This is a genomic window from Streptomyces sp. NPDC001194 (assembly GCF_042896985.1).
Taxonomy (GTDB): domain Bacteria; phylum Actinomycetota; class Actinomycetes; order Streptomycetales; family Streptomycetaceae; genus Streptomyces.
Genome location: NZ_JBIAXU010000002.1, coordinates 226,521 through 281,254, shown reverse-complemented (window position 1 = coordinate 281,254; position 54,734 = coordinate 226,521). Strand labels below are relative to the sequence as shown.

Genomic DNA, 54,734 nt, shown 5'->3' with positions numbered 1-54,734 from the left:
GCAGGTCGGGGGTCTCCAGGACGGGCATGGCGTACAGCGGCTGCTGTCCGCCGGCCGCCTCGGCCTGGGCGACGGCGTCGAGGAAGGCGGTTCCGCGGCTCTCGGTGAACTTGGGGAGTACGAATCCGGCCAGTCTGCGGGCGGAGCCGCCGAGGCGGCGCACGAGGTCGGGTATCTGCTCGGGGGTGCGGACCCGGATGAAGAGCAGCGGGAGCTCTCCGCCGTCGGCGTCGAGGGCGGCGAACTGGCGGACGAGGTTGTCCTCGGCATCGGCGACGTCGGCGTCGCTGATCGAATCCTCCAGGCAGAGGACCATGGAGACGACTCCGCGGGCGGCCTGCTTGTGGACGTCGCCCGCGAGGTTCGGGCGGGTGGCGGGGCTGTAGAGGGTGGCTCCGAGGGCGGCGGCGAGAATGCGGGCGGGGGAGGCGGCGGTGAACTCGGCCGGCTCCTGGTGGAAGAGGTCCTTGCGGACGGTGGGCGATATGTGCCCGAAGTGACGCATGTACTTCCCCCGTACTGCCTCGGCGGCCCCAGTGGCGTGGCCGGTAATAGTACGTACGAACGTGAGTCAAGAGTTCCTCAAGTACATGAAGTTCAGGTAACCCTCTTGCACCATGCCCAGGTCTTTCTTCCGCGACAAGGTTCCACGGGGGGCCGCGTTGTTCCGCGCCGCCCCGGGAGGGCAGGATGACGGGCATGACGCACGCGATGCAGAAGGGCTCGAACATCCCGGTGACCGCCGTGGCGGTCCGGGCGGTGCTGCGCTGGACCGGCGGGCCCGAGGTGCCGGACGTCGACGCCTCGGCACTGCTCGTGGGAGCGGACGGGCGCGTGCGCTCGGACGAGGACTTCGTGTTCTACAACCAGCCCCGGCACCCCTCGGGGGCCGTCTGGCGGCTCGGAAAGAAGCAGATCGGCGACGGGATCACCGACGCCGTGCAGGCGGACCTGCGGGCGGTGCCGCCCGCGGTGGACCGGATCCTGGTGGTGGCCTCCGCCGAGGACGTACCGTTCCAGCAGGTCAGGGACCTGCGGATCCTGCTGTACGACGCCACGGCGACCGGCGGCTCCGAGCCGCTGGCCTTCTTCGACGTGCGGCCGGAGACCGGTGCCGAGACGGCGCTGATCTGCGGGGAGCTGTACCGCCGCGGGGACGGGTGGAAGTTCCGCGCGCTGGGCGAGGGCTACTCGAACGGCCTCGTCGGGCTGGCGACCGACCATGGGATCTCCGTGGACGAGAACGCCGCCGAGGGCGCCTCCGGGGCCGCTCCCGCCGCGGGCCGGGCCGACGAGCAGACGGCCCTGATGCGCCCGCCGGTCCCGCAGACGCCGCCGGCGCCGCTGACGCAGGCCCCGCCCGCCGCGCAGCCGGCGTACGGGTACCCGCAGCCGGTGTCCCCGGCCCCCGTGCCGGTCCCGGGCGGCGACCCGACGTTCCGGCTGCCGGTGCAGGGCCCGCAGTTCATCCGCCGCTGACGCACCGGACCGGACCGGGGGCGTGCGCCCCCGGTCAGGCCTTGGTGCTCTTGTAGCCCCGCCCCCACTGCAGGCCCCACCCGTACAGCCGGTCCAGCTCGGCCTGGAACCCGTACACGAACTTCACCTCGCGCCGCACGATCAGCTCGCCCTTGACGTGCTCCATGGAGAGCACCGCGCAGGAGCGGGCCTGCGGCTGCCGCTCCTCCAGCGGGATCTCGATCCGCGGCCCGGTGATCGGGTAGAGGGTGATCATGGCGTGGGTCCGGTCGAAGGCCGGGGTCTGGTCGTAGATGTAGACGAACACCAGCAGCCGCTTGATCTCGTCGGCGTGGTCGAGGTTGACGAAGACCGTCTCCCCCGACGGCGCCCCGAACCGGTCGTCGCCGCTGAGCTTCACGTACGGCGGGCTGTTGATGTCCCCGTGGAAGTTGCCCAGCGGCTGCACGACGCCCCGGGTCCCGTCCGCCAGCTCGTAGAGGCAGCCGAGGTCGAGGTCGACGTTGACCATGCCCTGGGTGTGCGCCTGCACCATGTCGGGCTTGAACAGCTTGAACGGGTGGCGCAGGAGCCGGCCGCTCTCACCGCCGCCGCGGCCGCCGATGTCCGAGCTGCGCATGCGCCAGGACAGGTTGACCCGCAGGTTCCCGTGGACCGCCCCCTGTTTGGTGAGCGACACCGTCGGATGCCGTTTGGTCAGCTCGATCGCGGCCGAGCCGCCGCCCGAGTCGAACTGCAGGGCGCGGCTGCCCCTGACCCCGTCGAAGAACCCTTCGAAGAATCCCATTCCCCTGTCCCCCCTCATTCTGTGTAGGCGGGGCGGCCTACGCGGACGGGGCGGCCCGGCAGTCCGCAGACCAGCCCGGCCGCCCCGCAGTTGGAGCGTTCCGCATTAGCGCCGTGATCATGCCTCGGCGGTGGAACCCTCCAGTTCCAGGCGCTTGTTGCGGCGCACCGAGGACCAGAAGGACCAGGCGATGAGCAGCACGCCGACGAGGCCGGTGATGACCTCGTGGATCTCGTACTGGATGGTGACGAGCAGGATGACGGCGAGCGCGCCGATGGCGTAGTGCGCCCCGTGCTCCAGGTAGACGTAGTCGTCGAGGGTCCCCTGGCGGACCAGGTAGACCGTGAGCGACCGGACGTACATGGCACCGATGCCGAGGCCGAGGGCCATCAGCACGATGTCGTTGGTGATGGCGAAGGCGCCGATGACCCCGTCGAAGGAGAAGGAGGCGTCGAGGACTTCGAGGTAGAGGAACATGAAGAAGGCGGCCTTGCCGGCCATGGCGACGGCCGAGACGGGGCTGCCGCTCTTCTTGGCCGCTTCCTCGGCTTCGTGTTCGGCCTCTTCCTCTTCTTCGAGGCGGTTCTCGAAGTAGCCGGAGAGACCGCCGACGATCATGTAGGTGATCAGGCCGGCGATACCGGAGACCAGGACGGTCTGCGCCTTGTCCACGTGCGCCCCGCCGTGCTGGTGGGCGTTGGCGGCGAAGGTCATGGACGTGATCAGCAGGGCGATCAGCGCGAGGCACGCCGACAGCATGTCGATCTTGCCGAGCTTGGCGAGCGGGCGCTCGAGCCACGCGAGCCACTTGATGTCCCGGTCCTCGAAGATGAAGTCGAGGAAGATCATCAGGAGGAACATGCCGCCGAAGGCCGCGATCGCCGGGTGGGCGTCCGTGACCAGCTGCTGGTACATGTCCTTGTCGTTCAGCGCCAGGTCGACGGCCTCGACGGGGCCGATGCCGGCGGTGACCGCGACGATCACGACGGGGAACACCAGGCGCATGCCGAACACGGCGATGAGCACGCCGATCGTGAGGAAGATCTTCTGCCAGAAGGCATTCATCTTCTTCAGGATTCCGGCGTTGACCACCGCATTGTCAAAGGACAGCGAGATCTCAAGGATGGTCAGGATCGCGACGATCCCGAATGCGGTCCACCCCCCGTAGAACACCGCTGCGACCAGACCGAGCGCAGTGACTGCGAACGACCAGCCGAAGGTTTTGAGAACCACTGGCACCCCATCGTGTTGTACGGCTTTACGAAACGTTGACCCCGAAGTCTAGAGCGATGCCCCGGAGCCCCGACGCGTACCCCTGCCCCACCGCCCGGAACTTCCATTCGCCGCCGTACCGGTAGACCTCGCCGAAGATCATCGCGGTCTCGCTGGAGGCGTCCTCGGTGAGGTCGTAGCGGGCCAGTTCCTGGCCGTCCGAGTCATTGACCACGCGAATGAAGGCGTTGCTGACCTGGCCGAAGCTCTGCCGGCGGGCCTCCGCCTCGTGGATCGAGACCGGGAAGACGATCTTGTCGACCTCGACCGGCACCTTGGTCAGGTCGATGATGATCGATTCGTCGTCGCCCTCACCCTCGCCGGTGAGGTTGTCCCCCGTGTGTTCGACGGAGCCCTCGGGGCTCTTCAGGTTGTTGTAGAAGACGAAGTACGCGTCCCCCAGGACCCGGCCGTCGCGGCACAGCAGCGCGCTGGCGTCGAGGTCGAAGTCGGCCCCCGTGGTCGAGCGCGCGTCCCATCCGAGCCCGACCAGGACCCGGGTGAGGTTCGGTGCGGCCTTGGAGAGGGAGACGTTGCCCCCCTTGGCGAGTGTGACGCCCATGTTGTGGTCCTCCCCGGACGACGTGGTGATCGCGGCCCGCCACGCGTGGCGGGCCGCCGGTCGAGCTCGGCGGTGCATCTCTGCGGTGCACCGTCGCAAAGCGCGTCCGGCGCCGTACACAACAGTGCACGGCGCCGGACGGGTGACTGCTGGCAGGCTCAGACGTTGACGCCGAAGTCCTGCGCGATCCCGCGCAGGCCGGAGGCGTAGCCCTGGCCGATGGCGCGGAACTTCCACTCCGCTCCGTTGCGGTACAGCTCGCCGAAGACCATGGCGGTCTCGGTCGAGGCGTCCTCGGAGAGGTCGTAGCGGGCGAGCTCGCTGTTGTCGGCCTGGTTCACGACGCGGATGTACGCGTTGCGGACCTGGCCGAAGCTCTGCTGGCGGCTCTCGGCCTCGTAGATCGAGACCGGGAAGACGATCTTGGCGACATCGGCCGGGACGCCGGCCAGGTTCACCTTGATCGCCTCGTCGTCGCCCTCGCCCTCACCGGTGGTGTTGTCACCGGTGTGCTCGACCGAGCCGTCCGGGCTCTTCAGGTTGTTGAAGAACACGAAGTTCGAGTCGTTGGCGACCTTGCCCTGGTCGTTGGTCAGGATCGCGCTGGCGTCGAGGTCGAAGTCGACACCGGTGGTGGTGCGAGCGTCCCAGCCCAGACCGACGATGACCGCCGTCAGATTCGGCGCGGCCTTGGTCAGCGAGACGTTTCCGCCCTTGCTGAGGCTGACTCCCACGGGTCCTCCATTGGGTTCATGTGTGGGGCGGTGCCCCGTCGTGCGGTTTCTACCGGGATCAACGCTTCGATCCTAGTGACGGGTTCCCGCCTGTCGGCGTCTTTCCCGGTGAACAGTCCGCGGAACCCGCCCGAAGCGGGATCCCGGGGGCCCCGCAGACTCCTCAGAGGCTGTCGAGGGCCTTGATGTACTCGTTCAGGTCACGCGCGTCGGGCAGGCCGTTGACGACGGTCCAGCGCACGATGCCGTCCTTGTCGATGATGAAGGTGCCCCGGACCGCGCAGCCCTTCTGCTCGTCGAAGACGCCGTACGCGCGCGAGGTCTCGCCGTGCGGCCAGAAGTCCGAGAGGAGCGGGTAATCCAGGCCCTCCTGCTCGCCGAAGACGCGCAGGGTCGGCACGGAGTCGTTGGAGACCGCGAGGAGCTGGACGTCGTCGTTCTGGAACCGCGGCAGCTGGTCGCGCAGCTCGCACAGCTCGCCGGTGCAGACACCGGTGAAGGCGAACGGGTAGAAGAGCAGCACCACGGCCTTCTCGCCGCGGAAGTCCGAGAGCCGGACGGTGGCGCCGTGGTTGTCCTTGAGCTCGAAGTCCGGGGCCTTGCTGCCGACCTCGATCGCCATCTCTCGCATCCCTTCGTTCCCGCATCCCTGCGTTGGGCTGTTCGGGTGGGTCCAGCCTAGGGGGTGTCCGGCGAATCGGCCCCGGCGATGATCCGCCGGACCGGCCCCAAGGGGGCCGGAACGCACGCACCCCGCCGACCGGAAGGGAATCCGGCGGGCGGGGTGCGTGTCCGCTTGGCTGCGGGGAACGGCTCAGCGCTTGGCCTTGGCGGCCTTCGGCGTCACCAGCTTGGTGGAGGTCCACTCCTTGCCGACGGGCAGGCCCTTGGCGAGGGAGAGGCCGGCCGTCTCGGCCGCCTCGCTGATGTCGCTGGCCTCGACGTAGCCGTCACGGCCCGTCTTGGGGGTCAGCAGCAGGATCAGTGCGCCGTCCTCGACCAGCTCGGTCGCATCGACCAGGGCGTCCGTCAGATCGCCGTCCTCGTCGCGGAACCACAACAGCACCGCGTCGGCGACGTCGTCGTAGTCCTCGTCGGCGAGCTCGGTGACGAGCTTCTCGACGGCGTCACGGAATTCCTGATCGACGTCGTCGTCGTAGCCGATCTCCTGGACCACCTGTTCGGACTGGAAACCCAGCCGGGCGGCCAGGCTCTCCGCGTGGTCCGCGGTCGCGCTCACGGGGTGCCTCCTGCTCATGTTCGGTGAATGTCTTCGGCGGCGCGCGTACGCGCAGCATTGGGCGTAGTCCACACGGGCGCGGCGGATCGCGCAAGTACCCGGCCGTCGAGACCGTCGAAACGGTGACGATTACGGCCGTCTCGCCGCAACTTTCAGCCTTCCCGTGTGCACGTCTGGTGATTCATCCCACACCATTCCAGCTCATTCGGCATCATCGGCGACGCTCGGCGGCTTTCCTACCTGTTTGAGGGACGAACGGCCTTGCGAGCCCGCCGATCTTCCTGGGCGTAGGGTGGCGATCGGCCGGACCTGACGCTCACGGCGCCCGAATCTCCACGGACTCCAGTGATTACCCAGTGGTACGGGTGACGATTCCGACCGAGCGTAAGACGATGGGAGGCGGCGAAACCCCATGGCACGACTCCCCTGACAGCGAAGGAACAGCGTGGCTTCCGCATCCGATCGCAATCCGATCATCATTGGCGGCCTGCCGAGCCAGGTCCCGGACTTCGATCCGGAGGAGACGCAGGAGTGGCTCGACTCCCTGGACGCAGCCGTCGACGAGCGGGGCCGTGAGCGCGCCCGCTATCTGATGCTGCGGCTGATCGAGCGGGCCCGCGAGAAGCGCGTGGCCGTGCCCGAGATGCGCAGCACGGACTACGTCAACACGATCGCCACCAAGGACGAGCCGTTCTTCCCCGGCAACGAGGAGATCGAGCGCAAGGTCCTGAACGCCACCCGGTGGAACGCGGCCGTCATGGTCTCGCGCGCCCAGCGTCCCGGGATCGGCGTCGGCGGTCACATCGCCACGTTCGCCTCCTCCGCCTCCCTCTACGACGTGGGCTTCAACCACTTCTTCCGGGGCAAGGACGAGGGCGACGGCGGCGACCAGATCTTCTTCCAGGGCCACGCCTCCCCCGGCATCTACGCGCGCGCCTACCTCCTGGACCGGCTCTCCGAGCAGCAGCTCGACGCGTTCCGGCAGGAGAAGTCGAAGGCCCCGTACGGCCTGTCCAGCTACCCGCACCCGCGGCTGATGCCGGACTTCTGGGAGTTCCCGACCGTCTCGATGGGCCTCGGCCCGCTCGGCGCGATCTACCAGGCCCGGATGAACCGGTACATGGAGGCGCGCGGGATCGCGGACACCTCGAAGTCACACGTTTGGGCGTATCTCGGCGACGGCGAGATGGACGAGCCGGAGTCGCTCGGGCAGCTGTCGATCGCCGCGCGCGAGGGTCTGGACAACCTGACCTTCGTCGTGAACTGCAACCTGCAGCGCCTCGACGGCCCGGTGCGCGGCAACGGCAAGATCATCCAGGAGCTGGAGTCGCAGTTCCGCGGCGCCGGCTGGAACGTCATCAAGCTCATCTGGGACCGCTCCTGGGACCCGCTGCTGGCGCAGGACCGCGACGGCATCCTCGTCAACAAGATGAACTCGACGCCGGACGGCCAGTTCCAGACGTACGCGACCGAGACCGGCTCGTACATCCGCGACCACTTCTTCGGCGACGACCAGCGGCTGCGGGCGATGGTCGAGAACATGAGCGACCAGCAGCTGCTGCACCTGGGTCGCGGCGGCCACGACCACAAGAAGATCTATGCGGCGTACGCGGCGGCCAAGGCCCACAAGGGCCAGCCGACGGTGATCCTGGCGCAGACGGTCAAGGGCTGGACGCTCGGCCCGAACTTCGAGGGCCGCAACGCGACGCACCAGATGAAGAAGCTGACGGTCGACGACCTCAAGCGCTTCCGCGACCGCCTGCACATCCCGATCACCGACGCCCAGCTGGAGAACGGCGCCCCGCCGTACTACCACCCGGGCCCGGGTTCGCCGGAGATCCAGTACATGCACGACCGGCGCAGCTCGCTGGGCGGCTACGTGCCGACCCGCGTGGTGCGGGCGAAGCCGCTGCAGCTGCCGGACGAGAAGACGTACGCGGCTGCCAAGAAGGGTTCGGGCCAGCAGTCGATCGCCACGACGATGGCCTTCGTGCGCATCCTGAAGGACCTGATGCGGGACAAGGAGATCGGCAAGCGGTTCGTGCTGATCGCCCCGGACGAGTACCGCACCTTCGGCATGGACGCGTTCTTCCCGAGCGCCAAGATCTACAACCCGCTGGGCCAGCAGTACGAGGCGGTCGACCGCGATCTGCTGCTCGCGTACAAGGAGTCCCCGACCGGCCAGATGCTGCACGACGGCATCTCGGAGGCGGGCTGCACGGCCTCGCTGATCGCCGCGGGCTCGGCGTACGCGACGCACGGCGAGCCGCTGATCCCGGTCTACGTCTTCTACTCGATGTTCGGTTTCCAGCGCACGGGTGACCAGTTCTGGCAGATGGCCGACCAGCTGGCGCGCGGTTTCGTCCTGGGTGCGACCGCCGGCCGGACCACCCTGACGGGTGAGGGCCTCCAGCACGCCGACGGCCACTCGCAGCTGCTGGCGTCGACCAACCCGGGCTGCGTGGCCTACGACCCGGCGTACGGGTACGAGATCGCGCACATCGTCCAGGACGGCCTGCGCCGCATGTACGGGCCCGAGTCGGAGGACGTCTTCTACTACCTGACCGTCTACAACGAGCCGATCCAGCACCCGGCCGAGCCGGCGGACGTCGACGTGGACGGCATCCTCAAGGGCATCCACCGGGTGTCCGCGGGCTCGGCGGGCTCCATCGGGGCGCAGATCATGGCCTCGGGCGTGGCGGTGCCGTGGGCGCTGGAGGCCCAGCGGATCCTGGCCGAGGAGTGGAACGTCCGGGCGGACGTCTGGTCGGCGACCTCCTGGAACGAGCTGCGCCGCGAGGCCGTCGAGGTGGAGGAGCACAACCTGCTCCACCCGGAGGAGGAGCAGCGCGTCCCGTACGTGACGCGGAAGCTGTCGGGTGCCGAGGGGCCGTTCGTGGCGGTCTCGGACTGGATGCGGTCCGTCCCGGACCAGATCTCGCGGTGGGTGCCCGGCGCGTACACCTCGCTGGGTGCGGACGGCTTCGGCTTCGCGGACACGCGCGGCGCGGCCCGGCGCTTCTTCCACATCGACGCGCAGTCGGTGGTGCTGGCGGTGCTGACCGAGCTGGCCAAGGAGGGCAAGATCGACCGTTCCGCCCTGAAGCAGGCGGTGGACCGGTACCGGCTGCTGGACGTCTCGGCGGCCGACCCGGGCGCCGCGGGCGGCGACGCGTAGCACTGCGCTGCACTGCGCCGATGGGCGTCGAGAGCGGGTCCCCGGCACGGCCGGGGGCCCGCTTGGCTTTACCAGTTCCTTACGATGCTCCGTATGAAGGAACCCTCCCGCCAGCTGCGGTGGGAGCGGCGGAGCCAGACCCCGCTGCTCGTGCTCGCCGTGGCGTTCGCCGTCGCCTACGCCGTGCCGATCGTCGTGCCCGACGCGAACGCGGGGGTGCACCGGGCGTGCACCGTCACCGAGTGGGTGGTGTGGGGGGCCTTCGCCGCCGACTACCTGATGCGGCTGGGTCTGTCGACGGCGAAGAAGGCCTTCGTGCGGACCCACTGGCTGGACCTGGGCGCGGTGCTGCTGCCGATGTTCCAGCCGCTGCGGCTGCTGCGGCTGGTGTCCACACTGCTGCTGGTGGGCCGGCGGGCCCGGATGGCCCCGCAGATCCGGCTGACCACGTACGTGGCGGGGGCGGTGGTCGGGCTGCTGATGTTCGGCTCGCTGGCCGTGCTGAGCGTGGAGCGGGACGCCCCGAAGGGGAACATCAAGAACCTGGGCGACGCGGTGTGGTGGAGCTTCACCACGATGACGACCGTCGGCTACGGGGACCACTCCCCCACGACCGGGCTCGGGCGGGTCATCGCCGTGGGGCTGATGCTGTCGGGGATCGCGCTGCTGGGTGTGGTGACCGCCAACATCGCGGCCTGGTTCATCTCCCGGTTCGAGCGCGACGACCGGGTGGAGCGGGCGCAGACCGCCGCGATCGCCGAACTGACCGCGGAGGTACGGGCGCTGCGCGCCGAGCTCGGGCGCCTCGGCGGCGCGGCGACCGCCCCGGGCGCGGGGGCCGACGTACCGGCCCAGGTGCCCGAAGCGGTCCCGGTGGCGGATGCGGCTACCGCTCCCACACCTTGAAGGCCCTGATCAGGTAGGGCGATTCGGGCAGCCAGACCCCGTCGCCCGGATAGGTCTGGAACTCTCCGGTCTCCGCGCACTCGGCCGACTGGTAGGTGGTCACCGGTCGCCCGATGCGGTTGATCAGCGACTGGGCACTGGTCCCGGCGGGCAGCGCCGTACAGCTGTTGATGTCCAGGGTGCTCAGCTCGTGGGCGTGCCGGGTGCCCTTGAACTCCGGCTTCGCCCACAGGCACAGCTGCCCGGTGGCGCAGGCGGGTGCCTTGCCCGGCGGCGGACCGGCGGCGTGTGCGGCGCTTTCCGTGCCCGGGACGAGCGCGGCGAGGGCGAGGACGGTCGCGGCCAGGACGGTGGTGGACCGTGCGGGTGAACTCGTACGCATGACGGGTCAACTCCTTGTGGACGGCGGCGCCCCGGACGGTTCCGGAGCGCCTCGGACACCACGCTGACCTGCGAGGACGGTCGGGCGGAAGGGGTCGGGGGCCGGTCCACCCGGATAGGCGACAGCCCCGCCGGAACCGTCCGGCGGGGCTGTCGCGCGTACGCGGTTGACTCGGGTGCGGGGTGTCCGGGCCGGCGGCCCGGCCCGGCTCAGACGTGTGCCGCGCCCGCTCCCGCGGCGGCGTTCTCGCCGCGCTTGGTGAAGCAGGCGACGACCGCGGCGAGCACCGCGACGCAGCCGGCGACGGTGAAGGCCGTGCTCATGCCGTCGACGAAGGTGTCGTGCGCGACCTTGGTGATCGATTCGGCGATCGGGGCGGGGGTCCCCGGCTGGACCGGGGCGATGCCGACCTGCACCCCCTTCGCGGCGAGGTCCGCCTGCTCCGGGGTGAGCACGGGCAGCTCCGCCCGCGCCCAGTTGTCCCCGAACGAGTTGCCGACGGTACTGGCCATGACCGCCCCGAGGACCGCGGTGCCGAGGCTGCCGCCGACCTGCATGGCGGCCTGCTGGAGTCCGCCCGCCACGCCGGAGAGCTCCAGCGGGGCGTTGCCGACGATGACCTCGGTGGCGCCGACCATGACGGGCGCGAGGCCGACGCCGAGGAGGGCGAACCAGAGCGACATCTGCAGCGTGCCGGTGCCCGGGGTCAGCGCGGACATCCCGAAGCAGGCGACGGCGGTCGCGACCATGCCCGTGACCAGCGGGATCCGCGGGCCGACGGCGGTGATGGCGGCACCCGCCAGCGGCGAACCGATGATCATCATGCCGGTCAGCGGCAGCAGGTGCAGGCCGCTGTCGACGGGGCTCATGCCGTGCACGTTCTGCAGGTAGAAGGTGACGAAGAACAGGCCGCCCATGAACGCGAAGGCCATCAGCACCATGAGCACGGTGCCCGCCGAAAGGGGCAGCGAGCGGAACATCCCCAGCGGGATCAGCGGCTCGGCGACCTTCGACTCCCAGAGCGCGAAGAGCACGAAGCAGACCACGGAGCCGATGAGGAAGAGCAGGGTCCGGGTGTCGCCCCAGCCCCACTCCGAGGCCTTGATCAGCGCCCAGATCAGCGAGAACATCGCGACCGACAGCAGCAGGACGCCGACCGCGTCGAAGGACTTCGGGGCGTTCTCGGCGCGGTGGTCGACCAGGATGAACAGGCCGAAGGCCAGCGCGATGACCCCGACGGGCACGTTGATGAAGAAGACGGACTGCCAGCTGACGTTCTCCACCAGCAGGCCGCCCACGATGGGCCCGGCCGCGGTCGAGGCGCCGATGACCATGCCCCAGATGCCGATCGCCATGTTGAGCTTCTCGGCGGGGAAGGTGGCGCGCAGCAGGCCCAGCGCGGCGGGCATCAGCAGTGCGCCGAACAGGCCCTGCGCCACGCGGAAGCCGATGACGTACTGGACGCCGGACGAGAGGCCGATCGCCGCGGAGGCCGCGGCGAATCCGGCGATGCCCATGAGGAAGGTCTGGCGGTGGCCGAAGCGGTCGCCGAGCTTGCCGGCGGTGATCAGCGAGACCGCGAGGGCCAGCAGATAGCCGTTGGTGATCCACTGGACGTCGGCGAGCGAGGCCCCGAGGTCCTTCTGGATCGCGGGGTTGGCGACGGCGACGATCGTGCCGTCCAGGGTGACCATCATGACGCCGATCGCCACGGCGAAGAGGGTCAGCCAGGGGTGGCCGCGCAAACCGGTGCGGGCCGGAGCCGGGCCCGATTCCTTGGCGAGGGTGATCTGACCAGTCATGCGGACAGATTAGTGACAGCGACTGACACTTCACAAACGGCTTAGCGGGGCAGTGGCTGTCAGGTCGGTCACAGGTACCCTGACCGCTCACTCAGCGTCAGATTCGGCAGGCGGCGCCTGCGGAAAGGACACCCCTCGGTGATGACCGACGAGCGGCCGGCACCGGCAGCGGCGCCCGGGCTGCGCGAACGCAAGAAGCGGCGCACCCGGGACGCGCTGCTGCGCGCCGCCCTCCTCCACTTCGTCGCGCAGGGGTACGAGCACACCACCGTCGACGAGATCACCGACGCCGTGGACGTCTCCCAGCGCACCTTCTTCCGGTACTTCGCCAACAAGGAGGAGGTCGCCTTCGCCGTCCAGGACCTGGTCGAGTCGCACTACGTGGCCGCGCTGCGCGCCCGGCCGCCGGCCGAGGGCCCCTTCGAAGCCCTGCGCGGCGCGGTGCTCGGCGCCTGGGACACCCTCGACGAGGCCCTTTCCGACGTGGTGCCGGTCGACCTCTACATGCGTACGTACCAGCTCATCGAGTCGACGCCGGCGCTGCTCGCCGTGCACCTGCGCCGCTCCACCGAGCTGGAGGAGCGGATCGCCCGGCTGATCGCCGAGCGCGAGGGGCTGGACGTGGACGCGGACCCGCGGCCCCGGGTGGCGGTGGCCGCCTTCTCCGGGGTGATGAGGGTCACCGGGCGGCTGTGGGCCCAGGACGAGGACGCCAGCGTGGCCTCGATCCGGCGGATGACCGAGGCGTGCCTTGACCAGATCGGTCCGGCGCTCGCCGCGGACTGGCGCCGAACACCCCTTGCGGGGTCGCACGGTCGGCCGTGAACCCGGTCACCCTGGCCACCGTGGCCGGATCCGGTCTCCTACGCTGGTCCCAGTGAACCTGCCCGGCCTCGCCCATTCCACCGCCGTCGGCGCCGACCCGCGCCCCGCCGCCCTGCGCACCCTGCTCGCGCTGGCGGTGGTGTTCATCATGCTGGCGACCACCGGCTGGACCGCGGTGCACCGCCCCGACGCGGGCACCACCCTGCGGACCGCGGCCCTGGCCTCCTGGGCCTCGGCCCGGATCGACGGCCGCCCGGTGCCGCCCGCGGACGCTCCCGTACGGACGGTGGCCCGCTTCTTCGCCGGCCTCGACGGATCCCAGCGGGCCCGGCTGGCCGAGGGGTACCCCCTGGTCGTCGGCAACCTCGACGGGGCGCCCGCCGCTCTGCGCTACCGGGCCAACCTGCGCGGCCTGGAGCTGGCCCAGCGTGCGGAGGAGGCCCGCAGCACGGACGTCAGCCTGACTCCGGCCGACCGCACCACGGCCGGCCGGCGCGCCCACCGCTTCGAGTCCCTGGCCGAGCCGGGCCGGCAGATCCTCGCCTTCGACCCGACCGACAGCGGCCGCGTCGCCGAGGTGTTCGGCGACCTCGACCGGGCGGACCGGATCTCGGTGATCGTCCCCGGCGTCGACACCGACGTGCTCACCTTCGAGCGAACCCAGCGCCGCCTCATCGCGCCCGCCGGCATGGCGCAGTCGCTGTACGAGGCCCAGCGCACGCAGGCTCCCGGCAGCCGGACGGCGGTCATCGCCTGGGCCGGATACACCGCGCCGACCGGGGTCGGCATGGACGCGGCCACCGGCCGGATGGCGGTGGACGGCGCAGTCCGGCTGGAGTCCCTGACGGCGGCGCTGCCCGGGGACGCGAGCGTGGCGCTGTTCTGCCACAGCTACGGCTCGGTGGTGTGCGGGGTCGCCGCGCACGCGCTGCCGAAGTCGGTGACCGACGTGGTCGTGGCCGGCAGCCCGGGCATGCGCGCGGGGTCGGTGGCCGACCTGCACACGTCGGCCCGGGTGTGGGCCACGCGGGACTCCGGGGACTGGATCGCGGACGTACCGCACCTGGAGGTCGGCGGGGTCGGCCACGGGGCGGACCCGGTGTCGCCGGACTTCGGCTCGCGCGTGCTGTCCTCGGCCGGCGCGAAGCTCCACACCGGCTATTTCGAGCCAGGCACGGGATCCCTGGACAACTTCGCCAAAATCGGAACCGGCGCATTCGGTTCTGTCACCTGCGTGACCGGCGACGATGCGTGCCGGCGTGGAATTTCCGGGACAGACGGGGACTGACACGTGTAGAGCCCTGGAAAACGGGCTTTGCGCCGAGGGGGGACGCACAGGGGTGCGTCCCTTTACCATGTGCCGCATGGGTGACGTACTGGCCGGAAATCATGCCGTCTGGGAGTTCGACTCGGACTCGGTGCTCATCCGCTTCGCACGGGGGATACGCACGCCGAGGACGCCGAGACTCCTGCACGCCCTCGGAGAGCGGCGCATCCCCTTCGAGGCGTTGGCGGGGGTGAGCGTGAGCGCGGCCGGATCCGGGGGGAGACGGGACGCGGTGGTCCTGCGTGCCGTGCCGCGGGCGGGCGCGGATCCGCTGCTGGAGGCCGCCGCCGGGCAGTTGCGCGAGGTCTGCGATCCGTACCGGCTGGTGCTGCCGGCCGACCGGGCCGGGCAGGCCGCCGAGTTCGCGGACGCCGTACGGGCCCGGCTGGGCCCGGAGGCCGCCGAGCCCGCTGAGCGCTTCCTGGTCCAGGTTCCGGCGCCGCCGCTGCGGCTGAGGACGTACGACGCGCGGCTGGGCTTCGACGGCTCGGCCGTCACCTTCCACTGGTCGCGTACGGGGGCCACGGGCACCAAGTGGAAGGCGGGCGACCAGCGCTACCCGCTGACCGCGCTGACCGGGGTCGAGTGGAGCTCCCCGGAGCACCCGGGCGGCCACCTGCGGCTGCTGCTGCGGGACGAGGCGGCCGATCCCCGGCCCGACCACGACCTGGCGACCGCGGTGTTCGCCGTCGGGTACGGGTCGGTGCACGAGTCGCTGCCGTTCGCGGCGGCCGTCCTCGCCGCCCTGCGCGGCCGCACCCCGGTGGCCTCGGTACCCGCGGCGCGCACGGACGAACGCCTCCACCACCTGGGCGAGTTGTACAGCGCGGGCCTGCTGACGGACGCCGAGTACGCGGCGCTGCGCGACCGCTTCACCGCCGAGGCCTGACCACGCCGGAGACCGCCGCCACCGCCGGGAGGCCCCCCGGCGGTGGCGGCAGCCGGCAGAAGCCGGATCAGCCCTCGCGGCCCGCGGAGGTCCAGGTCATGTCCGGGTAGCGGTCGCCCGCGACCTGGGCGGCGATCGGCTCCAGCAGCGCCAGCTCCGCCGGCGTCAGCGTGATCCGGGTCGCGGCGGTGTTCTCCGCGAGGCGGCCGGTCTTGCGGGTGCCCGGGATCGGGACCACGGTCAGCCCGTGCACCTGCGCCCGCTGCTGCACCCAGGCCAGCGCGATCTGCGCCGGGGTCGCCCCGTGCGCCTGCGCGATCTCCCGCACCGGCGCCAGCAGCGCCGCGTTGGCCTTGGCGTTGTCGCCGGTGAACCGGGGCTGGAAGCGGCGGAAGTCCGCCGCCGACAGGTCCGCCGACGCGTCCGCGAACGAGCCGGTCAGGAAGCCGCGCCCGAGCGGGGAGTACGGCACGAAGGCCACGCCCAGCTCCGCCGCCGCGCCCACCGCGGTGTTCTCCACGTCCCGGCTGAACAGCGACCACTCCGACTGGAGCGCCGCGATCGGGTGCACCTCGTACGCCTCCCGCAGCTCGGAGCCGGTGACCTCGCTGAGCCCCAGGTGGCGCACCTTGCCCTCCTGCACCAGCTCGGCCATCGTGCCCACCGACTCGGCGAGCGGCACGGCCGGGTCGCGCCGGTGCATGTAGTAGAGGTCGATCACATCGGTCCCGAGGCGGCGCAGGCTGTCCTCCACGGCCCGGCGGACGTACGCGCGGTCGTTGCGGATGCCCCGGTGCTGCGGGTCGTCGGTGCGCTCGATGCCGAACTTGGTGGCGAGGGTGATCTCGTCCCGGTGCTCGGCGACGAACGGCGCGATGAACTCCTCGTTGGCTCCGCGCCCGTAGCTGTCCGCGGTGTCGAAGAGGGTGACCCCGGTGGCCAGGGCCGCTTCCAGGGTGTCGCGGGCGCGGGCCTCGTCGGTCTCCCCGTAGAACTCGCTCATGCCCATGCAGCCGAGACCCTGGATGCCCACCAGCGGGCCTCCCTTGCCGAGTTCGACCTGCTCGATGGTGGTGTTCTGCGTCATTGCTGTGTCGCCTTCCCCGCGGTCGTGCCCATGGCATACATGTCGATCTTGAAGTCCAGTACGGCGAGCGCGTCGTTCAGCTCCGTGATCCGCGCACGCACCTCGCGCCGCGTCTGCTCCAGCAGCTCGCGCCGCTGGTCGACGGTGTGCTCGCCCTCGCGCACGAGTTCGGCGTAGCGGACCATGTCGGCCACCGACATCCCGGTGGCGCGCAGCTTGCCCACGAAGGCCAGCCAGTGGAGGTCCTTGTCGCTGAACCGGCGCTGTCCCGAGTGGGAGCGGTCCACGTGCGGCATCAGGCCGATCCGCTCGTACCAGCGCAGCGTGTGCTGGGTCAGACCGGTCCGGGCCTCGACCTCGCTGATCGTGTACCGCGTCTGCGTCAGGCTCATGACGACCACGCTAAAACCTTGGAGTGCACTCCAAGCAAGTAGGCTCGGCCGCATGGAGAGCGTGGAGACCCTGCAGAGCCTGCGGACCATCGAAAACTGGCCGGTGCCGACCGCCGCGGCGGCCGTGGTGCGCGCCGACGGGAGCCTGGCCGGCTCCCACGGGCCCCTGGACCACCGCTTCGCGCTGGCCTCGGTGACCAAGCCCCTCGCCGCGTACGCCGCGCTCGTCGCGTACGAGGAGGGGGCGATCGAGCTGGACGAGCCGGCCGGGCCCGAGGGCTCGACGGTCCGTCACCTGCTCGCGCACACCAGCGGGCTGGCCTTCGACGAGCACCGCGCGATGGCCGCGCCCGGGACGCGCCGGCTGTACTCGAACGCCGGTTTCGAGGTGCTCGGCGACCACATCACCAAGGCCACGGGCATCCCGTTCGCGGAGTACGTGCACCAGGCGGTGTTCGAGCCGCTCGGCATGGAGTCGACCACGCTGGACGGCTCGCCCGCCAAGGACGGGGTCTCGACGGTCTGCGACCTCGTCCGCTTCGCCGCCGAGCTCCAGGCGCCACGACTGCTGGACGTGCGTACGGTCGCGGAGGCCACCTCCGTGGTCCACCCGGGGCTCAAGGGAGTGCTGCCGGGGTACGGGATCCAGTCCCCCAACGACTGGGGGCTCGGCCTGGAGATCCGCGACGGGAAGTCGCCGCACTGGACGGGCGCCTCGTCCTCGCCGCGCACCTTCGGCCACTTCGGGCAGGCCGGCACCTTCCTGTGGGTGGACCCGGACGCCCGCGCCGCGTGCGTGGCGCTGGCCGACCGGGCCTTCGGCCCGTGGGCCGTGGAGGCCTGGCCGCCGTTCACCGACGCGGTCCTCGCCGAGCTCGCCGCGCGCTGACCCCGAAGGCCCGTGGGCCCGTATGCCCGCGGGCTTCTACGGCAGCTCCCAGATCAGCAGCTCGCCAGGGGATCCGGCGACGATCTCCAGGCCCTGCTCCCCGGTGATCCGCGCCGCGTCCCCGGGGCCCAGCTCCTCCCCGTCCAGGCGCAGGTCCCCGCGGACCACGTGCAGGTAGATCCGCTCCGCCGCCGGTACGGCGACCCGCTCGCCCGCGCCGGGCCGGCGGACGTGCAAGGCGGCCCCGGCCGCGGGGATCTCGTACGGGGTGCCTTCGGCGATCTGCCGGACCAGCGTGTACGCGGGCTCCCCGCCCTCCCCGCCCCCGGCCGACGGCGCGAGCCACGTCTGCACGAAGCGCAGCGGCACCGCGCCGTCGTTGCGCTCGATGTGCCGGGCGCCGGATCCGGCGGCCAGGTGCTGCACGTCACCGGGCCGGACCACGGAGCTCTCGCCGGTGCTGCCCTTGTGCGTCAGCTCGCCCTCGACGACCCAGGTCACGATCTCGGTGTGGCTGTGCGGGTGCTCGTCGAAGCCCGCTCCCGGGGCGAGCCGCTCCTCGTTGCAGGCCAGGACCGGGCCGAAGCGCAGGTTGTCCGGGTCGTAGTGGCGGCCGAAGGAGAAGGCGTGCGCGGTGGTGATCCCGGCGTCCGGATCCCCGCCTTCGTACCGGTCGGCCCCGCGGCGTACGTCAATCATGGAAGTCACCGTAGCCCCCTGGTGGAGGGCCGCCACGGGACCGGACTCCGCGCCGCCGTCCCGATAAGGCAGTCTTGTCCCGTGCCCCAACCCGAACGTGAGCATTCCCCCGCGCATCCCGCTCCCGCCCATCCGCACGCCGCGACGCTGCGCCGACTGGAGAAGTCCTCCGGCCGGCTCGCCGCGAACGCGATCGCGCGGATGGACGAGACCCTGCCGTGGTACCGGGCGATGCCCCCGGAGAACCGGTCCTGGATCGGCCTGGTCGCGCAGGCCGGTATCGCCGCGTTCACCGAGTGGTTCCGGCACCCCGAGACTCCGCAGGCGATCTCCACGGACGTCTTCGGGACGGCTCCGCGCGAGCTGACCCGGGCGATCACCCTGCGCCAGACCGTGGAGATGGTCCGGACGACGATCGAGGTCATGGAGACCGCGATCGAGGAGGTCGCGGCCCCGGGCGACGAGTCGATCCTGCGCGAGGCGCTGCTGGTGTACGCCCGGGAGATCGCGTTCGCGACGGCCCAGGTGTACGCGCAGGCCGCGGAGGCGCGCGGGGCGTGGGACGCCCGGCTGGAGTCCCTCGTGGTGAACGCGGTGCTGTCCGGCGAGGCCGACGAGGGCGCGCTGTCGCGGGCGGCCGCACTTGGCTGGAATTCGCCGGAGCACGTGTGCGTGGTGCTCGGCACCGCGCCGGAGGGCGACAGCGAGCTGACGGTCGAGGCGATCCGGCGCGCCGCCCGGCACCACAAGCTCCAGGTCCTGACGGGCGTGCTCGGGGACCGTCTCGTCGTGATCGCGGGCGGCAGCGACAACCCGATCCAGGTGGCGAAGTCGCTGATCGGGCCGTTCGCGGCGGGCCCGGTGGTGGCCGGTCCGGTGGTTCCGGATCTGCTGAACGCGACCAAGTCCGCGCAGGCCGCGGCGGCCGGGCTGAAGGCCTGTACCGCCTGGCAGGACGCCCCCCGGCCGGTGCTGGCCGACGATCTGCTGCCCGAGCGCGCGATCGCCTCGGACCCCTCCGCCCGCGAGCAATTGGTGGAGGAGATCTACAGACCGCTGGAAGAGGCGGGCTCGGCGTTGCTGGAGACGCTGAGCGTGTATCTGGAGCAGGCGAGCAGTCTGGAGGGGGCGGCGCGCATGCTGTTCGTACACCCGAACACGGTGCGCTACCGGCTGCGACGTGTGACCGACGTCACCGGCTGGTCACCGTCCGATGTCCGATCCGCGTTCACGCTGCGGATCGCCTTGATCCTCGGGCGTCTGGCCGACGGCGATCCGCAGTCCTAGACTTTTGTCGGACATCAACAATTACCCTGACGGTTCTTCGTCCCTGTCCCCACGGGCGGGAGGGACCGTCCACAAGAGAGAGTGTGAGGGTGCTCGTACTCGTCGCTCCCGGCCAAGGCGCACAGACGCCCGGCTTCCTGACTCCCTGGCTCGACCTCCCCGGCGCCGCTGACCGCGTCGCCGCGTGGTCGGACGCCATCGGGCTCGACCTTGCCCACTACGGCACGAAGGCGGACGCGGACGAGATCCGCGACACGGCGGTGGCGCAGCCGCTGCTGGTGGCCGCCGGTCTCCTGTCCTCCTCCGCCCTGGGCCCCGCCACCGCCTTCGGCGCCGTCGCGGGCCACAGCGTCGGCGAGATCACCGCCGCCGCGTACGCCGGTGTGCTGTCCGACGCGGACGCGCTGTCGTTCGTACGGACCCGCGGTCTGGCGATGGCCGAGGCCGCCGCCGTCACCGAGACGGGCATGGCCGCGGTGCTGGGCGGCGACCAGACCGTGGTCGTCGCGCACCTGGAGAAGCTGGGTCTGACCCCGGCGAACATCAACGGCGCGGGCCAGATCGTCGCCGCAGGAACGATGGAGCAGATCGAGGCCCTGGTGGCCGAGAAGCCCGAGGGCTCCATGAAGGTCGTCGCCCTCAAGGTCGCGGGCGCCTTCCACACGCACCACATGGCTCCCGCCGTCGCCACGCTGGAGAAGGCCGCTCAGGCCCTCGCCCCGGCCGACCCGGAGCTGAAGTACGTCTCGAACAAGGACGGCCACGTCGTCACCACGGGCGCCGACGTCGTCGCCCGCCTGGTCGGTCAGGTCGCGAACCCGGTCCGCTGGGACCTGTGCATGGAGACGTTCGGCGAGCTGGGTGTCACCGGGATCATCGAGCTCAGCCCGGGTGGCACTCTGACGGGTCTGGCCAAGCGCGCGCTCAAGGGCGTGCCGAGCGTGGCCCTGAAGACCCCGGACGATCTCGAAAAGGCCGCCGCGCTCATCGCCGAGCACGCGGCCTGAGAGAAGGAGCCCACACAGCATGTCGAAGATCAAGCCTGCCAAGGGCTCCCCGTACGCCCGCATCCTCGGCGTCGGCGGCTACCGACCGACCCGCGTGGTCTCCAACGAGGTCATCCTGGAGACGATCGACTCGTCGGACGAGTGGATCCGTTCCCGCTCCGGCATCGCGACCCGGCACTGGGCCTCGCCCCAGGAGACCGTCGCCGCGATGTCGGTGGAGGCCTCCGGCAAGGCGCTGGCCGACGCCGGCATCTCGCCCGAGCAGATCGGCGCCGTGATCGTCTCGACGGTCTCGCACTTCAAGCAGACCCCGGCCGTCGCGACGGAGATCGCGCACCGGATCGGCGCGGTCAAGCCGGCCGCGTTCGACATCTCCGCGGGCTGCGCCGGCTTCGGCTACGGCCTGACCCTGGCCAAGGGCCTGGTCGTCGAGGGCTCGGCGCAGTACGTCCTCGTCATCGGCGTGGAGCGGCTGTCGGACCTGACCGACCTGGAGGACCGCGCGACGGCCTTCCTGTTCGGCGACGGCGCCGGCGCCGTGGTCGTCGGCCCCTCGGAGGAGCCCGCCATAGGCCCCACGGTGTGGGGTTCGGAGGGCGACAAGTCCGAGACGATCAAGCAGACCGTGCCGTGGGACGAGTACCGCAGCACGGACAGCGACCAGAAGTTTCCGGCCATCACGCAGGAGGGTCAGGCGGTCTTCCGCTGGGCCGTCTTCGAGATGGCCAAGGTGGCCCAGCAGGCGCTCGACGCGGCCGGGATCACCGCCGAGGACCTGGACGTCTTCATCCCGCACCAGGCAAACATGCGGATCATCGACTCGATGGTGAAGACTCTGAAGCTGCCGGAACACGTCACGGTCGCCCGTGACGTGGAAACCACCGGCAACACGTCGGCCGCCTCGATCCCGCTCGCCATGGAGCGGCTCCTGGCGACCGGAGCTGCGAAGAGCGGCGACACCGCGCTCGTCATCGGCTTCGGGGCGGGGCTCGTCTACGCCGCGACGGTCGTTACCCTCCCCTAGGGTCCGGGATCCACATCCCGCCCCGTTTCACCCAGTTAGCTAGAGAAGGAGCGCCACATGGCCGCCACGCAGGAAGAGATCGTCGAGGGTCTCGCGGAGATCGTCAACGAGATCGCCGGTATCCCCACCGAGGACGTCGCGATCGAGAAGTCCTTCACGGACGACCTCGACGTCGACTCGCTCTCCATGGTCGAGGTCGTCGTCGCCGCCGAAGAGCGCTTCGACGTCAAGATCCCGGACGAGGACGTCAAGAACCTCAAGACGGTCGGCGACGCCGCGGACTACATCCTGAAGCACCAGGCCTGAGCCTGACGAGCGTTTGTCGCCACCCGGCGGTGGCGCCGTGACAATTCAGCACCCCCTGAGACGTGGAGAAAGAATTCCTGTGAGCCCGACCAATCGCACCGTGGTCGTCACCGGTATCGGCGCAACCACTCCGCTGGGTGGCGACAGCGCTTCGACCTGGGAAGGTCTGCTCGCCGGTCGTTCCGGCGTCAAGCCCCTCGAGGGCGAGCGCTTCGCCGAACTCCCGGTTCGTATCGCCGCCCCGGCCGCCGTGGACCCGAGTGAGGTCCTGCCGCGCCCGCTGGCCCGCAAGCTGGACCGCTCGGCCCAGTTCGCCGTCATCGCCGCCCGTGAGGCGTGGGCCGACGCCGGCTACACCGCCCCGGCGGGCGAGGACGCGGCCATCATGCCCGAACGCCTGGGCACCGTGATCGCCTCCGGCATCGGCGGCGTCACCACCCTGCTCGACCAGTACGACGTACTGAAGGAAAAGGGTGTGCGCCGGGTCTCCCCGCACACCGTCCCCATGCTCATGCCGAACGGCCCGTCGGCCAACGTCGGCCTGGAGGTCAACGCCCAGGCGGGCGTGCACACTCCGGTCAGCGCGTGCGCCTCGGGCGCCGAGGCCATCGGCTACGCCGTCGAGATGATCCGTACCGGCCGCGCCGACGTGGTCGTCGCGGGCGGCACCGAGGCGGCGATCCACCCGCTGCCGATCGCCGCTTTCGCCAACATGATGGCGATGTCCAAGAACAACGAGAACCCGCAGCAGGCCTCCCGCCCGTACGACAAGGCCCGCGACGGCTTCGTCCTCGGCGAGGGCGCGGGCGTCGTCATCCTGGAGTCCGCCGAGCACGCCGCCGCGCGCGGCGCCCGGGTCTACTGCGAGGTGCTGGGCCAGGGTCTGTCCGCGGACAGCCACCACATCGCGCAGCCGGAGCCGACCGGCCGCGGTGTCGCGGCCGCGGTGCAGAACCTGCTGGACAACACGGGTCTGGACCCGGCCGAGCTGGTCCACCTGAACGCGCACGCCACGTCGACCCCGCAGGGTGACACGGCCGAGCTGAAGGCCCTGCGCAAGGTCCTGGGCGACGACCTCGACCACATCGCGATCTCCGCGACGAAGTCGATGACCGGCCACCTGCTGGGCGGCGCCGGCGGCATCGAGACCGTCGCGACCGTGCTCGCGCTGTACCACCGGATCGCCCCGGCGACCATCAACGTCGACGAGCTCGACGAGGACATCGACGCGGACATCGTCGTCGGCGAGCCGCGCAAGCTGCCGGCCGAGGGCGCGATCTCCGCGATCAACAACTCGTTCGGCTTCGGCGGCCACAACGTGACGCTGGCCTTCAGGACCGTCTAGTCCGCGAGGCGCCACGTACGGAAAGGGCCCGCCCGGCAATCGCCGGACGGGCCCTTTGCGCATGCCCGGGGATCCGTGGTCCGGTCTCCCGGATCCGTGGTCCGGTCTCCCGGATCCGCGATCCGGAATCAGACGACCTGGTGCAGCCAGCGGACCGGGGCGCCCTCGCCCGCGTAGCGGAAGGGCTCCAGCTCGTCGTCCCAGGGCTTGCCGAGCAGTTTGGCGATCTCCGCCTCCAGGTCGGTCTCACCGCGCGCGGACCGGGCGAGGGCGGCGCGCAGCCGGTCCTCGGGGATCAGGATGTCCCCGTGCATGCCGGTGACGGCGTGGAAGATGCCGAGCTCCGGGGTGGAGCTGTAGCGCTCGCCCTCGGCGGTGGGGCAGGGTTCCGCGGTCACCTCGAAGCGCAGCAGGTGCCAGCCGCGCAGGGCCGAGGCGAGCTTCGAGGCGGTGCCCGCTTCGGCCTGCCACGAGAACTCGGCTCTCCAGGTACCGGGGGAGGCGGGCTGCCTGATCCAGTCGAGGTTCACCCGCACCCCGAGCACGCCCGCGACAGCCCATTCCACATGCGGGCAGAGCGCGCGCGGAGCGGAATGCACGTACAGAACTCCACGTGTCGTCACCGGGACCTCCAGTGTGGGACGAGGTCGGGAATAAACTCCAGAAAACGGACAGTATGTGACGTGATGTAATGTAACGGAAATTATTTGACATTGCGCTACGAGACCTGCGGCCGAAACGCCACGGGAAAAAGCTACCGTGCGCCAGGGGTCATGGTGTGACGTACGGTCGGTCCGAGGCTGCCAAACGCAGAGCATTCACTCAGCAGGACGCCCCGGAGGACGCGGGGCGACGAGGAGGGAAACCACCCGATGCGCACCACCGCCACGCGACGCCGAGCGCGCACGACCCGGCGCCGGACGCTCACGGGCGCGGGCGCGGTGGCGGCCCTCCTGGCAGGGTTGCTGACCGGATGTCAGTCGGGCGGGTCGGACACGGAGGGTGAGCAGGGGGCGCAGGCCGGGCCGCGCTGGAACACCGCGCCCGCGTCGATCGCCGCCGCCGGCGACTCCATCACGCGGGGTTTCGACGCCTGTTCGGTGCTGGCGGACTGCCCCGAGGTCTCCTGGGCCACCGGGAGCGACCCTGCCGTCCACTCGCTCGCCGCCCGGCTGCTCGGGGAGGCGCAGGTGCCGGCGCGCAGCTGGAACTACGCGGTGACGGGCTCGCGGATGGCGGACCTGGCGGGGCAGCTGGCCTCGGCCGCGGAGCACAGGCCCGACCTGGTCACGGTGATGGTGGGCTCGAACGACGCCTGCCGGCCGACGGCTTCGTCGATGACGCCGGTGGCGGAGTTCCGGGCCGGGTTCGAGAAGGCCCTGAGCGGTCTGCGGGCCGCCTCCCCCACGTCCCAGGTGTACGTCTCCAGCGTGCCGGACCTCCAGCGGCTGTGGGAGCAGGGCAAGGACGCGCCGATGGTGCGGCAGATCTGGAAGCTGGGGATCTGTCAGTCGATGCTGGCGGACCCGCTGTCGGCGGCGGCCGGGGCGACGGCCCGGCGCGAGCAGGTGCGGGCGCGGGTGGTCGAGTACAACGAGGTGCTCCGCGAGGTCTGCGCGAAGGACCGGCTGTGCCGCTACGACGGCGGCGCGGTGTTCCAGTACCCGTTCGCCGCGGACCAGTTGAGCCGCTGGGACTGGTTCCACCCGGGCAAGGACGGGCAGGCCCGGCTCGCGGAGCTGGCGCACCGCCAGGTGACGGCGGCCGAGCCCCCGCGCTGACGTGGGAAGGGAGGACCGGGGGCGGGTGTCAGGGCCCGCCCCCGGTCCGGTTCATGGGTGATTTCAGGCCACCTCCGGAGGGCCTCAGATCTCCAGGGTCGCCGTGAGCCGCGTGTCGCCGTGGGCGTGGCTCGCGCGGACCTCGTACGTACCGCCGATCCGCTGCCAGCGGCCGGCCGCCTCGTCCCAGACCTCGAAGGCCCGGGCGGGCAGGGAGATCTCGGCCTCGACGCTCTCGCCGGGGCCCGCCTCGACGCCCGCGAAGGCGGCCAGCCAGCTCGCCGGGCGCTCCGGGCCGCCGGCCGCCGCGCCGGAGGGGGCGAGGTAGACCTGGACGACCTCGCGGCCGGCCCGGCTGCCGGTGTTGGTGACGCGGACCCGGGCCGTGGTGCCGGTGACCTCCAGGGACTCGTACGCCCAGTCGGTGTAGCCGAGGCCGTGCCCGAACGGGAAGGCGGGGGCGACGCCCTGCCGCTCGTACGCCCGGTACCCGATGAAGAGGCCCTCGGCGTACTCCAGGCACCCCTCGGTCGGGATCACCTCGGTGACCGGCGCGTCGGCGAACCGCGCGGGCCAGGTGGTGGGCAGCCGCCCGCCCGGCTCCCGGAGCCCGAGGAGTACGTCGGCCAGCGCGGCCCCGCCCTCCTGTCCGGGGAACCAGGTCAGCAGTACGGCGGCCACCTCGTCCCGCCACGGCAGCTCGACCGGGGAGCCGGCGTTGACGACGACCACGGTGTTCGGGTTGGCGGCGGCGACGGCGTGCACGAGGTCGTCCTGGCGGCCCGGCAGGCGCAGGTCCCTCCGGTCGAAGCCCTCGGACTCCACGCGCTCGGTGGTGGCGACGACCACGACGGCGGTGTCGGCGTCGCGGGCGGCGGCCACGGCCTCGGCGATCAGCTCGTCGGCGTCGCGCTGCGGGCCGAGGTGGAGCAGCGAGAACATGATCGCCTTGAGCGGCAGGGTGCTCGTGTCCGGGACCTGGAAGGTCAGCGAGACCTCGACGGCCTCGCCCGCCTCCAGCTCGACGCGGCCGCGTTCGCTGGGGGCGCCGAAGAAGGCCTCGAACGGGTCGGCCTCGTTGCCCATCGCCTGGACGCCGTCCCAGAGGGTCTCGCCGCCGACCGCGAGGGTGAAGGCGCCGAGCCCCCGGGTGCCGAAGGCGTGCCCGCCGCTCTCGCGCGGCACGAACGTACCCGTGACCTCGATGCTCGCCATCGTCTCGTACGAGGCGCCCGCGGGCAGGTCGTCGCCGATCCACTGGACCTGGCCGGTCGGCAGGCTGCCCGAGCCCAGGACGGCACCGGAGGCGTCGCGGCAGACCGCACGGAGCTCGAAGCCCTTGTCGGCGGGGGTGAGCTCCTCGGAAGGGTCGGCTCCGACGAAGAAGGCCAGGGCCCCGTCCGGGAGGGCTTCGGTCAGCCCGTCCAGCGGGGAGACGATCCGCTCGGGGAAGACGGTGGCCGAGCCACCGCCGAGGACGCGGGCGTCGCGGGCGGCGGCGCCGAGCAGGGCGACGGTGCGGCCGGGGCCGGCGTCGAGCGGGAGGGCCCCGTTCTCGTTGCGTACGAGGACGAAGCCGCGGGCGGCGAGCTCGCGGGCCAGCGCCTGGCCGTCGATCGGGGCCGGCGCGGTCTCGACGACGGCGGGGGCGCCCTCCAGGATGCCGACGCGGGCGGCGAGGCGCAGGACGTTGCGGACGGCCTCGTCCACGGCGGACTCGGGGACCTCGCCGGCGCGGACGGCCGCGGCGAGGGCGGGCCCGTAGACGGTCTGCGGTCCGGGCATGGCGACGTCGAGGCCGCCGAGGATGTCGCCGGTGGTGGAGCGGGCGGCCATCCAGTCGGAGACGTTGCACCCGTCGAAGCCCCACTGGCCGCGCAGGACGTCGTTCACGAGGTACTGGTTCTCGCTCATCATCGTGCCGTTGACCCGGTTGTAGGCGGTCATGATGCCCCAGGGACGGGCGTTCGCGACGATGGCCTCGAAGGGCGCCAGGTACAGCTCGCGCAGCGGTCGCGGGGCGATGACGCTGTCGACGGTGAACCGGTCGGTCTCGGCGTCGTTGCCGACGAAGTGCTTGACGGTGGTGCCGACGCCGCCGTCCTGGACGCCCTGCACGTATCCGGCGCCGATGGCTCCGGTCAGGTACGGGTCCTCGGAGTAGCACTCGAAGTGCCGGCCGCCGAGCGGGGAGCGGTGCAGGTTGACGGTGGGGGCGAGGAGGACGTGGACGCCCTTGCGGCGGGCCTCCTGGGCCAGGAGGCGGCCGGCGCGGCGGGCGAGCGCGGGGTCCCAGGCGGCGGCGAGCGCCGTCGGGGAGGGCAGGGCGATGGACGGGTCGTCGGCGGTCCAGCGCACGCCGCGGACCCCGATGGGGCCGTCGGACATGACCAGGGACTTCAGCCCGATCTCGGGGACGGCGGGCAGGGACCACATGTCCTGGCCGGCCAGCAGGCGGGCCTTGGTGTCGAGGTCCAGCTTGCCGAGTGCCGCCTCTACGGCGTCGTGGCGGACCTGATCGGCATCGGTCACGGCCGTGCCTCCTCGTTGAGTGCGTGCGTGCGTGAGCCGGCGGCGGGGGTGTGGTGCGGGGAGGTGCGGGTGCCGCGGGGTGCCCCCATCGTGGACCCGTTACCGGTAGAGCGGTAGGGTTCGTAACCTGTTCGTGATATTCCGATAACGTACGTACGGCCCCGCCGCCACGGCGGGACACGGTGTGAGCGGAAGAGGTGCCGGGGCGATGGCCAGGGCGAGGAGCGAGGAGCGGCGCGGCGACATCGTCCGCGCGGCGGTCGAGGTGATCGCGGAGCGCGGCTACCGCGGTGCGTCGCTGGGTGCGGTGGCCGAGCGCGTCGGCCTGACCCAGCAGGGGCTGCTGCACTACTTCCCGACCAAGGAGGCCCTGCTGGTGGCGGTGTTGGAGGAACGCGACCGCTGGGACACCGGCGGCGGCTCGCGCGCCTCCGCCGGCACCTGGCGACTGGACCTGCTGGCCTCGCTGGTGGAGTACAACGCCATGCGCCCCGGCATCGTGCAGACCTTCTCGGCGCTGCTCGGCGAGAGCGTCACCGACGGGCATCCGGCCCGGGAGTTCTTCACCGAGCGCTACGCGCAGGTGCGTTGCGAGATGGCGGCGGTGCTGCGCGCCGAGTTCGGCGAGCGGCTGCCCTCGGGCCTCACGCCGGAGCAGGCGGCCCCACTGCTGACGGCGGTCATGGACGGGCTCCAGTACCAGTGGCTGCTCGACCCGGAGTCGGTGGACATGCCGGCCGCGTTCCGCTCGTTCCTGACCCTGCTCCGCGGACCCGAGACGGCGTAGGCCGCCTCTTGCGGACTTTCCGGTCAGGGCTCAAGGGCGGCCCAGCAGCGGGTCGTGGACGGAGCAGGGCGGGCGCCTGGCCGGGGCCGGGACCCGGTAGTAGACCCGGTCGCGCAGCCGTCCCGTCCAGGGCTCCCGCTCCGAGCGCCGCTTGACCAGGAGGTGGCGGCTGCTGCCCTCCTTCAGGTGGGCGCGGTACGCGGCGAGCAGCGGGTCCGCCGGGCCGAGGAAATCCCGGATCTGCTCCTCCACCAGGCAGAACGGGCAGTCCGCGCCGGGCACGAGGTGGAACTGGCGGCCCTCCGGGTGGGCGTCGTCGGCGAAGGCGGTCAGGACGAGCGCGCCGCTGAACATCACGCACACGCCCACGACTTGAGGACCGACCGCGTCCGCCGCCTGCCCGATCAGGCCGCGGAGGGCTTCGGTGTCGACCCGTTGGATGCGGGCCGCCAGCGCCTGCACCGCCGCCGCCAGGCTGTGGACCGCGGCCACCAGGGACACGAGGGCGACGGCGACCACGGCCCAGGCCGGCCCGGTGGACGCGAGCATCCACAGCACGCCCGCGTTCAGGAGGGCCATGAGCAGCACGGACACCCGCAGCCCGGCGCCGCTCGTGCGGACCAGGCGGTACGAAATGACCAGGAAGGTGCCGGCGAGGACCGGCGGGATCCAGTCGGGCATCAACGGTCCTCCGTCAACTCCGTTTAAAGAACGGACCGTTACAGCATCGTCCGGCAGCTCCCGCGCGTCGACCCCCGTACCGGCCCCGGCTGTTCGGGGGCGGGCTGGCATGCTGGGTCCGTGAAGATCGCAGCAGCGCAGCTCACCTGCGTCCCGGCCGACATACCCGCCAACACGGAGCGCGGCGTCGCCCTCGCCGCCGAGGCCCGGGCGCGGGGCGCCGAGCTCGTCGTGTTCCCCGAGCTCACCCTCACCGGCTACGAGTTGGACTCCCTGGCCGCCGACCCGGGGCTGTGGCTCGCGGGCGCCGACGACCCCCGGCTGGATCCCCTGCGCTCGACCGGCATCGCCGTCGCGGTCAACGCCGCACTGCGCACCGACGGTCCGCTGCCCGCCCTCGCGACCCTGGTCTACGGGGCGGACGGCGGGCACGTGACCACGTACGCCAAGCAGCACCTGTACGGGCACGAGCAGGACGTGTTCGCGGCCGGCGAGGGCCCGGGACGCTTCTCCCTCGGCGGGATCCGCTTCTCCCTCGGCGTCTGCTACGACAACCACTTCCCGCAGCTGACCGACCGCGCGGCGGCGGACGGCTGCCGGGTCCACCTTGCGAGCTCGCTGTACGGGACGGGCGACGGCATCCGGGAGCGGGCCACCGTGTACCCGGGGATCGCCGAGCGGCACGGCCTGTACGTCGTCCTCGCCAACCACGTCGGCCCGGCGGGCCCGTGGACGGGCTGCGGGGGCGCCGCGCTCTGGGCGCCGGGCGGCGTGCTGCTGGCCGAGGCGGACGACCGTACGGCCTCGGTGGTGACGGCGGAGGTGGGCGCCTGACGGCCCACCCGGTCCACCCGGGCCGACGGTCCACCCGGTCCGACGGCACGCCCGGACCGGGCGTGCCGGCCGGGCGGGCCGGACCGCCGCCGGGGCCTCAGCCGATCGCCGGGACCTTCGAGTGCCGTCCGGAGCGGCTGTTCCCGCCCCGCTCCGCGGGACCCTCCGCCACGGCGGGCTCGCGGTCCCCCACCAGCGCCGGCAGCACGAGCGCGAAAGCCGCCACCGTGTACACCACGGTCCAGGCCACCCAGCCGCCGGGCGGTGCCCAGTGCGCCGAGAACGGCACCCACGGCCCGTTGACGCCGACCGCGAAGCGCCGCAGCGCCCAGAAGAACGCCGCCGCGTTCGCCAGCGCCAGCCCGGCGACGCCGAAGCCGACGAGCCGGCGCCACGGGAAACCCTGCTCGGGCGCACGGCTCGCGCAGATCAGCACCGCCATCAGCGGCAGGCCCACGGCGAACGGCAGCAGGTAGCGGCCCTGCCAGACCATGCCGAGCTGCTCCGCCTGGGAGGCCTGGGCCATCACCGGCACCACCACGATCGCCACCAGCATGCCGATCAGGGCCAGCGCCTCGCGCCCCCGGCCGTACGCCAGCCCCAGCGCGGTGACGACCGCGATCACGCCCAGCCAGACCAGCCAGGTGAAGGCGGGCGCCGGGGTGTCCAGCCAGCCGAAGTAGCCGAGCATCTGGTGGACGTACGTCTCGGTGTTGCCGAAGGTCTGCCGGGCCGCCTCCTTGGCGGTGAGCGTCTTGGGCGTGTTGATCACCGAGTTGTCGGGGTGCGCCCGCGCCCACAGCAGCGCTCCGGCCGTGGCCAGCCCGAGCAGCGCGGTCCACACCCACAGGGCCTTGCGGCGCAGCACCGAGCGCAGGACGCCGCGGTGCGCGAGCAGCAGGCCGAAGAAGACCGCGCCGGCGAACCAGATCAGCCCCAGCGGACGGATGTTGATCAGCACGAGGCCGCCGATGCCGACCCGGGCCAGCCGCCGGTTCAGCAGCCGCGGATCGGGAGACATCAGGATCGACAGCAGGGCTGTCCACACGAGGACGCCGGCGGCGATCTCACCCCCGCTGGGGTTGACCATGCCGGCCATGTAGAGGGCCATGGGCGTGGCCGCGGTGAACACGCCGAGCAGCGCCACGGAGCGCCGGCGCCGCCACTCCGCGGCCGTGACCACGGCACTGGCCAGCAGCGCCGAGCACAGTGCCGCCGACATCAGCCGCATCAGGTACAGCCCCTTCGGGCCGTCGACGAGCAGGCTCGGCCAGCCGGTCACCAGGTAGTACGCCGGGTGGTAGCGGCCGGCGGCGGTGGTGACCTGGACGGTCTTCTCCGAGTGCCCGATCGCGGGCGCGCAGGAGGCGGGCTTGTCCTCGTGCCAGGCGTAGCACTCGTGCTGCTTGGGCAGCGGCTTGTACCACTCGGGGAGCTGCACCCCGGTCTCGGCGAACTTGCCCTCGATGCCCGCCACCATGTGCGGGACCATCACCTCGGGGCCGCCCATCTGGCCCCGGGCGACGGCGGCGGCCCGGATGAAGTGGGCGTGTTCGTCCGGGGAGCCGCCCAGGGGCGTGGCGGCGGACCAGGAGGCCGCGAGCGTGAAGAACAGCGCGAAGGCGATGGCCCAGAGTCGCTTCGGGGTCCGGGCCGACCAGTCGGCCAGGCGCGTCAGTGCGGAGATCATCGCTTCCTTCTGATCATCGGACGTAGCTCAGCCAGCTCTGGTCGCCGTCCTTGGAGCACTCCCCCTTGGGCGCGAACTTCGGACACTTCCCGTCCTGCTGCCGGATGGTGTGCGAGACCCAGGGCAGGATCCGGTAGGTGCCGTCCTGCGCCGGCATGTAGCGGTCCGACATCGAGGAGGAGACCGTGCCGAGGAGCAGCAGGAGGGCGCAGAGCGTGCCGATCACGGCACCCTCGCGGCCGGGGAAGCCGGTGCGGACCGCGGCGGCCGCGGACGGCGCCCCGTCGGCAGGAGCGGCGGGAGCGGCGGGAGCCGTGGCCTCGGAGGCCGTGCGCCGCTCGGCCAGCTTCAGCGAGACCAGGTGCGCCACCAGCGCGCACAGGATCAGCCCGCAGTAGAGCAGCTGGTTGTTGGTGCGCGTGTACAGCTGGACCGTCTGCGTCTCGTACATGTGCGAGGCGATGTACATGCGCATGACCCACGCGCTGACGAACATGGCGGCGATGGTGACGATCAGCGGCTTGCGCAGCCCCAGCCAGATCGCGGCGCCCAGGCAGACGAAGGTCACCAGGGCGAACAGACCGACCCCGCCGAACTCCCCCGGCGGCGGCCAGTCGCCCACCTTGCCGGGCATGTCCGTGCGCCACATCAGGTAGTAGGCCGGGTCGGTGAAGTTGTCGAAGCGGAAGTTGTAGTCCTTGGTGGTCTGCCCTTCCTTCAGCATGACCATCAGGTAGCGCCCGGCCACCACGAGGAACGCCGCCAGGGCGCTGCCCATGAAGGCCGCGCCCTTGAGCGGGCGGGTCTTCCACGGGAAGTACAGCAGGGCGGCGAACAGCACGCCGGCCGCGCTCCACAGGAACCAGCCCGAGTACGTGAGGAACAGCACGCCCAGCACCGCGCCGAACCCGGCGCCCTTGAGCAGCAGCGGGCGCCAGCCCTCGGCTGCGCTGCGGCGCAGCGCCACCACCATCGCCACCAGCACCGGGACCAGCAGGACGAGCACCGTCTGGCTGTACGGCTTGTACGAGTCGATCAGCGCGAAGGCGGGCACGACGCCGAAGGCCAGCGCCCGGACGGGGCTCAGCAGCAGCCGCCAGGCCAGGTAGACGAGCGGACCGAAGGCGGCGGCGCCGAGGATCTGGAGGTCCTTGAAGGCGTAGGCGGTGTTGCCGCCGTGGAACCACTCGGCGTAGTAGCCGAGGGTGTAGAGCGGCATCGGCGGGTAGACCGGCGAGCCCGAGGGCTGCCCGTTCGCGACGGCGTGGGCCCATTCGACGATGCGGCCGCTGTCGCCGTTGAGGCCGAACATCGGCCACGGCGTGCCCAGCAGCGCGACGACGGCGCCCGCCGCGACGAAGCCGCTGGCCAGGCCGGCGAGGGCGGCGGCGGCCAGGCGCGTGGCGAGGTCGAAGTGGCGGCCGCCGCGCAGCCGCATCGCCAGCGCCACGGCGCCGATGAGGAGGAGTCCGATCAGGGCGAACCGCAGCTGGATCGCGGCCAGACCGCTGACCTGCGCGATCCGGTTGAGCGGGTTGAGCTTGAAGCCGCGTGCCAGCAGGGGGAGGGCCAGTGCCGCGGCGAAGGCCACGGCGGCTTCCAGCAGCAAGAGCCCGCCGCGGGAGCGCAGGGCGCGCCGCGGGGCCCGCTCCGCGTTCGAGGACTTCGAGCTGCCGGGGGCGTTCGCGGCCGGTCCGCTCGGGGGAACGGGGCGCACGGCCGCCGACCCCTCGGTACTGACTGTCACTGACGGTGTCCCTACTGCTGGTGAGTGCTCGGCGCGAGGGCCGGTCGTCGTCCTCGGGACAGCCTCGGCTCGTGCCGCCACGCATACTATCCGCCTGCCGTCGGCGGGCTCCGGTCCCGGAACGACGGCCGACGGCAGGCTCACCGGCGGCCGGAACCGCTCCGTCAGTCGAGGGCCCCGAAGCCGGCGAGCAGGAAGAGCAGCACCCAGCCGCCCACCGACAGCCAGCCGAGCACCAGGCCGATCGTCGCGAGCCCGGTGCCCTCGTCGCCCCGCGCGCGGATCTGCGCCTTGGCGACGTGCCCGGTGGCGACGGCGCCCAGGCCGGCGGCGCCGAGCGTCGGCAGGCTCAGCACGCCGAGCGCGAGCGAGGTGATCGCCATCCCGTTGACCCGGCGGGCCGGCACGGGCATGGGCAGCGGAACCGGCATCGGCACCGGCCCGTAGGCGGCGGGCAGCCCCGCCGCGGCGGGGCCGAACGGGCCGGGCATCGGCCCGGCCGGCAGGTCCGCGACCAGCTGCGCGAGCTGTCCGTACGTCTGCGCCTTGTGGACGGCGTCGAAGCGCTGTCCGTACTCCTCGCGGGAGAGCCGGCCCTCGGCGTACGCGGCCTTGAGCACGTCCACCGTCCGGTCGCGGTCGGTGTTCGAGGCGCGCATCGCGGACTGCGCGGTGGGCACGGGCTGCCACGGCTGCCCGTACGACTGCTGGTGCGGGCGGACCGGGTACGGCTGCCCCCACGGCTGTTCGGCCATCCGGCCACCTCCCGAAGCCCCTGCGCGGTGCGCGTCCCTCCAGGATGGAGGACGAACGGGCCGCCACGATGGTTGCGGGGCTCCGGGCCCCGCACCTGTGACGAGGATGACGTGTGTGATGGGGTGTCGGGCATGACCGACTTCGAGACGATCACGGTTCCGGCCCGCCTCAGCGGCTATCCCGGGGTGGCCTTCGGCGGCTACGTGGCCGGGGTGCTGGCAGGACGGGCGGCCGCGAAGACCGTACGGGTGGACTTCCGCCGGCCGGTGCCCACGGACGCCCCGGTCCGGCTCGCCCCGACCGCCGACGGCGGCGCCCGCCTGGTGGACGGCGAGCTCCTGCTGGCGGCGGCGAGCCCCGCCGAACCGGCCGTCGAGGCTCCTGAGCCCCCGTCGTGGGCGCAGGCCTCGGCCGCGGCCGAGGCCTACCGGGCGGCGCCCCCGGACGGGATGGTCGACTGCTTCGGCTGCGGTCTGCACCGCACCCCCGACACCGGACTGCGCCTGCACTGCGGCCGGGTGTCCGGCGGCCCGCTGGTCGCCGCCGCCTGGACCCCGGGTCCCGCACTCGGCGGTGCGGACGGGCTGCTGCCGCCCGAGCTGGTGTGGGGCGCGCTGGACTGCCCGGGCAACGCGGCCGGACGGCTGCTCGACGACCGGCGGGCCGGCGCCGTCACGGCGGCCCTGACCGCGCGGCTGCTGCGCCCGGTGCCGGTCGGCGCGGGGCTCGTCTCGTACGCCTGGCTGCTGGGCAGTGAGGGCCGCAAGTACCGCGTGGGCACCGCCCTGGCCACCGCCGACGGCGATCTGTGCGCGGTCGGCGAGGCCCTGTGGGTGGAACCCCGCCCGCAGTCCTGAGGGCTACTGCGCGTACGGGTTCTGCTGCGGGGCCGGGTGGCGGGGGCCGGCCGCGTACGGCCCCCCGTACGGGGACTGCTGCTGCGGGGCCGGGTGCCCGGGCTGCCCCGGCTGCTCCTGCCGTGCCGCCGCGTCGGAGCCCTCGGCCCCGTCCGCGCCGGCCTGCTCCTCGTCCTCGCCGCGCAGCTCCCGGACCATGAGCGTGGCCCCCGCCACGGCACCCGGCATGAGGAACACCGCGACCAGCGGCACGAGGAACGCCAGTACCAGCGGGACTCCGAAGCCGAGGACCATCGCGCGGCGTCCGCGCAGCAGGGCCAGCCGGTCCTTCAGCTCCACCTCTCGGCGCTGGAGCGCGACGGCGGTGAGCTCCTCGGTGAGGAAGTACCCGGACACGCAGAACCCGATCGCCGGGATGACGGTCTGTCCGACGACGGGGATGAAGCCCAGCGCGAAGAGGACGATGCCGTACAGCAGCACCCGGACGAGCACCTTGATGCTGTCCCGGGCCGAGATCCACAGCTCCCGGGCCAGCGGCAGCCCGGATTCGGGGGCGTCGCCGCCGACGCTGCGGTCGACCTGCTCCGAGAGGGACTCGTAGAACGGCTGCCCGATCAGCAGGGTCACGGCGGTGAAGGTGATCACCGCGATGAAGAGGCCGAGGCAGAAGACGAGGGCGGTCAGGAAGCCGCGGAAGAGGCCGAGCCAGGGAGCGCCCCAGCCGTCGGCGAAGGGGGTGGCCCAGGCGGTCAGGTCGTCGGCGCCGTAGCCGAGCCCGACCAGCGCGCCGGCGTACAGCACCAGCGCGAGCAGCCCGGGCAGCAGGCCGAAGCCGAACCACCGGCCGTGACGGAACACCCATCTCTGTCCGGCCAGCAGATGACCGAATCCCCCCGCAAGATCACGCATGGGGCACAGCTTACGGCGAAGGCCGCACCCCGTGATCGGGGTGCGGCCTTCGCGCGGTGCGGGCGCGATCAGACGGCGAGCTCGACCGTGATGTTGCCGCGGGTCGCCTTGGAGTACGGGCAGACCTGGTGGGCCTTCTCGATGAGGTCCTTGGCGGTGGCGACGTCCACGTTCGGGATCGAGGCGGAGATCTTGACGATCAGGCCGAAGCCGTCGTCGTTCTTGCCGATGCCGACCTCGGCGGTGACGGTCGAACCGGAGATGTCCGCGTTCTCGTTGCGGGCGACGACACCGAGCGCGCCCTGGAAGCAGGCGCTGTAGCCGGCGGCGAACAGCTGCTCCGGGTTGGTGCCGGCGCCGCTGCCGCCCATCTCCTTCGGCGGGTTCACGACGACGTCGAGCTGGCCGTCGTTGGTGGCGACGCGGCCGTCACGGCCGTTCTCGGCGGTGGCGACGGCGGTGTACAGAACCTCGGACTGCTGGATGGACATGTGAAGGGATCCTCCTGGTAATCGCCGTGACTCGCGCCCACGATCACGACGGTGTGGGGTGAGCCTAACCGGTGAAGGAAACGATCATCTTTCCGGTGTTCTCACCGCGCAGCATGCCGAGGAAGGCCCCGGCCGCGTTCTCCACGCCCTCGACGACGGTCTCGTCGGCCACGAGCTCACCGGAGCGCAGCCAGCCGGCGACGTCCTGGACGAACTGCGGCTGGAGCCCGGCGTGGTCTCCGACGAGCACGCCCTGCAGGCGCAGCCGCTTGCCGATGACCAGGGCCAGGTTGCGCGGGCCGGGGGTCGGCTCGGTGGCGTTGTACTGGGCGATCGCCCCGCACAGGGTGGCGCGGCCGTGCACGTTCAGGGAGGAGATGGCGGCCTCCAGGTGGTCCCCGCCGACGTTGTCGAAGTAGACGTCGATGCCCTCGGGGGCGGCCTCCTTCAGCTGCTCGCCGACGGGGCCGTTCTTGTAGTTGAAGGCGGCGTCGAAGCCGTACTTCTCCGTGAGGAGCGTCACCTTCTCGTCCGAGCCGGCCGAGCCGATGACTCGAGCGGCGCCCTTGATCTTCGCGAACTGGCCGACGAGGCTGCCGACCGCGCCCGCCGCGCCGGAGACGAAGACCGTGTCGCCCTCCTTGAAGGAGGCCACCTCGAAGAGGCCGGCGTAGGCGGTCAGGCCCGGCATGCCGAGCACGCCGAGGTAGGCGGAGAGCGGGGCGAGGGCGGCGTCGACCTTGGTGGCGTGCTTGGCGTCCACGTCGGCGTACTCGCGCCAGCCCAGGCCGTGCAGGACGTGGTCGCCGACCGCGAAGCGCTCGTCGGCGGAGGCGATGACCTCGCCGACCGCGCCGCCGTCCATGGGCTTGTCGAGCTGGAAGGGCGGGACGTACGACTTCACGTCGTTCATCCGGCCGCGCATGTACGGGTCCACGGACATGTGCAGGTTGCGCACCAGGATCCGGCCGGGGGCCGGGGCCGCGACCGCGACCTCGCGCAGGGCGAAGTCCTCGGCGACGGGCCAGCCCTGCGGACGGCGGACGAGGTGCCACTCGCGGCTGACGGCAGGGATCTCAGACATGTGCGCTCCTGAATCGGGGAATCGACGAATACTTCAGTAGGTGAAACAACCATGCGCCTGGATATTTCATGTTGTCAAGTAAATGGGTACTCTGGATCCATGCCCAGTCGTCGCGCAGATCCCCTGACCCTTGAGGTCGTCGAGCTCATCGGCTCCGTCGTGGCCCGCTACCACGAGGAGTACGAGGACGCGGCGGCCAGCCACCAGCTCACCGGCGCCCAGGCGCGGGTGCTGACCCTGCTGTCCCTGGAGCCGATGCCGATGCGGCGGATCGCCCAGCAGCTGAAGTGCGAGCCCTCGAACATAACGGGCATCGTGGACCGGCTGGAGTCGCGCGGCCTGGTCGAGCGCAGGCCGGACCCGGCGGACCGCCGGGTGAAGCTGGCCGCCCCGACACAGGAGGGGCTGCAGACGGCGGACCGGCTGCGCGAGTCGCTGGACTTCGCGCGCGAGCCGCTGGCGGGCCTGTCCGCGGCCGAGCGGGCGGTCCTGCGGGACCTGCTCAAGCGGATGCTGGGCTGAGCGCCCGGCCGCGGCAGAAGAAGCTCAGCAGAAGAAGATGAACCAGCAGCCGGTCTTGGTCGGACTCGGGCTGGGGCTCGGCGACGGCGGCTGCGCCGTCCCCGAAGCGCTGGGCGACGGCTTCCCCGAGCGACTCGGCTTTACGGACGGCCCCGGCCCGGTGGCCCCTTTGGTCGGCCCCGTCCCGCCCGAGGCGGAGGCGGACACCGTCGGACCCGGCTGCGCGGACCCCTCGGCGGTCGCCCCGGGACCGGCCGGCGGCGTACCGCCCGCGGTGGCCTTCGCGGGCCCGGAGGCCTTCACCGGCTTCAGCGCCGTGGGCGCGGCGGGAGTCCCCTTGCCGCTCGGCAGCGGACCCGGATCCTGCGGGCCGTTCCCGTCGGTGAGCACCACCTCGGCGGCCCGGTCGGTCTTCTGCCCCTCGGTGACGATGCGGGCCAGCACGACCGTGCCCCCGGCCGCGAGCACCAGGCCCAGCCCGAGCGTCAGCAGGGTCCGGCGGCGCCTGCGGTGCGTGGCGCGGCGCCGCGAACCGGCCCGGCCGCCCCGGTCCGCACCGGACAGCACGACGAGCGAGTCCGCGAACGGGTCCCCCGGCGGGTCGCCGGGCCCTGACCGTACGGAGCCGTGGGGCGCGGCGGGCACCGCGGGCATCCCGGGCGCGGCGGGCGGCAGGTACTCGACCGGGGTCCCGCAGCCGGCGCACGCCAGGGCGCCGTTGAGGTGCCTCCGGCACGCGTGGCAGTAGTCCATGACGTCCGCACGCTACGTGGTGCCGAGCAACATCCGTATCGCGGGTTCGTGGAGGTCCTGTGTGGAATCGTGGCCTCCATGACTCCGTCCGCACACCCCGGCCCCTTCGGTCCGGCCGCCTTCCAACTGGTGCTGCTGCGTCGGATGGCGGACTTCCGGCCGGACCTCGCCGAGGAGGCGCGCCGTCGCCTGGGCGCCTCGCTCGCCGAGCAGCGGGAGGCGAACCGGCGCTGGCAGGCGATGGTCCGCTCGCCCCGCTCGCGCGGCGCCCTGGCCCGCTACCGCTCGGTGCTCGGGCCCCCGGAGTCCACACGGGCGCGCACCATCGGCGACCTGGAGTGCGAGGCCCTGCTGTGGCCGGTGCCGCTCTGGCCGGACCTGCGCTTCGAGGTGCTGGCCGCGCCGGACGGGGCGGTGTGGAACGAGTGGCTGGTCCGGGCCCCCGGCGCGCGGGGGCCCGTACTGGAGGCTCCGCAGGACCTGAGGCCCTGGTCGGCCACGGTGGACGAGGTGGCGCGGGCCTTCGCCCCGGTGCGCCCGCTGGAGGGGACCGCGCCGACCCGGTGGCGCCTGGCGTTCAGTGCGCAGGGGCGGCCGTGCGTGGCGGAGTTCACGTACGGCCTGCTCCAGCGCGTCGCGGTCGACGGGGTCGAGGTCTAGGTTCGCGGACCGCCGGAGGCTACGAGGCGAGGAAGGCCCGGACCCCGGCCGAGGTGGCGTCGTCCCCCAGCAGGTCGTTGTGCTTGATGCAGCCGACCGGCGTGTTGGCCGCGCCGGCGAGCGGGACGCTGTCGTCCGGGTTGACGACCTCGTCGCAGTTCGACCAGAACGTCGCGTACTTCACCGCGCCCGGGGTCTCGTCCCCGGCGTTCAGGTTCTTCACCACGTACGAACCGGGGGTCATGTCCCGGCACGCCTGGTCCCACAGGGCGCAGGCCCACGCGGTGGAGGTGCCGTGGTTGGGGCCGGCCAGCGAGACCCAGTGGTCCACGGTCGCGGTGCCGCCGCCGAACTTCACGTACCAGCGCCCGACCAGCGAGCCCAGCGAGTGCGCCACGATGTCGACCTTGGCGGCGCCGGTCTGCCGGCGGACCTGGTCCACGTACGCGGCGAGCTGCCCGGCCACGACCTCGTTGACGGACCGGTGCGTGTCGTAACCCCAGGAGAAGAGTTCGGAGTCCGCGTACCCGGCGGCGCGCAGGTCCTCGCGCAGACCGCCCCAGACGCCCGGGTCGGCGTTGTAGCCGTGGATGAAGACGACCGGGTTGTGCGGCTGCACAGGGGTGGCGGCCCGGGCCGGGAAGGGTGCGAGGAGCACCAGGCAGAGCGTCAGGAGCGCGAGCAGTCTCTGTCGGGGCGTCAGCATGGGGTCCCCTTTACCTTGTTACGCGCGAGTAGCGCGGGCAGTGGCGGCATGGTGCTGCCTGTCGGTACAGAAATCCACCCCCGTGCAGCACCTCTCGCCCCGTGCGACACACACGGCCGGAGCAGCCCAACGGGCGGTATACCCCATTCGCCCGAGAAGATATGAAATGCAACCGGCAGCCGCCGGACTCTTGCGCCAGCGCTCTCGGGAGGATCTGCCGTGACCGTCAGTCTTGAGCAGTTGCGCCGCTGCCACGTCGCCGTCGACCTGGGAGCAGCCAGGACCCGCGTCTACGTCAAGGGCGCCGGTCTGGTCGTCGACGAGCCGAGCGTCGCCGCCGTCAACACCCGCACCGGCGCGCTCATCGCGGTCGGGTCCTTCGCCGAGCGGATGACGGGCCGCACGCCCGACTACATCCGGGTCGTGCGCCCCGTCTCCGGCGGCACCGTCGTCGACATCGAGATGGCCCAGCGGATGCTGCGCCACCTGCTCGGCGAGAAGCTGCGCCGCGCCCTGCGCCGCAAGCCCCGGCTGCGCGCCGCCGCCTGCACCCCGCACGACGCCGACCCGCTCGCGCAGCGGGCCGCCGTCGAGACGATGGTCGGGCTCGGCGCCCGGCGCGTCGAACTCGTCGACACCCTGATCGCGGCGGCCGTCGGCTGCGGCCTGCCCGTGGAGCAGCCGACCGCGACGATGATCATGGTGTGCGGGGCCGCCGCGACCCAGATCGCCGTCCTCTCCCTCGGCTCGATCGTCACGGCCCAGCGGATCCCGGTCGGCGGCGAGGCCATCGACCACGCCGTCGTCCAGCACCTGCGCCACGCGCACGAACTGATGCTGCCGAGCCAGGCCGTCCGGCCGCTCCAGGTGGCCCTGCACGGCAACGGCATCACCGGCGGCGGGCCCTCCTCCACCCTCATCCACGGCCGCGACGTGGCCACCGGGCTGGCCCGCTCCGTCCACGTGGACACCGCCGCCGTCCGCGACGCCATCCACACCCCGCTGACCGCCGTCCTCGACGGCATCGGCAAGGTGCTCCGGGACTGCCCGCCGGACCTGGTCGCCGACCTGACGGACCGGGGGATCATGATGGTGGGAGGCAGCGCCCTGCTGCCGGGCCTGGACCAGATGCTGCGCGACGCCACCGGAATGCCCGTCGCCATCGCCGAACGGCCGGACGTGTGCGCCGTGCTCGGTCTCGGCATGATGCTCGAAGGGAAGATCGCCCCGATGGTCCTCAACCCGCTGGCCGGATGACGGACGCGGCGCCCGAGCCGCCCGATCCCGCGGTCCGGGCCGGCCTGCCCGTACTCCTGGAGGCGGTGCTCAGCGTCGGCTCCGAACTGGAGCTGCAGGCCACCTTGCAGCACATCGTGGAATCGGCGGCCGAGCTGTGCACCGCCCGGTACGCGGCGCTCGGGGTCATCGACCCCGAGCGCCTCCGGCTGACCGAGCTGTACACGGCCGGGATGAGCGAGGCGGAGCGCGCCGCGATCCCCCGGCTGCCCGACGGGCGTACGGGCGTGATCGGCGCGCTGTTCACCGATCCGCGCCCGCTGGTGCTGGAGGACCTGGCGAAGGACCCGCGCTCGGCGGGGTTCCCGCCCGGCCACCCCGTCATGCGCAGCTTCCTGGGCGTCCCCATCCGGGTCCACACCGAGGTCTTCGGCAACCTCTACCTCACCGAGAAGCAGGGCGGCGGCACGTTCACGGACGAGGACCTCGCGCTGGTACGGGTCCTGGCCTCGCAGGCGGGGATAGCGATCGGCAACGCCCGGCTGTACGAGACGGCCCGCCGCCGCGAGCGCTGGATCGAGGGCGCCGCCGCGGTCACCACGACCCTGCTGGCCGGCAGCCCGGCCGCCGACGCGCTGATGTGCGTGGCCGAACGGGCCCGGCTGCTCGCGGACGCGGCGGCCGGGGTGGTCCTCCAGCCGACCCCGGAGGGCGGCATGGAGATCGTGGCCGCCTCCACTCCCGGGGACCCCGGCGACCTGGTCGGGACGGCGATCGCCCCCGGCTCGCCCGTCCTCGTGCAACTCCTGGGCGGCGAGCCGGTCTTCATCGAGGACTCGGCGACCGATCCCCGGATGACCACGCACGTGCGGGAACGATTCGGCCCGAGCATGATGCTGCCGCTCCAGAGCGGCGGCCAGCTCATCGGCACCCTGGCCCTGCCGCGCGCCCGGGGCGGACGCCCGTACGACGCCGTGGACCGGCTGCTGGCCTCGCAGTTCGCCTCGCAGGCCGCGCTGGCCCTCGTCCTGGCCGACGCGCAGCACGACCGCGAGCAGCTCGCGATCTACGAGGACCGCGACCGGATCGCGCGGGACCTGCACGATCTGGTGGTCCAGCGGCTGTTCGCGACGGAGATGATGCTGGAGAGCACGAAGAAGCGCTCCGCCGCGGCGCCTTCCGGCGACACGGTCGGCGACGAGCTCGGCCGGGCGGTGGACGAACTCGACTCGACCATCCAGGAGGTCCGCACCGCCATCTTCGCCCTCCAGCAGCCGCCGAGCGACGCCCCGACCTCGGTCCGCGGCCGGATCCTGCGGGAGACGGGCGGGGCGGCGGTGCTGCTGGGCTTCCAGCCCTCGGTCCACTTCGCGGGCGCGGTGGACGCCCTGCTCACGGAACCGGTGGCGGGCGACCTCCTCTCCGCCCTGCGCGGCGCCCTGGCCGCGGCCCACCGCCGCTCACAGGTCACCTCGATCACGGTCGCCGTGGACGCGGCCCCGGCCCGCGTCCGCCTGACGGTCACGGACGACGGCCGTACGGATTCGGGGACGCGGGGTACGACGATGAGCTGGGAGTCGGCGCTCACGACCTAGCGGATGGCCCGTGGGCTCCCTTGAGGGCGATCCGCGTACTGGACTGCGCCACGCCGGCCTCGCGCTTGAGCCGGCGCAGCAGTGCGTCGAGCGCGGCGGGATCGGCGGCGCGGGCCCGGACGAGGTAGTCGTACTCCCCGGTCACGTGCACCACTTCGGTGATCCCGGGCAGCCTGACCACCTTCTCCTCGAACTCCTCGTTGGTGGTGTCGTGGCGCAGGCTCAAGTCGATGAAGACGACGAGCCCGCCGCGGGTGTCGGCGGCCGGATCCACGATGACGGTGAACCCGCGGATCACCCCGTCCCGCCGCATCCGGCGCACCCGGTCGGCGGTGGCGTTGGCACTGAGCCCGACGCGCACGCCGAGGTCGCGGTACGAGATCCGCGCATCCTGCTGCAGGATGCCGAGGATCTCCCTGTCCAGGCGGTCCATACCGCGATTCTCGCAGCCGGGCCCGATATCCGCCGCTGCACCCGCTCCCCGGGACCCCACCCTCCCCTCATGAACGAATTCCTCTCCCCGGGATTGTCGGGGGCGGTCGCGGGCCTGGGCGTGGCGATGCCGATGGGCGCGATGAGCGTGCTGCTGCTCCAGGAGGCGATGCGGCACCGGCGCACGGCGATGGCCGCGGCGGCCGGCATCGCGACCGTGGACCTCGCCTACGCGGCCCTCGCCACGGCCCTCGGCCCCTGGGTGGCCTCCCACGTGACCCCGGTCGAAGCCTGGATCCGCCTGCTGTCGGCGACCGTCCTCCTGTCGCTGGCCGCCCACGCCCTCTACCGCAGCCGCGCGCTCCCGGCGCCGGAGCCGTCGGCCTCGGCGTCGGGACGGGGCCCCGCCGTCCTGGTCCCGCCGGCGTCCGAGGTGCGGGGGTCCGGGGGCGGAGTCGGATCCGGCCACGCGGCAGCCGGCACGAGCGTCGGGGACGTCCCCGGAGGCGGGGCCCGACCCGCGGCCACGGCCCGCGCGGCCTTCGGACGGTACGTCGCCCTCACCGCCGTGAACCCCACCACCGCCCTCTACTTCGCCGCGCTCACCACCGCCCAGGCCTCCACCCTCACCACCCCCACCAGCGCCGCCGCCTTCCTGGCCGGCGTGGCCGCCGCGTCCCTCCTCTGGCAGCAGACCCTCGTCGCGATCGGCGCCGCCGCCGGCCGCCGGATCTCCCCCGCCGCCCGCGCCTGGACCTTCCGCCTCGGCTACGGCCTCGTCGCCGCCTACGCCCTCAAGCTGGCCTTCCCCTTGCCGTAGGGGGCGTCCACGAAGCCGCGCCTGCCCCGCGACGCCCCGGCGTGATCGGCAAGACGCCCCCTAGGGGCGCGCGAGCCGGGCCCCATAGGGTGATGGCGTGACGACGACCCGCCTCTCGGCCCGCGCGGCCATCGCCTCCGTGACCGACCCCGGCAGCTTCGCCGAACTGCCCGCCCCGCAACGGGAGTCCGCCCCCGACGGGCCCCTCGCCTGGGCCGGGTACGACGACTCCCGCGCCCGCGCCGCCGCACGCACCGGCGAAGAGGAGTCCGTCGTCACCGGAACCGCCCTCATCGGCGGCCGCCGAGCCGCCGTCGTCTCCTTCGAGTTCGGCTTCCTCGGCGGTTCCCTCGGCGAGCGCACCGGAGACCGGCTGGAAGCCGCCTACACCCACGCTCGCGAACACCGTCTCCCCCTCGTCTCCCTGATCGCCACCGGCGGCTCCCGCATGCAGGAGGGCATGCTCGCGCTGACCCAGCTCCAGCGCGTGGCCCGCCAGTCGGTCCTCACCCGGGCCGCCGGGCTCCCGCAGATCGCCGTGCTCCGCGATCCCACCACCGGCGGCGGCTGGGCCACGCTCGGCGCCGGGGCCGACGTCGTGCTCGCGCTCCCGGGCGCGCAGGTCGGCTTCGCGGGCTCCCGGGTGCGGCCGGCGGACGCGGACCCGGCGGCGTACACCGCCGAGGGTCAGTACGCCGCCGGGCACGTGGACGCCGTCGTCCCGCCCGCCGGGCTGCCCGCGGCCCTCGCCGACTGGCTGCGCGTCCTGGCCGCGCCCCGCTCCGCCGAACCGGTCGCGCCCCCGGCCGCGCTGGCGGACGTACCGCCCCCGCGGACCGGCTGGGACGCCGTACGGCAGGCCCGCCACCCCGGCCGCCCGCGCGCCGAGGCGTACCTGGACGCGTACTTCACCCTGCGCCTCCCCCTCTCCGGGGACCGGGCGGGCGGCACCGACCCCGGGATGCTGTGCGGGTTCGGGCTGCGGGAGGGGCGGGCCGTCGCGTACGCCGCCCAGTGCGGCACCGCCACCCGCCCGGCCGGGTACCGTACGGCGGCCCGCGTGATCCGCCTCGCGGACCGCCTCGGGATCCCCGTGCTCACCCTGGTGGACACCCCCGGCGCGGCCAACGACGCCGCCGCCGAACACGCCGGCGCGGGCGCGGCCATCGCGGACACCTTCGCGGCGGTCGCGGCGGCGGCGGTCCCGGTGACCACGCTCCTGATCGGCGAGGGGGGGTCGGGCGGAGCCCTCGCGCTGGCCGCGCCCGGGAACACCTGGGTCACCCCGGACAGCTACTTCTCGGTGATCGCGCCCGAACTGGCGGCGGCCATCCTCAAGCGCCCCGCCTCCGAGGCCCCCTCCACGGCGGACCAGCTCCGCATCCGCCCCCAGGACCTGGTGTCCCTGGGCGTCGCACGCGGCGTGGTCGCCCCCCACCGCCCCGGTCCGGCCGGATGAGCGGCCGCCTGCGCGGAGACGGCCCGCGCGGCTTCCGGTAGGTACCGCCAGGACCCGCCTGGCGGCCCCGTCCCCGGAGCCGTCCGTGTCACGCACCGCCCACCACATCCGCTCCCGCCGCGGACCGGCGCCCGACGCCGCGCTCGGCGACGAGCTCGCCCACACCTCACTCGTCCACACCTCGCTCGTCCACACCGTGCTCGTCCGCGACCTGCGGTTCAGCGCCCGCTGCCTCGCCGAGGCCGCGCGGGCCGGCCGTCGCGCCCGGCCGCAGGCCCTGCGGCGCCGCGTCACGGTCCGCCGGCTGCCGCGCTGCCTCCGCGACTCCTCCGTGGCCGTCATGGCCGCGCACGCGGAGCGCCGCGCCCGGCAGCGGCTGCGCGCGGACCTCCGCTCGGTGCTGCTCCTCGGCCGCGCCGAGGACGCGGACGTCCCGCCCGCACGCCACCGGCACGGTGCGCTCCGGCTCGCCTGAGCGCCGCCCCGTCCGGGCGCCGCCTCACGCCTGCGGCGACCTCGCGTCGTACCGGGCGAACCCGCGCCAGCGCAGGGCCAGCAGGACCAGTACCAGGACGCACCCGAGCCCGCCGCCCGTGATCGCCACGGACGGGGAGGTCAGGTCGGCGGTGGTGCCGGCGAGGAAGTCCCCGAGCCGGGGCCCGCCCGCGACGACCACGATGAACACGCCCTGGAGGCGCCCCCGCATCTCGTCCGGGGTCGCCGCCTGCATCATCGTGGAGCGGAACACCATGGAGATGGTGTCGGCCCAGCCCGCCACGGCCAGGAAGAACAGCCCGAGCCACAGGTTCCGGGTGAGCCCGAAGACGGCGATGGCCAGCCCCCAGGCGGCCACCGAGACCAGGATCGCCAGCCCGTGCCGGCGGATCCGGCCCTGCCAGCCGGAGAACAGCCCGCCCAGCAGCGCCCCGACGGCGGGCGCGGCCACCAGCAGGCCGACGGTCTTGGCATCGCCGCCGTACCAGAGCACGGCGATGGCCGGGAACAGCGCCTTCGGCTGGGCCAGCACCATGGCGGCCATGTCGGAGAAGAAGGTCATCCGGATGTTGGGGCGGGTGCCGAGGAAGCGCAGTCCGTCCAGCACGGAGGCCCGCCCCCGCTTGCCGCCCTCCCGCTCGGGCAGCATCGCGGGCAGCCGCCACACCGCGTACAGCGCGGCGCAGAAGGTGAAGGCGTCGATCAGGTACGCGGCCTGGTAGCCCCACCAGCCGACGATGAGCCCGCCGAGCACCGGGCCGATCATCGTCCCGGAGGTCATCGTCACCGAGTTCAGCGCGTTGGCGGCGGGCAGCTGCTCGGTCGGCAGCAGTCGCGGGATCATCGCGGAGCGGGCGGGTCCGTTGAGGGCGCCGCACACCGCCTGCAGCGCGACGACCGAGTACAGCAGCCAGACCCGGTGGTAGTCGAGGAGCGCGGCGCCGGCCAGCCCGATCGACAGGGCCGTCAGGCCGAGGGAGCTGTACAGGCCGAGCTTGCGGCGGTCGACGGTGTCGGCGATGGCCCCGCCGTAGAGGCCGAAGACGACGAGCGGCACGAGGGAGAAGAGTCCGACGAGCCCGACGGAGAAGCTGGAGCCGGTGATGTCGTAGACCTGGAGCGAGATCGCGAGCGCGGTCATCGCCTGACCCATCCAGGAGATGGTGCTGCCGACCCACAGCCGCCGGTAGTCCGGGGACGTGCGCAGCGGGGTGAGGTCCGCGAATATTCGCGTCGCGCGTCGGGCGGATGTGGGCGTGGGGGTGCTCGTACCGGTCACAGCGGATGATAACCAGGGGGCGTTCGGCGGCCCCAGGCATTAACGGGCCGGGAGCCCGCCCCCGGGCGCCGCGCACCCCGGCCGGCTCCCGCACGCGCACCAGTCGCCCCACCCGGACCCGCGGCCTCAGACCGGGCCGGCCCTTGCCGGTAACTCGCCACTGTCACAGGACATTTGACTGAATCGGCGTGCGCTCCTCCCCTCCTGTTCGGCTCATGATGAAAAGACTCGTATGTCCAGGGAGGCGTAGTGATCGAACCTGGCAACAGCACCACGAGCACCGGCAGCGCGGACAACGGCGTCCACGCGGCACCTCTCACAGCCCCGCTGACCGTGGGTGTCGAGGAGGAGTTCCTCCTCGTCGACGCCCGTACCTTCCGGGTGGTCCCGGCCGCCCCGCTCGTCCTGGCCACCGCCGCGGGCCTGCCCCACGAAGTCCACCCCGAGGGCACCCGCTACCAGGTGGAGATCTCCACCCCCGTCGCCGACTCGGCGACCGTGCTGCGCGCGGAGCTCGCCACGCTGCGGCGCACCCTCGCCGGGGCGGCCCGCGCCCACGGCTGCCGGCTGCTGGCCGCGCCCTCTCCGGTCCTGGCCGTGGAGGGGCCGCTGCACCTGACCGACGACGAGCCGCGCCAGCGCGAGCAGCACCGCCGCTTCGGCGCGCTGACCGACACCCTGGTCAGCTGCGGCCGCCACATCCACATCGGCACCTTCGACGTGGACACGGCCGTGGCGGTGTCGAACCGGGTCAGACCATGGCTGCCCACGCTGATCGCGATGGCCGCCAACTCGCCGTTCTGGGGCGGCCGAGACACGGGCCACGCCAGCTGGCGGGCGATGGCCTGGTCGGGCTGGCCCTCGGCCGGGCTGCCCCCGCACTTCACGTCCACGGCCCACTTCCGGCGCTCGGTGCAGACCCTGCTCGGCTCCGGGGCGGCCCTGGACACGAAGATGGTCTATTGGGACCTGCGCCCGTCCGGGCACTGGCCGACGCTCGAGATCCGGGCGCCCGACATGTCCCCGGACATCGACACGGCGATCCTCCAGGCGGAACTGGTCCGCGGCCTGGTGGCGACGGCCCTGCGGGACATCGCGGAGCTGCGTCCCGAGCCGGCGCTGCGGGACGACGTCCTGCACCTCGCACGCTGGCGGGCGGCCCACGACGGCCTGGAGGGCTTCGGCCTCGACCCGTACACGGGAGCGGAGATCCCCGCGGCGGACCTGGCGGAGGCCCTGCTGGACCTCGTCGCCCCGGAGCTCGCGGCGTCGGGTGAACTCGACCACGCGGCCAAGACCCTGGGAGGCCTCTTGCGGGACGGCTCAGGCGCCCACCGCCAGCGCGCGGCCTTCGCCCGCCGCCAGGACCTGAACGACGTACTGCGCCACCTGGCGGACGAGACCGAGAACTTCTAGGGGTGTCCGCAACGTAGCGCCGTACGCCCGAAGGGCGGCCCCGAACCGCCGAAGCCGCAGGTGCGGGCCACGTTCCTTTCCGCACCTGCGGCCCGGGGAGGCACCCCGGCGGGAGCCCGCCGCGGGACGCGGCGCCCGGCGGGAGCCCGCCGCGGGACGCGGCGCCCGGCGCGGCCGGGCCCGGCGCGGCGGGCCCCGAGCGCGTGCGGGGCCCGGGCCGGGCGCGCAGCATGGAGGTACGGCCGTCCTCGCGCCGCCGCACCGGGGCGATCACCGCGGCCGGCGCCGGTCGAGGGCAGCCGGCGCGCCTGCGTACACCTGGAGCCCCCATGTCGCCCCTCCCGGTCCCCGGCAGGCCCCGGGCCGCCTCCGCCGCGGCCTTCGCGGCAACCTTTGCGGCGGTCCTGGCCGTCCTTCCGGGCGGCGCCGCCCACGCCTTCACCGGCGGCAACCACGAGGACGTCACCCGCGCCGCACTGCCCTGGGAGCCCGTCACGCTGACGGCGATGGCCGACGCCCACGACGGGGCGATCAACGCGAACGACCGCCGCCCCTACTTCGGCGTCGGCCCCCTGCACTGCGACAACGCCGACTACCTCGCCCCGCGGTACTCCGCCGGCTACCCACGCACCCGGGACGAGGCGAGCACGGAGCTCCTCGCCTGCATCCGTACGTCCGTCGCCCGCTTCCGCAACGCGGTCCGGGCCGCCGACGGCCTCGTGGGAGCCGACGGCGCGGTGCGCGCCGACCAGAGCGACCTGTCGACCCCCTGCACGTGGGACGAGAAGCCCGGGCGGGCCAAGTGCGCCGTCCTCGAACAGCTCGGCCGCGGCTGGCACCAGATCGAGGACTTCTACTCGCACTCCAACTGGAGCGACCGGCCCGCCGCGGGTCCGATCGGCCTCGGCAACCCGCCCGGCCTGGAGCGTACGGACCACCCGCCGTTCCTCGACATCCGCCGCTACAGCGCCATGAAGGACGCCGACTGGACCAGGGACGCGCGCGGGCGCATCCCCGAGGACCTCACCACCGGCTGCTACCCCGACTTCGATTCCACCGGCGTCGAACCCGCCGACTGCGACGGCCGCGTCGCCCACAGCCCGACCCTGAACAAGGACACCGCCGCGTCCGCGCGCGCCGAGGCGGACGACGACTTCCGCCGCGCCACGGCCGGAGCGACCGCCGAACTCACCCGCCAGTGGAACGACTTCAAGGCCGAGCTGCTCGCGGCGTACCCCGATCACGGGCGCGGCGCCGCGATGGTCTGCGCCCTCGTCCACGACGACCCGGCCGCCGCCTGCCGTCAGGCGGCCTGAGGGGCGAAGGGAAGCATCTCGTCCGCCCCGGGCTGTACGACGCCGTACATGCCCTCCGGTACCTCGTTCCAGGCGCCGGGCAGATCACCGAGGGGCTCGGAGACGATGAGGCGGGTCTCGTCCGAGACCTCCTGCAGGAACGCCATGTCGGGGTGCAGCTTGCGCAGGCTGTCCACACGGGTGCTGTAGAACAGCGACCTGGACTGCTTCTGGCTGGAGTAGCGGAAGGCCCAGACGCTCTCGCCGTTGCTCACGGCCACCGTCATCTGCAGCGGGAACTCCACACCCTGCTCGCGGCCGATGCGCTCCACGACCCCGGCCATCCGCGCCACGGCGCCCGGCGGGTCCTGGTCCAGGCCGAAGGTGACGGCGAGGTAGAACATCACTTCGGAGTCGGTGGTTCCCTCGATGTTGAAGAACAGCGCGGGGTCGACGAGCATGCACAGTTCCCGGCGCATGAGGTGGAAGCCCGCGATGGACCCGTTGTGCATCCAGAGCCAGCGGCCGTGCCGGAAGGGATGGCAGTTCGTCTGCTGCACGGCCGTTCCGGTCGACGCCCGGATGTGGGCGAAGAACAGCGGCGACTCGACGTGGTCGGCGATCTCCCGCAGGTTGCGGTTGTTCCAGGCGGGCCCGACGTCCCGGAGGACCGCCGGAGTACTGGCGTGATCCGTGTACCAGCCGATGCCGAAGCCGTCACCGTTCGTCGTCTCCACACCCAGTCTCGAGTGCAGGCTCTGATCGATGAGCGAGTGCGCCGGCTTGTACAGGATGGTGTCGAGCAGAAGAGGCGAACCTGAGTACGCGAGCCATCGGCACATGGGCGACCACCTGTTCCTCGTTCTCCAGGGCGGTCCGGCGGCGGTTTGAGGGCGGACTCCGGCGGTGTCCGGACATGGAACCGGGGTTCCCCGCGCCTCGGGGAGGACCGCTCCGCGAACCCCTGATCTACCGGCAGTCCCATGGTCGGCCCATCCCCCGGTGATCGCCACGCGGGCGAACCCGAGCCCGCCTGCGCTCGCGGACGCCGACTCGGCGGCCGCTTGGCTGTCCTTCATCGACGGGGCCGTCGAGAGCGGCTACCAGTCCTTGACGACGACGGCGGCTCCGGTGCTCAAGGTGAGGCTGGTGCCCAGGACCACGACGAGGGCGATCGTGGCGAGGACGCCGCCGGGGGCGTCGGGACGGGAGCCCAGACGGATCGGCACGTCGCCCTGCGGGTCCCGGGTGACTTGGACCGTCGTTCCGACGGCCGGCGCGTGGGCGCCCTTGAGTTCGAGACGGGACCTGCCGCCGCCGGGGAGCCTCAGGGCGATCGCCGTGACCTCGTCGTAGGTGCCGCCCATGGGGTCGGACGTACGGATCCACTGCGTCACCACGGCCTGTTCGGTCACGCCCTGATCGTGCATCCTCTGGTCCTGGCTCATGTCGGAGCGCAGGATGCACATCAGGATCCACGAGATGTTCAGGACCATCAGCACCAGTGCGAGAGGAGCTGCTTCCTTGACGAGGAACGGGAAGAGCGCCCAGTGGGTGGCGCCGATGGCGATGCACAGCAGGGCCGCCCACAGGCTCGGGCCCCCCTCCCACATGGCCCACCCGACGTAGTACATCCCCGCGGGAACCCCCACCAGGACCAGCGCAGCGCCGCCGAGCCGCGTCGCCTCAGCCATCACGAGCCCCTCCCGCTGCCGCCCCTGCACGAAGGACCAACCCCCCGCGGGCCGTACCCCTGGGGTACCCGGCACGGGCGGGAGGAAAGCGGGTTGAGGCCTGCCGGATCGCGCTCACCGGACGACGGCGCGGCACCTACCGGGGGCGTCGCGGGCCTGAGACGCGAAAGGCGACCCCGAGGGGCCGCCAGGGTCACCGAAGTGACTCGCGCCGCCAGCGAAGATGCTGGCCTGATCGTTTCTGCACACCTGGTGTGCGGTGGGGCGGGTGGGACTCGAACCCACGGCCGACGGATTATGAGTCCGCTGCTCTAACCGGCTGAGCTACCGCCCCTTCACGGCGTGGCGCGTACATGTGTGCGCGCCGTCTGCCGCAGCATAGCCGCTCATACGATCTCCTGCCTCGGATGCCTCGCATGATCGGCTTCGCCTGCTGAGGGAGACCGTCCTGAGGGCTGCCCGGTTCCAGAACCAGGGCAAAAAGAAAGAGGACCTCGCGTGAGGTCCTCTTCTTTCACGCTCCCCCGACTGGACTCGAACCAGTAACCTGCCGGTTAACAGCCGGCTGCTCTGCCAATTGAGCTACAGGGGACTGCGCTCCCCCGACTGGACTCGAACCAGTAACCTGCCGGTTAACAGCCGGCTGCTCTGCCAATTGAGCTACAGGGGATTGCTGCGGTGCACCGAACAGCCCACCTCCGGCCTAGCCGGAGGGGCGAGCGCCCGTTGCGAGTCATAGATTAGCGCAAGCAGGGGGGTGCTCCGCCAATCGGTATCGCCAGCGGGCCGGGCACCACACGACGAAGGGTGGCAGGCATGCGGTACAAGGTCACGTTCGTGGTCGGACTGGCCCTCGGCTACGTCCTCGGAACCCGCGCGGGACGCGAGCGCTACGAGCAGCTGAGGAAGTCGGCGCGCGGAGTCGCGCAGAACCCCGCGGTGCGCAATGCCGCCGAGAGCGCCGGTCAGACGGGGCGCGAGCTCGCCGGGAAGGCCTTCGCCGCCGTGAGCGACAAGGTCGGCGACGCGATGCCCGCCTCCCTGTCCGGGCGGGTACGGGGACTGCGCGACCGGGCGGGCGGCGGCTCCGAGGATGAATGGGGCACGAGCAACACCTGAACCACGGGAAGCGGGCGGGATCCGGCGCCTCCGGGCGGCGGATCCCGCCCGTGCGTGCGGCAGAATTCTCCGTATGGGGATAGTCGCCGGGCTGGACAGCTCTTCCGCCTTCACTCGCATCATCGTCTGTGACACCGATACGGGTGCGGTGCTGCGCCAGGGGTACGCCCCGCATCCGCAGCCCGCGGGCGATCCCGAGAGCGTCCACCCCCACGAGACCGACCCCCAGGCCTGGCTGCTCTCCCTCGGCGAGGCCGCCGGCGGCGGGCTCCTCGAAGGCGTGCAGGCCATAGGGGTCTCCGCGCAGCAGCACGGGCTGCTGCCCCTGGACCAGCAGGGCGCCCTCGTACGTCCGGCCCTGGTCGGCAACGACAAGCGCGGCCAGGTGGCCGCCGCGAACCTGATCGAGGCGCTCGGCGGCCGGCAGGCCTGGGCCGAGGCCGTCGGGTCCGTCCCGCACTCCGCCCAGCCGGTGGCGAAGCTGGCCTGGCTGGCCCGCACCGAGCCGGAGGCGGCCCGCCGGGTGGCCGTACTGATGTCCGCGCACGACTGGCTGGTCTGGCAGCTGCTGGGCCGGCCGGCCCGGCGGACCACCGACCGGGGCGGCGCCTCGGGCACCGGGTACTGGTCGCCGGCCACCGGTTCGTACCGCCCCGACCTGGTCGAGCTGGCGCTCGGCCACATGGCGCTGCTGCCCGAGGTGCTCGGGCCGGCCGAGGCCGCCGGGATGACACCGGAGGGGCTGCTGATCTCCGCCGGCACCGGGGAGACCATGGCCGCCGCGCTCGGGCTGGGCCTCGGCCCCGGTGACGCGGTGGTCTCGCTGGGCGCTTCCGGTTCGGTGATGGCCGTGCACCACGAGGCCCTCTCGGAGCCGGGCGGGCTGATCACCTCGCTGGCCGACGCCGGCGGCATGCACCTGCCGGTGGTGAACACCTCCAATGCCGTACGGGCGCTGCGCGGCACCGCCGAGCTGCTGGGCACCGATCTGGAGGGGCTGTCCGCGCTCGCGCTGAAGTCGACGCCGGGTGCGCACGGCCTCGTGCTCCTGCCGTACCTCGAAGGAGAGCGGACGCCGAACCTGCCGCACGCCGCCGGGACCCTGTCCGGGCTGCGGCGGGACTCGATGAAGCCGGAGCACCTGGCGCGGGCGGCGTTCGAGGGCATGCTGTGCGGGCTCGTCGACGCGCTCGACGTGCTGCGTTCGCGCGGGGTGGAGATCCGCCGGGTGTTCCTGCTGGGCGCGGCGGCCGAGCTGCCCGCCGTACAGGCCGCGGCCCCGGGGCTGTTCGGGACGCAGGTCGTCGTACCGGCTCCGGCCGACTACGCGGCCCTGGGCGCGGCGCGCCAGGCGGCGTGGGCGCTCGGGGTGCAGCAGGGCACGCTGTCCCCGCACACCCCGCCGGTGTGGCCGGGTCCGGCGGCGCAGGTCTTCGAGCCGGGCGAGGAGTACCCGGCCTGGCAGGCGGTGCGCCAGCAGTACGTCGCGACGCGGGAGCAGATCCACCCGGGGGCGTTCCAGGGCTGAGGGCGGCGCCCGTTCGGGACGCGGGACGTACTGCCGTCGCAGTAGGCCCGGCGGCCGGTCTACTCCTTTTGACCGGCCTTTGCGAAAACCGGTGGGGATCGGTCGTGCGGTGGCCGAAGATGGAGTGAACCCCCTCGATCTTGCCGACCGGAGCCTG

General features: G+C 72.5%; 54 protein-coding genes and 3 tRNA genes (1 of these 57 only partly in view). 27 read left to right on the top strand and 30 right to left on the bottom strand.

Annotated features, from left to right (window positions below):
- On the bottom strand, positions 1-505 hold the 5' portion of the coding sequence (locus tag ACFY1T_RS06005) for an HpcH/HpaI aldolase/citrate lyase family protein (RefSeq protein WP_390787141.1). It extends 662 nt beyond the left edge of the window; 505 of the gene's 1,167 nt are visible here — the first part of the coding sequence; it begins with the start codon at positions 503-505; the stop codon falls past the left edge of the window.
- A gap of 194 nt (positions 506-699) precedes the next feature.
- On the opposite strand from ACFY1T_RS06005, the gene ACFY1T_RS06000 reads away from it, so the two are divergent.
- Positions 700-1,479, top strand: a complete 780-nt coding sequence (locus tag ACFY1T_RS06000; RefSeq protein WP_390787427.1) for a TerD family protein — start codon at positions 700-702, stop codon at positions 1,477-1,479.
- 34 nt (positions 1,480-1,513) lie between these two features.
- Here ACFY1T_RS06000 and ACFY1T_RS05995 read toward each other — a convergent pair whose 3' ends face one another.
- From ACFY1T_RS05995 to ACFY1T_RS05970, 6 genes are all read right to left on the bottom strand, one after another.
- Positions 1,514-2,266 carry a Tellurium resistance gene (locus tag ACFY1T_RS05995; protein ID WP_390787140.1) on the bottom strand — a complete coding sequence of 251 codons (753 nt, stop codon included), beginning with the start codon at positions 2,264-2,266 and terminating at the stop codon, positions 1,514-1,516.
- Positions 2,267-2,383: 117 nt separating this feature from the next.
- Positions 2,384-3,499, bottom strand: coding sequence for a DUF475 domain-containing protein (locus ACFY1T_RS05990; protein WP_030869029.1), 1,116 nt, complete (start codon positions 3,497-3,499; stop codon positions 2,384-2,386).
- Positions 3,500-3,524: 25 nt separating this feature from the next.
- The gene (locus ACFY1T_RS05985) at positions 3,525-4,100 is read right to left on the bottom strand and encodes a TerD family protein (protein ID WP_030160469.1); all 576 of its coding nucleotides are present in this window, start codon (positions 4,098-4,100) and stop codon (positions 3,525-3,527) included.
- A 158-nt stretch (positions 4,101-4,258) separates the two neighbouring features.
- Positions 4,259-4,834 carry a TerD family protein gene (locus ACFY1T_RS05980; protein WP_030160471.1) on the bottom strand — a complete coding sequence of 192 codons (576 nt, stop codon included), beginning with the start codon at positions 4,832-4,834 and terminating at the stop codon, positions 4,259-4,261.
- A gap of 163 nt (positions 4,835-4,997) precedes the next feature.
- Positions 4,998-5,456 (bottom strand): peroxiredoxin, encoded by a 459-nt coding sequence (locus tag ACFY1T_RS05975; protein WP_134075355.1) that lies wholly within the window; start codon positions 5,454-5,456, stop codon positions 4,998-5,000.
- 192 nt (positions 5,457-5,648) lie between these two features.
- Positions 5,649-6,074: a DUF3052 domain-containing protein gene (locus ACFY1T_RS05970; RefSeq protein WP_030869022.1), complete on the bottom strand. Its 426-nt coding sequence runs from the start codon at positions 6,072-6,074 to the stop codon at positions 5,649-5,651.
- Between the two features lie 445 nt (positions 6,075-6,519).
- Between ACFY1T_RS05970 and aceE the strand changes: the two genes are divergently transcribed.
- A complete protein-coding gene (aceE, locus tag ACFY1T_RS05965; RefSeq protein WP_390787139.1) occupies positions 6,520-9,252 on the top strand; it encodes a pyruvate dehydrogenase (acetyl-transferring), homodimeric type in 2,733 nt (910 codons plus the stop codon).
- 93 nt (positions 9,253-9,345) lie between these two features.
- Positions 9,346-10,158, top strand: a complete 813-nt coding sequence (locus ACFY1T_RS05960) for a potassium channel family protein (protein ID WP_390787138.1) — start codon at positions 9,346-9,348, stop codon at positions 10,156-10,158.
- Here ACFY1T_RS05960 and ACFY1T_RS05955 read toward each other — a convergent pair.
- Entirely contained in the window at positions 10,139-10,540 is a 402-nt protein-coding gene (locus ACFY1T_RS05955) for a peptidase inhibitor family I36 protein (protein ID WP_390787137.1), read from the bottom strand. The two genes, ACFY1T_RS05960 and ACFY1T_RS05955, sit on opposite strands and share 20 nt — an antisense overlap.
- A gap of 209 nt (positions 10,541-10,749) precedes the next feature.
- Positions 10,750-12,342, bottom strand: coding sequence for a DHA2 family efflux MFS transporter permease subunit (locus tag ACFY1T_RS05950; protein ID WP_390787136.1), 1,593 nt, complete (start codon positions 12,340-12,342; stop codon positions 10,750-10,752).
- A 141-nt stretch (positions 12,343-12,483) separates the two neighbouring features.
- Here ACFY1T_RS05950 and ACFY1T_RS05945 point away from each other — a divergent pair, with 141 nt between their 5' ends.
- The 3 genes from ACFY1T_RS05945 to ACFY1T_RS05935 all read left to right on the top strand — a co-directional run bounded on the left by ACFY1T_RS05945 (position 12,484) and on the right by ACFY1T_RS05935 (position 15,383).
- Positions 12,484-13,167 carry a TetR/AcrR family transcriptional regulator gene (locus ACFY1T_RS05945; protein ID WP_390787135.1) on the top strand — a complete coding sequence of 228 codons (684 nt, stop codon included), beginning with the start codon at positions 12,484-12,486 and terminating at the stop codon, positions 13,165-13,167.
- A gap of 136 nt (positions 13,168-13,303) precedes the next feature.
- Entirely contained in the window at positions 13,304-14,455 is a 1,152-nt protein-coding gene (locus tag ACFY1T_RS05940) for an alpha/beta hydrolase (protein WP_390787426.1), read from the top strand.
- Between the two features lie 67 nt (positions 14,456-14,522).
- Entirely contained in the window at positions 14,523-15,383 is an 861-nt protein-coding gene (locus ACFY1T_RS05935; protein ID WP_390787134.1) for a DUF4429 domain-containing protein, read from the top strand.
- Positions 15,384-15,450: 67 nt separating this feature from the next.
- On the opposite strand, the gene ACFY1T_RS05930 is transcribed toward ACFY1T_RS05935, so the two are convergent.
- Both ACFY1T_RS05930 and ACFY1T_RS05925 read right to left on the bottom strand, forming a co-directional pair.
- Entirely contained in the window at positions 15,451-16,470 is a 1,020-nt protein-coding gene (locus ACFY1T_RS05930; RefSeq protein WP_030869003.1) for an aldo/keto reductase, read from the bottom strand.
- A complete protein-coding gene (locus ACFY1T_RS05925) occupies positions 16,467-16,862 on the bottom strand; it encodes a MerR family transcriptional regulator (RefSeq protein WP_037846939.1) in 396 nt (131 codons plus the stop codon). The genes ACFY1T_RS05930 and ACFY1T_RS05925 overlap by 4 nt, the downstream gene beginning before the upstream one ends.
- 70 nt (positions 16,863-16,932) lie before the next feature.
- On the opposite strand from ACFY1T_RS05925, the gene ACFY1T_RS05920 reads away from it, so the two are divergent.
- The gene (locus ACFY1T_RS05920) at positions 16,933-17,751 is read left to right on the top strand and encodes a serine hydrolase domain-containing protein (protein ID WP_390787425.1); all 819 of its coding nucleotides are present in this window, start codon (positions 16,933-16,935) and stop codon (positions 17,749-17,751) included.
- Between the two features lie 36 nt (positions 17,752-17,787).
- Here the strand turns inward: ACFY1T_RS05920 and ACFY1T_RS05915 are convergent, their stop codons facing one another.
- A complete protein-coding gene (locus tag ACFY1T_RS05915; RefSeq protein ID WP_390787133.1) occupies positions 17,788-18,450 on the bottom strand; it encodes a pirin family protein in 663 nt (220 codons plus the stop codon).
- An 81-nt stretch (positions 18,451-18,531) separates the two neighbouring features.
- Between ACFY1T_RS05915 and ACFY1T_RS05910 the strand changes: the two genes are divergently transcribed.
- The 5 genes from ACFY1T_RS05910 (at position 18,532) to ACFY1T_RS05890 (ending at position 23,419) form a co-directional block, all read left to right on the top strand.
- Positions 18,532-19,737, top strand: coding sequence for a CdaR family transcriptional regulator (locus ACFY1T_RS05910; protein WP_054222911.1), 1,206 nt, complete (start codon positions 18,532-18,534; stop codon positions 19,735-19,737).
- A gap of 89 nt (positions 19,738-19,826) precedes the next feature.
- Positions 19,827-20,744 carry an ACP S-malonyltransferase gene (locus ACFY1T_RS05905; RefSeq protein ID WP_390787132.1) on the top strand — a complete coding sequence of 306 codons (918 nt, stop codon included), beginning with the start codon at positions 19,827-19,829 and terminating at the stop codon, positions 20,742-20,744.
- Positions 20,745-20,763: 19 nt separating this feature from the next.
- Positions 20,764-21,768 carry a ketoacyl-ACP synthase III gene (locus ACFY1T_RS05900; protein WP_390787131.1) on the top strand — a complete coding sequence of 335 codons (1,005 nt, stop codon included), beginning with the start codon at positions 20,764-20,766 and terminating at the stop codon, positions 21,766-21,768.
- Between the two features lie 57 nt (positions 21,769-21,825).
- Positions 21,826-22,074, top strand: coding sequence for an acyl carrier protein (locus tag ACFY1T_RS05895; protein WP_030009997.1), 249 nt, complete (start codon positions 21,826-21,828; stop codon positions 22,072-22,074).
- A gap of 79 nt (positions 22,075-22,153) precedes the next feature.
- Entirely contained in the window at positions 22,154-23,419 is a 1,266-nt protein-coding gene (locus ACFY1T_RS05890; protein WP_390787130.1) for a beta-ketoacyl-[acyl-carrier-protein] synthase family protein, read from the top strand.
- Positions 23,420-23,547: 128 nt separating this feature from the next.
- On the opposite strand, the gene ACFY1T_RS05885 is transcribed toward ACFY1T_RS05890, so the two are convergent.
- A complete protein-coding gene (locus tag ACFY1T_RS05885; RefSeq protein WP_030160508.1) occupies positions 23,548-24,042 on the bottom strand; it encodes a DUF3145 domain-containing protein in 495 nt (164 codons plus the stop codon).
- Between the two features lie 249 nt (positions 24,043-24,291).
- Here ACFY1T_RS05885 and ACFY1T_RS05880 point away from each other — a divergent pair, with 249 nt between their 5' ends.
- The gene (locus ACFY1T_RS05880) at positions 24,292-25,200 is read left to right on the top strand and encodes an SGNH/GDSL hydrolase family protein (protein WP_390787129.1); all 909 of its coding nucleotides are present in this window, start codon (positions 24,292-24,294) and stop codon (positions 25,198-25,200) included.
- Positions 25,201-25,284: 84 nt separating this feature from the next.
- Here ACFY1T_RS05880 and ACFY1T_RS05875 read toward each other — a convergent pair whose 3' ends face one another.
- Positions 25,285-27,732: a beta-glucosidase gene (locus ACFY1T_RS05875; RefSeq protein ID WP_390787128.1), complete on the bottom strand. Its 2,448-nt coding sequence runs from the start codon at positions 27,730-27,732 to the stop codon at positions 25,285-25,287.
- Positions 27,733-27,940: 208 nt separating this feature from the next.
- Here ACFY1T_RS05875 and ACFY1T_RS05870 point away from each other — a divergent pair, with 208 nt between their 5' ends.
- On the top strand, positions 27,941-28,519 hold the full coding sequence (locus ACFY1T_RS05870; protein WP_390787127.1) for a TetR/AcrR family transcriptional regulator: 579 nt from the start codon (positions 27,941-27,943) through the stop codon (positions 28,517-28,519).
- Between the two features lie 30 nt (positions 28,520-28,549).
- On the opposite strand, the gene ACFY1T_RS05865 is transcribed toward ACFY1T_RS05870, so the two are convergent.
- Positions 28,550-29,200, bottom strand: coding sequence for a hypothetical protein (locus ACFY1T_RS05865; RefSeq protein ID WP_390787126.1), 651 nt, complete (start codon positions 29,198-29,200; stop codon positions 28,550-28,552).
- A 120-nt stretch (positions 29,201-29,320) separates the two neighbouring features.
- On the opposite strand from ACFY1T_RS05865, the gene ACFY1T_RS05860 reads away from it, so the two are divergent.
- Positions 29,321-30,034 carry a carbon-nitrogen hydrolase family protein gene (locus ACFY1T_RS05860; RefSeq protein WP_390787125.1) on the top strand — a complete coding sequence of 238 codons (714 nt, stop codon included), beginning with the start codon at positions 29,321-29,323 and terminating at the stop codon, positions 30,032-30,034.
- A 97-nt stretch (positions 30,035-30,131) separates the two neighbouring features.
- Here ACFY1T_RS05860 and ACFY1T_RS05855 read toward each other — a convergent pair whose 3' ends face one another.
- The 3 genes from ACFY1T_RS05855 to ACFY1T_RS05845 all read right to left on the bottom strand — a co-directional run bounded on the left by ACFY1T_RS05855 (position 30,132) and on the right by ACFY1T_RS05845 (position 34,226).
- Complete coding sequence (locus ACFY1T_RS05855) at positions 30,132-31,724, bottom strand: DUF2142 domain-containing protein (protein WP_390787124.1); 1,593 nt, start codon at positions 31,722-31,724, stop codon at positions 30,132-30,134.
- Positions 31,725-31,737: 13 nt separating this feature from the next.
- On the bottom strand, positions 31,738-33,471 hold the full coding sequence (locus tag ACFY1T_RS05850) for a hypothetical protein (protein WP_390787123.1): 1,734 nt from the start codon (positions 33,469-33,471) through the stop codon (positions 31,738-31,740).
- A 164-nt stretch (positions 33,472-33,635) separates the two neighbouring features.
- On the bottom strand, positions 33,636-34,226 hold the full coding sequence (locus ACFY1T_RS05845) for a DUF1707 and DUF4190 domain-containing protein (protein WP_390787122.1): 591 nt from the start codon (positions 34,224-34,226) through the stop codon (positions 33,636-33,638).
- 132 nt (positions 34,227-34,358) lie between these two features.
- Between ACFY1T_RS05845 and ACFY1T_RS05840 the strand changes: the two genes are divergently transcribed.
- On the top strand, positions 34,359-35,084 hold the full coding sequence (locus tag ACFY1T_RS05840; protein ID WP_390787121.1) for a hypothetical protein: 726 nt from the start codon (positions 34,359-34,361) through the stop codon (positions 35,082-35,084).
- A gap of 3 nt (positions 35,085-35,087) precedes the next feature.
- Here the strand turns inward: ACFY1T_RS05840 and ACFY1T_RS05835 are convergent, their stop codons facing one another.
- The 3 genes from ACFY1T_RS05835 to ACFY1T_RS05825 all read right to left on the bottom strand — a co-directional run bounded on the left by ACFY1T_RS05835 (position 35,088) and on the right by ACFY1T_RS05825 (position 37,568).
- Complete coding sequence (locus tag ACFY1T_RS05835) at positions 35,088-35,993, bottom strand: EI24 domain-containing protein (protein WP_390787120.1); 906 nt, start codon at positions 35,991-35,993, stop codon at positions 35,088-35,090.
- Between the two features lie 68 nt (positions 35,994-36,061).
- A complete protein-coding gene (locus tag ACFY1T_RS05830; RefSeq protein WP_030868956.1) occupies positions 36,062-36,484 on the bottom strand; it encodes an organic hydroperoxide resistance protein in 423 nt (140 codons plus the stop codon).
- A gap of 64 nt (positions 36,485-36,548) precedes the next feature.
- The gene (locus ACFY1T_RS05825) at positions 36,549-37,568 is read right to left on the bottom strand and encodes an NADP-dependent oxidoreductase (protein WP_390787119.1); all 1,020 of its coding nucleotides are present in this window, start codon (positions 37,566-37,568) and stop codon (positions 36,549-36,551) included.
- A gap of 99 nt (positions 37,569-37,667) precedes the next feature.
- On the opposite strand from ACFY1T_RS05825, the gene ACFY1T_RS05820 reads away from it, so the two are divergent.
- Positions 37,668-38,090 carry a MarR family winged helix-turn-helix transcriptional regulator gene (locus ACFY1T_RS05820; protein ID WP_030868954.1) on the top strand — a complete coding sequence of 141 codons (423 nt, stop codon included), beginning with the start codon at positions 37,668-37,670 and terminating at the stop codon, positions 38,088-38,090.
- 24 nt (positions 38,091-38,114) lie between these two features.
- On the opposite strand, the gene ACFY1T_RS05815 is transcribed toward ACFY1T_RS05820, so the two are convergent.
- The gene (locus tag ACFY1T_RS05815; RefSeq protein ID WP_390787118.1) at positions 38,115-38,843 is read right to left on the bottom strand and encodes a hypothetical protein; all 729 of its coding nucleotides are present in this window, start codon (positions 38,841-38,843) and stop codon (positions 38,115-38,117) included.
- A gap of 78 nt (positions 38,844-38,921) precedes the next feature.
- Between ACFY1T_RS05815 and ACFY1T_RS05810 the strand changes: the two genes are divergently transcribed.
- Positions 38,922-39,503 (top strand): hypothetical protein, encoded by a 582-nt coding sequence (locus ACFY1T_RS05810; RefSeq protein WP_390787117.1) that lies wholly within the window; start codon positions 38,922-38,924, stop codon positions 39,501-39,503.
- 19 nt (positions 39,504-39,522) lie between these two features.
- Here the strand turns inward: ACFY1T_RS05810 and ACFY1T_RS05805 are convergent, their stop codons facing one another.
- Positions 39,523-40,209 carry an esterase/lipase family protein gene (locus tag ACFY1T_RS05805; RefSeq protein WP_390787116.1) on the bottom strand — a complete coding sequence of 229 codons (687 nt, stop codon included), beginning with the start codon at positions 40,207-40,209 and terminating at the stop codon, positions 39,523-39,525.
- Positions 40,210-40,428: 219 nt separating this feature from the next.
- On the opposite strand from ACFY1T_RS05805, the gene ACFY1T_RS05800 reads away from it, so the two are divergent.
- Together ACFY1T_RS05800 and ACFY1T_RS05795 are read left to right on the top strand one after the other, a co-directional pair.
- Positions 40,429-41,466 carry a rod shape-determining protein gene (locus ACFY1T_RS05800; protein ID WP_030868949.1) on the top strand — a complete coding sequence of 346 codons (1,038 nt, stop codon included), beginning with the start codon at positions 40,429-40,431 and terminating at the stop codon, positions 41,464-41,466.
- The gene (locus tag ACFY1T_RS05795; RefSeq protein WP_390787115.1) at positions 41,463-43,040 is read left to right on the top strand and encodes a GAF domain-containing protein; all 1,578 of its coding nucleotides are present in this window, start codon (positions 41,463-41,465) and stop codon (positions 43,038-43,040) included. Before ACFY1T_RS05800 ends, ACFY1T_RS05795 begins: the two co-directional genes overlap by 4 nt.
- Here ACFY1T_RS05795 and ACFY1T_RS05790 read toward each other — a convergent pair.
- Positions 43,030-43,473: an Lrp/AsnC family transcriptional regulator gene (locus ACFY1T_RS05790; RefSeq protein ID WP_390787114.1), complete on the bottom strand. Its 444-nt coding sequence runs from the start codon at positions 43,471-43,473 to the stop codon at positions 43,030-43,032. The genes ACFY1T_RS05795 and ACFY1T_RS05790 overlap by 11 nt on opposite strands.
- A 69-nt stretch (positions 43,474-43,542) precedes the next feature.
- Between ACFY1T_RS05790 and ACFY1T_RS05785 the strand changes: the two genes are divergently transcribed.
- The 3 genes from ACFY1T_RS05785 to ACFY1T_RS05775 all read left to right on the top strand — a co-directional run bounded on the left by ACFY1T_RS05785 (position 43,543) and on the right by ACFY1T_RS05775 (position 46,226).
- Entirely contained in the window at positions 43,543-44,292 is a 750-nt protein-coding gene (locus ACFY1T_RS05785) for a LysE family transporter (RefSeq protein ID WP_390787113.1), read from the top strand.
- A gap of 97 nt (positions 44,293-44,389) precedes the next feature.
- Positions 44,390-45,751 (top strand): carboxyl transferase domain-containing protein, encoded by a 1,362-nt coding sequence (locus tag ACFY1T_RS05780; RefSeq protein ID WP_390787112.1) that lies wholly within the window; start codon positions 44,390-44,392, stop codon positions 45,749-45,751.
- 85 nt (positions 45,752-45,836) lie between these two features.
- Entirely contained in the window at positions 45,837-46,226 is a 390-nt protein-coding gene (locus ACFY1T_RS05775; protein WP_390787111.1) for a hypothetical protein, read from the top strand.
- A gap of 24 nt (positions 46,227-46,250) precedes the next feature.
- Here the strand turns inward: ACFY1T_RS05775 and ACFY1T_RS05770 are convergent, their stop codons facing one another.
- Positions 46,251-47,525: an MFS transporter gene (locus ACFY1T_RS05770; RefSeq protein ID WP_390787110.1), complete on the bottom strand. Its 1,275-nt coding sequence runs from the start codon at positions 47,523-47,525 to the stop codon at positions 46,251-46,253.
- A gap of 249 nt (positions 47,526-47,774) precedes the next feature.
- Between ACFY1T_RS05770 and ACFY1T_RS05765 the strand changes: the two genes are divergently transcribed.
- Together ACFY1T_RS05765 and ACFY1T_RS05760 are read left to right on the top strand one after the other, a co-directional pair.
- Positions 47,775-48,941: a glutamate--cysteine ligase gene (locus ACFY1T_RS05765; protein WP_390787109.1), complete on the top strand. Its 1,167-nt coding sequence runs from the start codon at positions 47,775-47,777 to the stop codon at positions 48,939-48,941.
- 329 nt (positions 48,942-49,270) lie between these two features.
- Positions 49,271-50,257 (top strand): hypothetical protein, encoded by a 987-nt coding sequence (locus ACFY1T_RS05760; RefSeq protein WP_390787108.1) that lies wholly within the window; start codon positions 49,271-49,273, stop codon positions 50,255-50,257.
- On the opposite strand, the gene ACFY1T_RS05755 is transcribed toward ACFY1T_RS05760, so the two are convergent.
- The 5 genes from ACFY1T_RS05755 to ACFY1T_RS05735 all read right to left on the bottom strand — a co-directional run bounded on the left by ACFY1T_RS05755 (position 50,245) and on the right by ACFY1T_RS05735 (position 52,600).
- Positions 50,245-51,078, bottom strand: coding sequence for a class II glutamine amidotransferase (locus ACFY1T_RS05755; protein WP_390787107.1), 834 nt, complete (start codon positions 51,076-51,078; stop codon positions 50,245-50,247). The genes ACFY1T_RS05760 and ACFY1T_RS05755 overlap by 13 nt on opposite strands.
- A gap of 258 nt (positions 51,079-51,336) precedes the next feature.
- Positions 51,337-51,930, bottom strand: a complete 594-nt coding sequence (locus ACFY1T_RS05750; protein WP_390787106.1) for a hypothetical protein — start codon at positions 51,928-51,930, stop codon at positions 51,337-51,339.
- Between the two features lie 260 nt (positions 51,931-52,190).
- A tRNA-Ile gene (locus ACFY1T_RS05745) sits at positions 52,191-52,264 on the bottom strand.
- A 185-nt stretch (positions 52,265-52,449) separates the two neighbouring features.
- Positions 52,450-52,522: transfer RNA gene (locus ACFY1T_RS05740), tRNA-Asn, on the bottom strand.
- Positions 52,523-52,527: 5 nt separating this feature from the next.
- Positions 52,528-52,600, bottom strand: a tRNA-Asn gene (locus ACFY1T_RS05735).
- A gap of 146 nt (positions 52,601-52,746) precedes the next feature.
- On the opposite strand from ACFY1T_RS05735, the gene ACFY1T_RS05730 reads away from it, so the two are divergent.
- Entirely contained in the window at positions 52,747-53,049 is a 303-nt protein-coding gene (locus ACFY1T_RS05730; protein ID WP_030862641.1) for a hypothetical protein, read from the top strand.
- A 73-nt stretch (positions 53,050-53,122) separates the two neighbouring features.
- The gene (locus tag ACFY1T_RS05725) at positions 53,123-54,577 is read left to right on the top strand and encodes an FGGY family carbohydrate kinase (protein WP_390787105.1); all 1,455 of its coding nucleotides are present in this window, start codon (positions 53,123-53,125) and stop codon (positions 54,575-54,577) included.
- Positions 54,578-54,734: the final 157 nt, after the last annotated feature.

What these genes read in the sequence shown, in the direction of transcription:
- ACFY1T_RS05815 (WP_390787118.1), bottom strand. Translation starts at nt 38,843, where the DNA reads ATGGACTACTGCCACGCGTGCCGGAGGCACCTCAACGGCGCCCTGGCG.
- ACFY1T_RS05955 (WP_390787137.1), bottom strand. Translation starts at nt 10,540, where the DNA reads ATGCGTACGAGTTCACCCGCACGGTCCACCACCGTCCTGGCCGCGACC.
- ACFY1T_RS05845 (WP_390787122.1), bottom strand. Translation starts at nt 34,226, where the DNA reads ATGGCCGAACAGCCGTGGGGGCAGCCGTACCCGGTCCGCCCGCACCAG.
- ACFY1T_RS05805 (WP_390787116.1), bottom strand. Translation starts at nt 40,209, where the DNA reads ATGCTGACGCCCCGACAGAGACTGCTCGCGCTCCTGACGCTCTGCCTG.
- ACFY1T_RS05985 (WP_030160469.1), bottom strand. Translation starts at nt 4,100, where the DNA reads ATGGGCGTCACACTCGCCAAGGGGGGCAACGTCTCCCTCTCCAAGGCC.
- ACFY1T_RS05880 (WP_390787129.1), top strand. Translation starts at nt 24,292, where the DNA reads ATGCGCACCACCGCCACGCGACGCCGAGCGCGCACGACCCGGCGCCGG.
- ACFY1T_RS05750 (WP_390787106.1), bottom strand. Translation starts at nt 51,930, where the DNA reads ATGGCTGAGGCGACGCGGCTCGGCGGCGCTGCGCTGGTCCTGGTGGGG.
- ACFY1T_RS06000 (WP_390787427.1), top strand. Translation starts at nt 700, where the DNA reads ATGACGCACGCGATGCAGAAGGGCTCGAACATCCCGGTGACCGCCGTG.
- ACFY1T_RS05760 (WP_390787108.1), top strand. Translation starts at nt 49,271, where the DNA reads ATGTCGCCCCTCCCGGTCCCCGGCAGGCCCCGGGCCGCCTCCGCCGCG.
- ACFY1T_RS05810 (WP_390787117.1), top strand. Translation starts at nt 38,922, where the DNA reads ATGACTCCGTCCGCACACCCCGGCCCCTTCGGTCCGGCCGCCTTCCAA.
- ACFY1T_RS05925 (WP_037846939.1), bottom strand. Translation starts at nt 16,862, where the DNA reads ATGAGCCTGACGCAGACGCGGTACACGATCAGCGAGGTCGAGGCCCGG.
- ACFY1T_RS05995 (WP_390787140.1), bottom strand. Translation starts at nt 2,266, where the DNA reads ATGGGATTCTTCGAAGGGTTCTTCGACGGGGTCAGGGGCAGCCGCGCC.
- ACFY1T_RS05945 (WP_390787135.1), top strand. Translation starts at nt 12,484, where the DNA reads ATGACCGACGAGCGGCCGGCACCGGCAGCGGCGCCCGGGCTGCGCGAA.
- ACFY1T_RS05820 (WP_030868954.1), top strand. Translation starts at nt 37,668, where the DNA reads ATGCCCAGTCGTCGCGCAGATCCCCTGACCCTTGAGGTCGTCGAGCTC.
- ACFY1T_RS05825 (WP_390787119.1), bottom strand. Translation starts at nt 37,568, where the DNA reads ATGTCTGAGATCCCTGCCGTCAGCCGCGAGTGGCACCTCGTCCGCCGT.
- ACFY1T_RS05975 (WP_134075355.1), bottom strand. Translation starts at nt 5,456, where the DNA reads ATGGCGATCGAGGTCGGCAGCAAGGCCCCGGACTTCGAGCTCAAGGAC.
- ACFY1T_RS05865 (WP_390787126.1), bottom strand. Translation starts at nt 29,200, where the DNA reads ATGCCCGACTGGATCCCGCCGGTCCTCGCCGGCACCTTCCTGGTCATT.
- ACFY1T_RS05755 (WP_390787107.1), bottom strand. Translation starts at nt 51,078, where the DNA reads ATGTGCCGATGGCTCGCGTACTCAGGTTCGCCTCTTCTGCTCGACACC.
- ACFY1T_RS05840 (WP_390787121.1), top strand. Translation starts at nt 34,359, where the DNA reads ATGACCGACTTCGAGACGATCACGGTTCCGGCCCGCCTCAGCGGCTAT.
- ACFY1T_RS05855 (WP_390787124.1), bottom strand. Translation starts at nt 31,724, where the DNA reads ATGATCTCCGCACTGACGCGCCTGGCCGACTGGTCGGCCCGGACCCCG.
- ACFY1T_RS05830 (WP_030868956.1), bottom strand. Translation starts at nt 36,484, where the DNA reads ATGTCCATCCAGCAGTCCGAGGTTCTGTACACCGCCGTCGCCACCGCC.
- ACFY1T_RS05930 (WP_030869003.1), bottom strand. Translation starts at nt 16,470, where the DNA reads ATGACGCAGAACACCACCATCGAGCAGGTCGAACTCGGCAAGGGAGGC.
- ACFY1T_RS05725 (WP_390787105.1), top strand. Translation starts at nt 53,123, where the DNA reads ATGGGGATAGTCGCCGGGCTGGACAGCTCTTCCGCCTTCACTCGCATC.
- ACFY1T_RS05785 (WP_390787113.1), top strand. Translation starts at nt 43,543, where the DNA reads ATGAACGAATTCCTCTCCCCGGGATTGTCGGGGGCGGTCGCGGGCCTG.
- ACFY1T_RS05795 (WP_390787115.1), top strand. Translation starts at nt 41,463, where the DNA reads ATGACGGACGCGGCGCCCGAGCCGCCCGATCCCGCGGTCCGGGCCGGC.
- ACFY1T_RS05870 (WP_390787127.1), top strand. Translation starts at nt 27,941, where the DNA reads ATGGCCAGGGCGAGGAGCGAGGAGCGGCGCGGCGACATCGTCCGCGCG.
- ACFY1T_RS05915 (WP_390787133.1), bottom strand. Translation starts at nt 18,450, where the DNA reads ATGATTGACGTACGCCGCGGGGCCGACCGGTACGAAGGCGGGGATCCG.
- ACFY1T_RS05835 (WP_390787120.1), bottom strand. Translation starts at nt 35,993, where the DNA reads ATGCGTGATCTTGCGGGGGGATTCGGTCATCTGCTGGCCGGACAGAGA.
- ACFY1T_RS05900 (WP_390787131.1), top strand. Translation starts at nt 20,764, where the DNA reads ATGTCGAAGATCAAGCCTGCCAAGGGCTCCCCGTACGCCCGCATCCTC.
- ACFY1T_RS05960 (WP_390787138.1), top strand. Translation starts at nt 9,346, where the DNA reads ATGAAGGAACCCTCCCGCCAGCTGCGGTGGGAGCGGCGGAGCCAGACC.
- ACFY1T_RS05950 (WP_390787136.1), bottom strand. Translation starts at nt 12,342, where the DNA reads ATGACTGGTCAGATCACCCTCGCCAAGGAATCGGGCCCGGCTCCGGCC.
- ACFY1T_RS05895 (WP_030009997.1), top strand. Translation starts at nt 21,826, where the DNA reads ATGGCCGCCACGCAGGAAGAGATCGTCGAGGGTCTCGCGGAGATCGTC.
- ACFY1T_RS05935 (WP_390787134.1), top strand. Translation starts at nt 14,523, where the DNA reads ATGTGCCGCATGGGTGACGTACTGGCCGGAAATCATGCCGTCTGGGAG.
- ACFY1T_RS05790 (WP_390787114.1), bottom strand. Translation starts at nt 43,473, where the DNA reads ATGGACCGCCTGGACAGGGAGATCCTCGGCATCCTGCAGCAGGATGCG.
- ACFY1T_RS05730 (WP_030862641.1), top strand. Translation starts at nt 52,747, where the DNA reads ATGCGGTACAAGGTCACGTTCGTGGTCGGACTGGCCCTCGGCTACGTC.